General features: G+C 35.8%; 51 protein-coding genes, 4 pseudogenes, 2 riboswitches and 1 other annotated feature (1 of these 58 running past the window's edge). Of the genes and pseudogenes, 41 read left to right on the top strand and 14 right to left on the bottom strand.

The genetic code is table 11. The annotated features are described in order from the left end of the window. Positions 1-412: 412 nt before the first annotated feature. The gene (locus FG384_RS13285) at positions 413-2059 is read right to left on the bottom strand and encodes a copper amine oxidase (RefSeq protein WP_142643089.1); all 1647 of its coding nucleotides are present in this window, start codon (positions 2057-2059) and stop codon (positions 413-415) included. 486 nt (positions 2060-2545) lie between these two features. Here FG384_RS13285 and FG384_RS13280 point away from each other — a divergent pair, with 486 nt between their 5' ends. The 5 genes and pseudogenes from FG384_RS13280 (at position 2546) to FG384_RS13260 (ending at position 10706) form a co-directional block, all read left to right on the top strand. Next, a complete protein-coding gene (locus tag FG384_RS13280) occupies positions 2546-3052 on the top strand; it encodes a YehS family protein (protein WP_142643088.1) in 507 nt (168 codons plus the stop codon). A 192-nt stretch (positions 3053-3244) separates the two neighbouring features. Beyond that, positions 3245-4435, top strand: a complete 1191-nt coding sequence (locus FG384_RS13275; protein WP_142643087.1) for a DHH family phosphoesterase — start codon at positions 3245-3247, stop codon at positions 4433-4435. 900 nt (positions 4436-5335) lie between these two features. After that, the gene (locus FG384_RS13270; protein ID WP_142643086.1) at positions 5336-7702 is read left to right on the top strand and encodes a polyprenyl synthetase family protein; all 2367 of its coding nucleotides are present in this window, start codon (positions 5336-5338) and stop codon (positions 7700-7702) included. Positions 7703-8337: 635 nt separating this feature from the next. Then, complete coding sequence (gene abc-f / locus FG384_RS13265) at positions 8338-10263, top strand: ribosomal protection-like ABC-F family protein (protein WP_142643085.1); 1926 nt, start codon at positions 8338-8340, stop codon at positions 10261-10263. Between the two features lie 57 nt (positions 10264-10320). After that, a pseudogene (locus FG384_RS13260) lies at positions 10321-10706 on the top strand (iron chaperone). 68 nt (positions 10707-10774) lie between these two features. Here FG384_RS13260 and FG384_RS13255 read toward each other — a convergent pair. Further along, positions 10775-11068 carry a phospholipase gene (locus FG384_RS13255; protein WP_142643084.1) on the bottom strand — a complete coding sequence of 98 codons (294 nt, stop codon included), beginning with the start codon at positions 11066-11068 and terminating at the stop codon, positions 10775-10777. Between the two features lie 217 nt (positions 11069-11285). Here FG384_RS13255 and FG384_RS13250 point away from each other — a divergent pair, with 217 nt between their 5' ends. The 6 genes from FG384_RS13250 (at position 11286) to FG384_RS13225 (ending at position 15038) form a co-directional block, all read left to right on the top strand. Beyond that, positions 11286-12185 (top strand): GNAT family N-acetyltransferase, encoded by a 900-nt coding sequence (locus tag FG384_RS13250; protein WP_166462450.1) that lies wholly within the window; start codon positions 11286-11288, stop codon positions 12183-12185. 153 nt (positions 12186-12338) lie between these two features. Next, on the top strand, positions 12339-12863 hold the full coding sequence (locus FG384_RS13245; RefSeq protein ID WP_205961799.1) for an NUDIX hydrolase: 525 nt from the start codon (positions 12339-12341) through the stop codon (positions 12861-12863). A gap of 33 nt (positions 12864-12896) precedes the next feature. After that, entirely contained in the window at positions 12897-13445 is a 549-nt protein-coding gene (locus tag FG384_RS13240) for a GNAT family N-acetyltransferase (RefSeq protein ID WP_142643082.1), read from the top strand. Between the two features lie 91 nt (positions 13446-13536). Further along, positions 13537-13692, top strand: a complete 156-nt coding sequence (locus FG384_RS13235; protein WP_142643081.1) for a DUF1540 domain-containing protein — start codon at positions 13537-13539, stop codon at positions 13690-13692. A gap of 103 nt (positions 13693-13795) precedes the next feature. After that, positions 13796-14266 (top strand): YbaK/EbsC family protein, encoded by a 471-nt coding sequence (locus FG384_RS13230; RefSeq protein WP_142643080.1) that lies wholly within the window; start codon positions 13796-13798, stop codon positions 14264-14266. Positions 14267-14501: 235 nt separating this feature from the next. Then, positions 14502-15038: a GNAT family N-acetyltransferase gene (locus FG384_RS13225; protein ID WP_142643079.1), complete on the top strand. Its 537-nt coding sequence runs from the start codon at positions 14502-14504 to the stop codon at positions 15036-15038. A 503-nt stretch (positions 15039-15541) separates the two neighbouring features. Here FG384_RS13225 and FG384_RS13220 read toward each other — a convergent pair. Then, positions 15542-16057 (bottom strand): helix-turn-helix domain-containing protein, encoded by a 516-nt coding sequence (locus FG384_RS13220; RefSeq protein WP_142643078.1) that lies wholly within the window; start codon positions 16055-16057, stop codon positions 15542-15544. Positions 16058-16227: 170 nt separating this feature from the next. Between FG384_RS13220 and FG384_RS13215 the strand changes: the two genes are divergently transcribed. The 4 genes from FG384_RS13215 (at position 16228) to FG384_RS13200 (ending at position 21765) form a co-directional block, all read left to right on the top strand. After that, the gene (locus FG384_RS13215) at positions 16228-17568 is read left to right on the top strand and encodes an MFS transporter (RefSeq protein WP_142643077.1); all 1341 of its coding nucleotides are present in this window, start codon (positions 16228-16230) and stop codon (positions 17566-17568) included. Positions 17569-17705: 137 nt separating this feature from the next. Beyond that, complete coding sequence (locus tag FG384_RS13210; protein ID WP_142643076.1) at positions 17706-18689, top strand: ornithine cyclodeaminase family protein; 984 nt, start codon at positions 17706-17708, stop codon at positions 18687-18689. Between the two features lie 129 nt (positions 18690-18818). Continuing rightward, on the top strand, positions 18819-19796 hold the full coding sequence (locus FG384_RS13205; protein ID WP_142643075.1) for a ring-cleaving dioxygenase: 978 nt from the start codon (positions 18819-18821) through the stop codon (positions 19794-19796). A 232-nt stretch (positions 19797-20028) separates the two neighbouring features. Further along, positions 20029-21765, top strand: coding sequence for a methyl-accepting chemotaxis protein (locus tag FG384_RS13200; RefSeq protein WP_166462449.1), 1737 nt, complete (start codon positions 20029-20031; stop codon positions 21763-21765). 58 nt (positions 21766-21823) lie between these two features. On the opposite strand, the gene FG384_RS13195 is transcribed toward FG384_RS13200, so the two are convergent. After that, complete coding sequence (locus tag FG384_RS13195) at positions 21824-22306, bottom strand: QueT transporter family protein (RefSeq protein ID WP_142643074.1); 483 nt, start codon at positions 22304-22306, stop codon at positions 21824-21826. A 7-nt stretch (positions 22307-22313) separates the two neighbouring features. Further along, a riboswitch (PreQ1 riboswitch) is annotated at positions 22314-22358 on the bottom strand. A 39-nt stretch (positions 22359-22397) separates the two neighbouring features. On the opposite strand from FG384_RS13195, the gene FG384_RS20320 reads away from it, so the two are divergent. The 5 genes from FG384_RS20320 to FG384_RS13175 all read left to right on the top strand — a co-directional run bounded on the left by FG384_RS20320 (position 22398) and on the right by FG384_RS13175 (position 25421). Continuing rightward, a complete protein-coding gene (locus tag FG384_RS20320) occupies positions 22398-22520 on the top strand; it encodes a hypothetical protein (protein ID WP_276612766.1) in 123 nt (40 codons plus the stop codon). A gap of 176 nt (positions 22521-22696) precedes the next feature. Continuing rightward, positions 22697-23911, top strand: a complete 1215-nt coding sequence (locus FG384_RS13190) for an MBL fold metallo-hydrolase (protein ID WP_142643073.1) — start codon at positions 22697-22699, stop codon at positions 23909-23911. Then, positions 23898-24158, top strand: coding sequence for a DUF3006 domain-containing protein (locus FG384_RS13185; RefSeq protein WP_166462448.1), 261 nt, complete (start codon positions 23898-23900; stop codon positions 24156-24158). Before FG384_RS13190 ends, FG384_RS13185 begins: the two co-directional genes overlap by 14 nt. A 201-nt stretch (positions 24159-24359) precedes the next feature. Next, a complete protein-coding gene (locus FG384_RS13180) occupies positions 24360-24623 on the top strand; it encodes a CD3324 family protein (protein WP_142643071.1) in 264 nt (87 codons plus the stop codon). Between the two features lie 159 nt (positions 24624-24782). Continuing rightward, positions 24783-25421 carry a FusB/FusC family EF-G-binding protein gene (locus FG384_RS13175; RefSeq protein WP_142643070.1) on the top strand — a complete coding sequence of 213 codons (639 nt, stop codon included), beginning with the start codon at positions 24783-24785 and terminating at the stop codon, positions 25419-25421. An 80-nt stretch (positions 25422-25501) separates the two neighbouring features. Here FG384_RS13175 and FG384_RS13170 read toward each other — a convergent pair whose 3' ends face one another. Further along, complete coding sequence (locus FG384_RS13170) at positions 25502-25828, bottom strand: antibiotic biosynthesis monooxygenase family protein (protein WP_142643069.1); 327 nt, start codon at positions 25826-25828, stop codon at positions 25502-25504. 181 nt (positions 25829-26009) lie between these two features. On the opposite strand from FG384_RS13170, the gene FG384_RS13165 reads away from it, so the two are divergent. The 3 genes from FG384_RS13165 to FG384_RS13155 all read left to right on the top strand — a co-directional run bounded on the left by FG384_RS13165 (position 26010) and on the right by FG384_RS13155 (position 30706). Then, positions 26010-27035 carry an LLM class flavin-dependent oxidoreductase gene (locus tag FG384_RS13165; protein ID WP_142643068.1) on the top strand — a complete coding sequence of 342 codons (1026 nt, stop codon included), beginning with the start codon at positions 26010-26012 and terminating at the stop codon, positions 27033-27035. 1101 nt (positions 27036-28136) lie between these two features. Then, a complete protein-coding gene (locus tag FG384_RS13160; protein ID WP_142643067.1) occupies positions 28137-28754 on the top strand; it encodes an NUDIX hydrolase in 618 nt (205 codons plus the stop codon). 248 nt (positions 28755-29002) lie between these two features. Further along, complete coding sequence (locus FG384_RS13155; RefSeq protein WP_142643066.1) at positions 29003-30706, top strand: methyl-accepting chemotaxis protein; 1704 nt, start codon at positions 29003-29005, stop codon at positions 30704-30706. Positions 30707-30755: 49 nt separating this feature from the next. Here the strand turns inward: FG384_RS13155 and FG384_RS13150 are convergent, their stop codons facing one another. From FG384_RS13150 to ypfJ, 5 genes and pseudogenes are all read right to left on the bottom strand, one after another. Beyond that, positions 30756-30932: an aspartyl-phosphate phosphatase Spo0E family protein gene (locus FG384_RS13150; RefSeq protein ID WP_142643065.1), complete on the bottom strand. Its 177-nt coding sequence runs from the start codon at positions 30930-30932 to the stop codon at positions 30756-30758. A gap of 185 nt (positions 30933-31117) precedes the next feature. Beyond that, complete coding sequence (locus tag FG384_RS13145) at positions 31118-32014, bottom strand: DUF899 family protein (protein ID WP_142643064.1); 897 nt, start codon at positions 32012-32014, stop codon at positions 31118-31120. Between the two features lie 148 nt (positions 32015-32162). Next, positions 32163-32732, bottom strand: coding sequence for a 3D domain-containing protein (locus FG384_RS13140; protein WP_142643063.1), 570 nt, complete (start codon positions 32730-32732; stop codon positions 32163-32165). Between the two features lie 204 nt (positions 32733-32936). Next, positions 32937-33788 carry a diaminopimelate epimerase gene (dapF, locus tag FG384_RS13135; RefSeq protein WP_142643062.1) on the bottom strand — a complete coding sequence of 284 codons (852 nt, stop codon included), beginning with the start codon at positions 33786-33788 and terminating at the stop codon, positions 32937-32939. 103 nt (positions 33789-33891) lie between these two features. Beyond that, a pseudogene (gene ypfJ / locus FG384_RS13130) lies at positions 33892-34735 on the bottom strand (KPN_02809 family neutral zinc metallopeptidase). Between the two features lie 122 nt (positions 34736-34857). Here ypfJ and FG384_RS13125 point away from each other — a divergent pair. The 12 genes and pseudogenes from FG384_RS13125 (at position 34858) to FG384_RS13080 (ending at position 45311) form a co-directional block, all read left to right on the top strand. Beyond that, a complete protein-coding gene (locus FG384_RS13125; RefSeq protein ID WP_142643061.1) occupies positions 34858-35889 on the top strand; it encodes a S66 family peptidase in 1032 nt (343 codons plus the stop codon). A 3-nt stretch (positions 35890-35892) separates the two neighbouring features. Next, a complete protein-coding gene (locus FG384_RS13120; RefSeq protein WP_142643060.1) occupies positions 35893-36981 on the top strand; it encodes an NAD(P)/FAD-dependent oxidoreductase in 1089 nt (362 codons plus the stop codon). A gap of 23 nt (positions 36982-37004) precedes the next feature. Beyond that, a pseudogene (locus FG384_RS20445) lies at positions 37005-37379 on the top strand (PAS domain S-box protein); the annotation flags it as partial. Positions 37380-37421: 42 nt separating this feature from the next. Beyond that, complete coding sequence (locus FG384_RS20440) at positions 37422-37913, top strand: methyl-accepting chemotaxis protein (protein WP_240793431.1); 492 nt, start codon at positions 37422-37424, stop codon at positions 37911-37913. Positions 37914-38094: 181 nt separating this feature from the next. Beyond that, positions 38095-38382 carry a hypothetical protein gene (locus tag FG384_RS13110; RefSeq protein WP_240793429.1) on the top strand — a complete coding sequence of 96 codons (288 nt, stop codon included), beginning with the start codon at positions 38095-38097 and terminating at the stop codon, positions 38380-38382. 161 nt (positions 38383-38543) lie between these two features. Further along, positions 38544-38645: riboswitch (purine riboswitch) on the top strand. Between the two features lie 147 nt (positions 38646-38792). After that, complete coding sequence (locus FG384_RS13105; RefSeq protein WP_142643057.1) at positions 38793-39380, top strand: xanthine phosphoribosyltransferase; 588 nt, start codon at positions 38793-38795, stop codon at positions 39378-39380. Then, positions 39377-40651, top strand: a complete 1275-nt coding sequence (locus FG384_RS13100) for a nucleobase:cation symporter-2 family protein (protein ID WP_166462447.1) — start codon at positions 39377-39379, stop codon at positions 40649-40651. The genes FG384_RS13105 and FG384_RS13100 overlap by 4 nt, the downstream gene beginning before the upstream one ends. Positions 40652-40818: 167 nt before the next feature. Further along, positions 40819-42105, top strand: a complete 1287-nt coding sequence (locus FG384_RS13095) for a globin-coupled sensor protein (RefSeq protein ID WP_142643056.1) — start codon at positions 40819-40821, stop codon at positions 42103-42105. Positions 42106-42177: 72 nt separating this feature from the next. After that, the gene (locus FG384_RS13090) at positions 42178-42495 is read left to right on the top strand and encodes a YbjQ family protein (protein ID WP_142643055.1); all 318 of its coding nucleotides are present in this window, start codon (positions 42178-42180) and stop codon (positions 42493-42495) included. Between the two features lie 146 nt (positions 42496-42641). After that, positions 42642-43916 carry an MDR family MFS transporter gene (locus FG384_RS13085; RefSeq protein ID WP_142643054.1) on the top strand — a complete coding sequence of 425 codons (1275 nt, stop codon included), beginning with the start codon at positions 42642-42644 and terminating at the stop codon, positions 43914-43916. 417 nt (positions 43917-44333) lie between these two features. Further along, a pseudogene (locus FG384_RS20195) lies at positions 44334-44852 on the top strand (NUDIX hydrolase); the annotation flags it as partial. A gap of 42 nt (positions 44853-44894) precedes the next feature. Beyond that, positions 44895-45311 carry a GNAT family N-acetyltransferase gene (locus FG384_RS13080; RefSeq protein WP_240793430.1) on the top strand — a complete coding sequence of 139 codons (417 nt, stop codon included), beginning with the start codon at positions 44895-44897 and terminating at the stop codon, positions 45309-45311. A gap of 231 nt (positions 45312-45542) precedes the next feature. Here FG384_RS13080 and FG384_RS13075 read toward each other — a convergent pair whose 3' ends face one another. Continuing rightward, positions 45543-46907 carry an aspartate kinase gene (locus tag FG384_RS13075; RefSeq protein ID WP_142643053.1) on the bottom strand — a complete coding sequence of 455 codons (1365 nt, stop codon included), beginning with the start codon at positions 46905-46907 and terminating at the stop codon, positions 45543-45545. A 378-nt stretch (positions 46908-47285) separates the two neighbouring features. Continuing rightward, positions 47286-47513: a binding site (T-box leader), on the top strand. Between the two features lie 56 nt (positions 47514-47569). On the opposite strand from FG384_RS13075, the gene FG384_RS13070 reads away from it, so the two are divergent. Both FG384_RS13070 and serA read left to right on the top strand, forming a co-directional pair. Next, on the top strand, positions 47570-48724 hold the full coding sequence (locus FG384_RS13070) for a pyridoxal-phosphate-dependent aminotransferase family protein (RefSeq protein ID WP_142643052.1): 1155 nt from the start codon (positions 47570-47572) through the stop codon (positions 48722-48724). Between the two features lie 121 nt (positions 48725-48845). Further along, a complete protein-coding gene (serA, locus tag FG384_RS13065; RefSeq protein ID WP_142643051.1) occupies positions 48846-50432 on the top strand; it encodes a phosphoglycerate dehydrogenase in 1587 nt (528 codons plus the stop codon). Between the two features lie 221 nt (positions 50433-50653). Here serA and FG384_RS13060 read toward each other — a convergent pair whose 3' ends face one another. The 3 genes from FG384_RS13060 to FG384_RS13050 form a co-directional block, all read right to left on the bottom strand. Continuing rightward, a complete protein-coding gene (locus tag FG384_RS13060; RefSeq protein WP_142643050.1) occupies positions 50654-51430 on the bottom strand; it encodes an HAD family hydrolase in 777 nt (258 codons plus the stop codon). 1508 nt (positions 51431-52938) lie between these two features. Further along, complete coding sequence (locus FG384_RS13055; protein ID WP_142643049.1) at positions 52939-53730, bottom strand: DUF2935 domain-containing protein; 792 nt, start codon at positions 53728-53730, stop codon at positions 52939-52941. Between the two features lie 75 nt (positions 53731-53805). Further along, a complete protein-coding gene (locus tag FG384_RS13050; protein WP_142643048.1) occupies positions 53806-54423 on the bottom strand; it encodes a DUF3298 and DUF4163 domain-containing protein in 618 nt (205 codons plus the stop codon). A gap of 45 nt (positions 54424-54468) precedes the next feature. Between FG384_RS13050 and FG384_RS13045 the strand changes: the two genes are divergently transcribed. From FG384_RS13045 to FG384_RS13030, 4 genes are all read left to right on the top strand, one after another. Then, the gene (locus FG384_RS13045) at positions 54469-55200 is read left to right on the top strand and encodes an AAA family ATPase (protein WP_142643047.1); all 732 of its coding nucleotides are present in this window, start codon (positions 54469-54471) and stop codon (positions 55198-55200) included. 53 nt (positions 55201-55253) lie between these two features. Further along, positions 55254-55835, top strand: a complete 582-nt coding sequence (locus tag FG384_RS13040; protein WP_142643046.1) for a VanZ family protein — start codon at positions 55254-55256, stop codon at positions 55833-55835. A 55-nt stretch (positions 55836-55890) separates the two neighbouring features. Continuing rightward, complete coding sequence (locus FG384_RS13035) at positions 55891-56046, top strand: Fur-regulated basic protein FbpA (RefSeq protein ID WP_142643045.1); 156 nt, start codon at positions 55891-55893, stop codon at positions 56044-56046. Between the two features lie 127 nt (positions 56047-56173). Next, positions 56174-56926, top strand: partial view of a DEAD/DEAH box helicase gene (locus FG384_RS13030; protein WP_142643044.1) — the 5' portion only. It continues 399 nt past the right edge of the window; 753 of the gene's 1152 nt are visible here — the first part of the coding sequence; its start codon is at positions 56174-56176; the stop codon falls past the right edge of the window.

Genomic DNA, 56926 nt, shown 5'->3' with positions numbered 1-56926 from the left:
CTCTTTCTTCATAAATATCCGTTACCTTCTCCAAGAGCTAAGGTGAATATATACGACTTAAGAAAAGAGATTAGCTATATTTTGTGAATGATGACTAGGAGGAGCCGTGTGCGTAAATAGCGCAAGCGCGGTTCTGTGAGGGGGGTGGAACACAATCTACCGAAAGGTAGAGAGGTTCCCTTCTACTCGACTAGTGAGAAGGACTGGTCATTAGGGCTACCTAAATAGCAAAATGTTTAAATAAGAAGGCTCTATCAAAATCTGCAACTAAATCCTACACAATAGCTTATCGCATATTCGTTGTATAGGAGTAAAGGTGCAAGAGCATCCACTGGAAGAAGCAGTTATTGCTGAACTGCCCTACTTTTTCCAGTTTAAATTTAGATATATACTATCAGATTTTTATCGATCACTACCAGTTTCGAGGTATTAACTCTGGACCAAGAATGTGCGCAACGTCCTCTCCACTTGTTTCATCATGTCTGAAATGTGCTGCATACCAAACTACTATATCCTGTCCGTTAATATACTCCCTATTAAGGAATTTGTTTAAATTAGCTCTTGCTTTATTTAAATCTGTTGTGAAACCCTGTCCATCATCTAACTCAGAACTATGGTAGCGAAGAAGCCATACATCCCCAACTCCAAAACTATCTGCTGAACCATCGTTCTTACCTGGAATCAAAGTATATCCTTCACCCGTTGATTTGTTAGAAATTAGCCATTGTCTATTATGAAAAGAATCACGGGACCTTCTAATTTCGTAATTCAAAGTTCGAAAAATCGAAGTTCCGGTACTTGGCCGTTCGTTAATCTCTTGTATAACGTTGTTACCTTCAGTCCGAATATCAAAATCAAATCTCCAATATACGTGGTGAGTATGAGGGTTGCATGTACACGAATTGGCTATTGCACTAAATCCAAATCGTGGGCGAATCGTACCATTGTTGTGGAGACGCCATTCACTAATATATCGATACCAGCCAGCTTCCAATTCACTAACTAATACTATTTCTTCCCCTTCAACATAGATGGCTACACCGAGAAAGTTACCAGTATCAGAGCCAGTATCAAGTATGGTTCGTGCAGGGGTGGAACACATACGGAATCCAGGCGCAATATCTGTTCCAATAGCTTCAATCCTGCCTTCCTGCCACTGCCAATCACGGTAAGGGCCGCAAACATCATTATCGTAGCGAACATTAAGGATTGGTACATGAGCACGGGATAATACTTTTTTTCCACGATACAGCACATCTCGAAGCTCGATACCTGAACCAACTATACCTGAAGAAGCAGCCGGTCTCACTGCAAGGAAACTCCATACCTCAGTATTACCTTGCAACACTCTTACTTGGGTTTGGCCCAAAGTTCCTCTTCTTGCCGTAGGTTGATTGGCATCAGGCGGGGGCTGGCAGATTTGATCACTTGCTGTTGAAAATGGCGGTGCACCAGTTTCATATAAGATTACTTTACGTTTAATCATATTGACTCCTACAATCTGATGTAAAGGCGCTCCATTATTCTGTGTTGTCTCCTCTGAATCTTCCTTAACAGGGAGAAGTCCAACCGCAAGGGTTCTTTCAATACGGCCGTCTGGAAGCTCTGTATCGATAAGTGCAGGCATTGCTCTGTAAGGACGCACAAGTTTTTCGCGAATTAAGCAGCCGAGCTCAGGGTGATCTCGAACAATATTTACAGCCAACTCAAACTCCTCAGTACTTGGCAACGGCTGCGTATCTAACTGGGAGGCACTGATACATCCAGGATCATGAATGGGTCCAGTGGCTATTACTGTACGATTATTGGTGTAGTCATAGTATGTGGCTAAAAAATTACTTGGAGGTGTAGGTTTAGAACTTTTCGGGTGGTTTAAGGTTTTGTTTCCTGGAATATCCTCAAGATTAAGCAATTCAAACGATAACATCAGATGCCTGGTTCCACGTAAAAACGGTTGGATAGAAGGATGATTCTCACATATACTTCTTAATTGATTCATTGTTTCTTGGTCTGGTCCAAATGGAACTACTTCCACAATAAGTTCTGATCTTTCCCCCATTGAATCACTCTCCAATAATATTTATTGAGTAGATAACAACCACTCTCCCTAACATCTTATGTTAATGAATAGTCAGATGAAACGGATTGTTTACCTATTTGTTATAGATCCTATCAAATTTATGTTAATCGCTATGAAACGGAGGGATGATTCTCTTACTTCAAAGGACATGTACTAAAAAGAAGCAAAGAAACCTTTGCTTCCGACCTTCTTTCGAGAAATAAATTGTGACAGTCTGTGATGCACCGTGGTCCTTGGAGCCAGACTAATGGATGGGCTCAAGTTAAATAAGGGAAAAGAAAATATCGCTAACTTAACAATTAATACAAGAAAAACACTGAGATAATAATCAGTGTTTTTTGTATTATATGTTATAGTAAGAGGCACAACATAAATCTGTCCACACTGTCTACATAACACTTGAGGAGTGTGCGGCTTGCTTGAAAAGGGCAATGCAAAAAGGCGATATTATTAGGAGGGTTATTAATGGATAACAACGATATACTAATTAGACTAAGATATGCTCTAGATATAAAAAATAATGATATGATAGAGATATTTAAACTTGGTGGTATTGTAGTAACAAAAGACGAATTACCTAAAATACTAACAAAATCAAAAGATGAGTTCGATGATGAAGTGGATGTTGAAGAAAATCAAGATCAGATAAAGTGCAATCATAAAATGTTAAACTCTTTTTTAAATGGGCTTATCACTTTCAAGAGAGGAAAAAAGGATCCAAAACCTGGACAAGTTGAAAGTCCTGAACCGCCTGAAAATAGTGCTAATAATATGCTTCTGAAGAAATTGAGAGTAGCACTGCAATTAACAACGGAAGAAATGCTAGATATCCTTGATGACGGCGGTATCGCTGTATCAAAAGGGGAACTAGGTGCTATTTTGCGAAAAGAGGGACATCGAAATTATAAAGTATGTGGCGATAATTTCGCACGTAAATTCTTGAGAGGTTTAGCTCTAAGATATAGGAAATAAACGTACAACAAGCAGTGATATAGTGTAGTTAATTTAACTAGGTTTAAAGGAATCAGCGTGTAGCTGATTCCTTTTTATCATTCTGTACTATTTAGTACGCCTTATTTATGCAATATGAATAAAATGGCTCAATACGTTTTCTTCATTATAAATTACATGTTGAAAAACCATACTACGATTGAGGTGAAGAGGATGTATAAATTATTGTCTCATAATGATTTAGATGGGGTCGGATGTGGTATTTTAGCAAAACTTGCTTTCGGTAAGCAAGTGAAGGTGCGATATAATTCGGTATCGTCTCTTAATCGCGAAATTGAATTCTTTTTAGAAAATGATCAGCCAGATACGTTTTTATTTATAACTGATTTGTCTCCGAATAAAGAAAATGAAAAAAGGCTCGATGATTTTTATCATGCAAAAGGGAAAATCCAACTACTTGATCATCACAAAACGGCTTTACATTTTAATGATTATGGGTGGGGCTATGTCTTGGTTGAGGATAATGAAGGAAAATTAACCTCAGCTACATCCTTATTTTATAAATATCTTGTTAAGCATAGACTATTGGAGGCAACGGATGCTATTACTGAATTTGTAGAGTTAGTTCGGCAGTATGATACATGGGAGTGGGAGAAGAATAAGAACCATCGAGCCCATTCGCTAAATTCTCTTTTCTATTTAGTCTCCATTGATGATTTTGAAGAAAAAATGATGGAGCGACTTCTTACAAGTGAACATTTTGATTTTGATGAATTTGAAAAGAAAATGCTGAACATGGAAGAAGATAAAATAGATCGGTATATTCGTCGGAAAAAAAGGGAAATCGTACAATCAGAAACAGGGGATCATATTGCCGGTATCGTTTATGCAGAATCGTACCATTCAGAGCTAGGAAATGAACTAGGGAAAGAATATCCTCATCTCGACTATATCGTTATATTAAATATGGGTGGAAAACGAATATCATTGCGTACAATTCATGATCATATAGATGTTTCTGAAATTGCAGGATATTTCGGTGGTGGCGGACATCAGAAAGCGTCTGGTTGTTCTTTAACAGATGATGCTTACAAACAGTTTGTATTGGATACGTTCCATTTGGAGCCAATCCAAGAAGATGCGAAAAGGAATCGTTATAATTTGAAACAGTCATCATTCGGTTCGCTGTACAAAAATAGAAGTGAAGATGTTTTTCTTCTTTATCAAACGAATGATCAGAACTGGATGATTGAAAAAAATAAAACCGTAATGGAACAAGCCTTTACAAGTTTTGAAGAAGGAGAGCAATTTTTAAAACGAAATTATGAAGCATGGTTGGTAAGGGATGATCAGTTTGTCGAGTACTTAATGAATGAGGTAAAAAAAGCTAGTCAACAGGACTAGAGTTTTATGTATTACCACTTTTATTGTGCTTTTCCTGTAGCAATCGCTCCAGGCGGGCGCTTTCTGAGGCCTCGCACCAAGCCTCCTCGGCTTTGGAGGACACTGAAAAAGTGTTATTCTAATAAATTTTCTATCAAATAGTCATTAAGAGAATTTATCGCTTTGGCATTCGCTTTCCGCGGGCGAGCGACAAGCCTCCTCCTTCGCTCTGCTTCGTGCGGGGTCTCGTCTGTCTCGCTTTCCCGCAGGAGTCTCATGCGTCGCGCTAAATTCTCTTAAATAAATACAGCAAATAGTTCCTACAAAAATACTAATTCGAGTTTTTCAGTTGCCTGTGGGGTCTTGGACTGTCTCGCAGTACCGAAGGAGTCGCCGCTTCCGCTTATTTTTAACTTCAATAAACAGAAAAGTGGACAATTAAAGCCTTATCACTTGATGAGATGGGATAGTCAATCGATTATTTTTATCAGATATTCAGGAAAACATTGATTGATCACAGTATCTTCAGAATTCCACTTTCAACTTTTGAAAAATAGGCAGGGCCCGCCACGGAAAGCGAAGTGGCGGGCTCTGCTAATTCTCTTATACATCTCTATTCATTGTAAAACGAATTTGTCAACAGTCTGAAAGGAACTATGTCATTATCTGACATAGTTCCTTTTTGCTTAATAAAATGCTTTCGCGTGAAAATAGGAATTTAGGGATTTCAAGAAGAATAGATTGTTAATTAGATATAACTGTTATGTGGATAATGGCTATAAGTCGAGAAGTAGAAAACAAGTTAAAAAAAATGTCAGATGTTATAATAGGAAAATATTATATTTTAAATAGGATTCTAATTTTGCTTCAGATTGTTTTTTAATGGATAAAAGAGAACATAAAGTGAAGGTGTGTTATTGAATGAACGAGGAATTATTAATAAATGCTGATGAATGTTATCGGCAAGCTGAGCAGAAGGCTGCTCATTATTTTAAATCACTTTATGAACAGGTCGAGCAAAAGACTTTTGTCCCAACCTTAACAGAAGATTTGCAAACGTGGAAACATAACCATATTCATCATCGTTCTTTATTGTCCATTTTTTCCGGTGGAAAGGGAAAACCTGATTCTCGCGGGTATCACCATTATATTCAATGGCTAAATTACACAGGCAAACTAGATAATTACCTAGATCGAAGCATTTCCTATATTTTTATGCGAGATCTGGGCAAAGCCCTTGATTCACCTGATACTCTATACAGGATCGGTCGTGTAGTAGATAGTTTAAAAAGTCACCTAACAAAAGGAGACAAAGATGAGACGTTCAGCATGGCCGGGTTATACAGAATTGCACAGAAAGAAGGCGTGGAATCGAGTTTAATCTGGGTAATAAATAAGCTGAAGACTGTATCCTCCAAAATTCCGAAGGGGATGGATGCTGAACACGCCCAGAGAAAGCTCATTAAAATCATTGCTGGAGTAATTATGCAAGAGATTGAAGAGATGAACGACGAAACATCTCCTGAAGAACGTACTCGGAGGCTCGATGCAGCTATTAGGCTTGGCTATTCCTATGGTTTGACCTATCCATTTATTGACGATCTACTTGACGCTAAAATTTTATCAGATAACGAGGAAAAACAATATTCTGATTTGATACGTACTACACTTATCACGGGATCTGTGCCGGAACTGGGAGAATGGACTGGAGATAATGTGGATTTAATCAGATACATTCATTCGGAACTCCGAGATGCGTTTGAATATATTAGGGATCATCAGCGACGAGAGACAAGAAAGTATTTTTTCGAACAATCCTATGTGTTTTTTAATTCCCAAGAAGTGGACCGTGTAAAGGATCTATCTAATGCAAACTACACGAACGAAGAACTTTATATACCAATCATTTTAAAATCTTCTTCTTCCCGATTGATTGTCCGTTCAGTAATTGGTGCTTCAGAAGATAAGGAATTTGACAACCGAACATTTTTTTATGGCATATACAATCAGCTGGCTGATGATTTTGCAGATATGTTTGATGACATGAAAGATGGAGCGGTAACACCCTATACCTACTATATGAAATATCACGATAAACGTTTGGATCTAATAAACCCCTTCGAATTGTACTGGACGGTTATCTCCAATTTGATTCATAACGTGTATGGTTCTGACATGAAGACTCGTGAGGTAATTTTAGATCGTGCTATAAACGGACTGAAACGATTTAAAGAACGAGTGGGTACTGAAAAATACAACGAAGTTATGAGCCTGTTTGCTTCAGGAATTCCTAAATTCAATAGACTTATTCAAGATATGGTTCGAAAAGCTGATGATGTGGATTTCTTTGATAAATTACTTCGTGACCATATGATTACCACTTTGAAAAATGAACAGAAAGAAAAGGAAGAATTTTTAAATACGATCAAAACATTACGCCATCAGATCAACAATATCTTAAGTATTCCTAAGAAGGAGAATATGTCTTTGACGGAAGAACCAATAATTGATGCTGCAAATTACAGTCTAGAAGGTGATGGAAAGCGTTTGAGACCAATAGTGACTTGGTTCATGGGTGTAAACGCATATGGATTACAAAGTTCAGCAATCGAGCCACTGTTGAGATCATTGGAGTATATGCATACTGCATCTTTAATATTTGATGATCTGCCATCCCAGGATAATGCCTCCACTCGTAGGGGGCGTCCAACTCTCCACGAGGTGTATAGCATTGCCATATCAGAAATAACTGGTCTTTTTCTGACTCAGAAGGCCATTTGGGAACAAACATCACTTGATCAGTTCGATTCTAAGACTGTACTTAAATTAATTCAATATTCAGCCCGAATAACAGCGGATATGTGTAGAGGGCAAGCGATGGACTTGGATTCTAAAGGGAAACAATTGACTCTAAAACAGTTGAATATGATGTGCTTATATAAGACTGGAATAGGATTCGAAGCTTCTCTCATAATGCCTGCAATTCTCTCCAAGGCAAGTGAATTAGAAATGGAAGCTTTGAAAAAATTTGCCCGTCATGCAGGCATCGCGTTTCAGATTAAGGATGATTTACTTGATGTAGAAGGAGATACAACTTTACTCGGAAAACCGATTGGCAAGGATACCGAAAACAATAACTCAACTTTTGTATCAATATTAGGTTTGGAAAGTGCCAAAAAGGAGATGTGGGAAAATTATTGTACTGCAATGGAAGCGTTGCAAGAGGTGCCACGCAATACCACATTCTTGAAGCATTTTTTGGATTATGTTATAAATCGTGACCATTAAGATTTGGTAAAAAGTAGACAGAATTTCCAAAGCGACCAACGAAACCTTAAGGATGAGTGTAGGGTGCCAGATAGTAATATTGAAGTGCAGGCTCCGAAAGGAATAATGTGGGAACTTATTCTGATTGCAGTGATTTTTTTATTAAGATTATTTACAAAAAAACGAAAAAATGAGATAATAAAGAAAATTTCGAAGGGGGAAAGTAAGTTTATGGAACCAACTAATTGCTAATATTAATTTATTTTGAAATTAATATGGATTTTGTAATGAGTGTTTATTTTACCTACTAAAGTTAGGTTTATTTGTGATGCTCTTTATGGAATTAAGGCAATTTAGAAGGTAACTTACTTTACTGAAATCGAGATTATAATTTATTGAATATTTCATGAGTTTTTTGAAGTATTTCTCCAGTTTTTTAATACTGCTGGTGGCAGGCATATAAGCATAATCATGTACTTTTTTATGTACGCATTTTTGCTTAGACTGCATTAAATGAATTATATTCACAGACTATTTTAGACTGTAAGAAGAAAATCATCTTCTTATGGTCTTTTTTAATTGAATAGTATGGAAGTTCTTCTTTGTCTTGTCCATAAAATGCATAACTTAAATTATGGATGAAAGAAGGAAATTTTATGTTTGAATTAAAGTTAAATGGTATTAAAAAGTATATGGAAGCCACACTTGTTCTTAAAAATATAACCTTTGAAGTTTATGCAGGAGAGAAGGTTGGAATCGTAGGTGTAAACGGAAGTGGAAAGAGTACGATTCTTAAGTTAATTGCGGGAATAGAACCGATGAATTACTATCCTGGTTATCCACAAACATCAAGCAATGGATATGATGAAGGTTTAATAAATGTGTCGAGAGGTGCTACTAGTGCGTACCTTGAGCAAACACCATTGTATTCAGAAGGGTTAAAAGTGATCGATATTTTAAACTTGTCGTTTGAGGAAATTGACGGCATAGAGAAACAAATGCGTGAATTAGAAGAGCAGATGAAGACTTTAGAAGATAAGGCATTGGAAAAAGCATTAAAAAAGTACAGTGATTTAGTTCAATTATATGAACTAAAGGGCGGCTACGAGAAAGAAGAAAAGTTAAGCAAGGTTTGTACTGGTTTGAAATTTGATGAAAGCTTTTTAAAACAGGATTTTGATTTATTAAGCGGTGGTGAAAAAACAAGAGTAGGGCTTGGGAAGCTCTTGATTCATAATACAGACATCTTGTTACTGGATGAGCCGACTAATCATTTGGATATGGATTCAATTGAATGGCTAGAAGGTTATCTTAAGAGTTACAAAGGAATGGTCCTTATTGTATCCCATGATCGATATTTTCTAGACAATGTCGTAACCAAAATTGCAGAGGTTGAGGATATGGAGTCAATCACCTACAAAGGTAATTATTCTTCATATGTTAGCCAAAAAGAAGAAAATATGCGGATTCAATATGAACATTTTAGGGAGCAGCAAAAAAAGATCAACAGTATGGAAAATACCGTAACGAGTCTGAGAGATTGGGCAATGAGGGCTGATAATAACAAGTTCTTTAGAAGGGCTGCTAGTATTCAAAAAATACTCGATAAAATGGATCGAATCGACAAACCAACTTTTAAAAAAAAGAATATGAAACTAGATATAATAGCGGCTGGACGATCTGGAAATGAAACAATCCAGGCGATAGGACTTTCTAAAGCTTATGAAGATAAGGTTATTTTTAAGGACGCAAATCTAATGATTCATTTTGGTGAAAGAGTGGGAATAGTAGGTCCGAATGGAAGCGGGAAAACCACCTTCTTAAAGATGCTTTTAGGTGAAGAGCAGCCGGATGACGGTGTGGTGAAATTGGGCTCTAATGTGATGGCGGCCTATTTACCTCAGAAAATTACATTTAAAAATGAAGAGCTCACTGTGCTCGAGGCTTTTAGGGAGGATATTTCTATACTTGAGGGAAAAGCACGAGAATACCTTTCCAAATTCATGTTTTTTAAAAAGAGCGTCTTCAAAAAGGTAAAGCATTTGTCAGGGGGCGAGAGAATCAGGCTGAAGCTTGGCATGTTATTATATCAAGATGTCAATTTATTAATACTGGATGAACCGACCAATCATCTTGATATTGATTCCATTGAGACTCTCGAGGTAGCTCTGGAAGACTTTAAGGGTACGATTTTCTTTATTTCCCACGATAGATATTTTATAAATAAAATAGGTGAGAGAGTCATTGCTGTTGAGGATTATGCATTTAGAAGCTACCTTGGAAATTACGATTATTATAAAAGTGTAAAAGAGAAGTTAGTCGTACAGGATACCAAAGAGACTGTTGTAAAAGAAAAGGTAAAGAAACAAAAAAGTAATCCAGAGGGTATAAAGAAGGAAGCAGAAGAGGCAAAGACCCTAGCGAGGATTGAAAACCTTGAAAATGAATTAAGGGAGATAGATTTAGTCATGGCTGCCGACCATATGGATTATGATGAACTTAATAAGCTATATGGTAGGAAGCTAGACTTAATGAACGAGCTGGATTCAGTAATGGATTTGTGGTTAAGTTTTAATGAGTAGTTTAAAGTTTTCACTAGAATAATTGAGGTACTAATAAGATTTAAGGAGGAATAAATTATGGAAGAAAACAAAATTATTTTTGATTCTATTGATGAATATATTGATACATTTCCTCCGGAAGTTCAGGAAATTTTAGAGTCGCTAAGAAAAGTAATAAAAGAGTCTGCACCAAATGCAGAAGAAAAGATAAACTATCAAATGCCCACTTTTGCTCTCCATGGAAATCTTGTGCATTTCGCTGCCTACAAAAACATATAGGGTTTTATCCAGCTGCTAGTGGAATCGAAGCGTTTAAAGATGAATTATCGGGATATAAGGAAGCAAAAGGGTCCGTGCAGTTTCCTATTGAAAAGCCGATGCCTACTGATTTAATTAGTAAGATAGTAAAATTTAGAGTTGCTGAAAATATTAAAAAAGCAGAAGAAAAGAAAAAGAAAAAATAAATTTTGGAATCCAGGTTCTAGTTCTGAACCTGGATTCCAAAATTCATTACAAAGACTAAAAAAGTGCGCTATCTAATTTTAAAAGAGTTACATGTGAAATTTGTTTGTAGTCTCATATAGTTATAGATCAGTCTTGCGTGTCTTCCCTGTTGTGTATATGGATTTATTTGGGGGCGCAGACGGCGAAGAAATTCACGATCACATTCACATAGATTTCCACGCTTACTATAGCATTCATCATGTGCTTTACACGCTGCATCTACATCATTTATTGGAGCACCCGGACCGCTACAGCCAGGTCCACAATAGTTATATCCTGGGAACACACAAAAACGAAACTTTCCACCTCTTCTTCGTGACAAATTAAAAACCTCCTTTAGATTACTTTTCACAACTAATTAATATAAAATATTCAATAGTTTTTCTTTATGTATAAACTGCTACCTATAAGTTCCACAATTAATTTGATGAAGAGCTTAAGGGGTTAGGGGTTTGATTTTCTAAATAATAAAATGGTATTTTGAGAATGGATAGATAAGCGACAAACATATAAATACAATGAGGAAAAGGGGAGTACAAATGCGAGTAGAAAATTTGTTGCAAAATAGAGTTGCTGATTTTATAACGTATTGCAAGAAACATAAAATGGAGCTAGATGATTCTTTTTTATACGATGAAGATTTACAAGAATTTGAGCCGAATGAGGAAAATCCAACATATATAGTTACTACTCAACAAGGGGATATTGTTGGAGCTGTATCTCTTATGATAGATGATTATAGTAAAAGAGGAAGAAAGGCTCGCTTTAGAATATTTCATTCTGAAGTAGAGAGTCTGGAATGCTATTCGATGTTGATGGAAGCCATTTTAAAGCATACAGATGGGTTGGATAAGGTTTTCTTGTTTGTGCCATTTACAAATAAAAAATTAGAAGAATTCATTAATCAACTAAAGTTTAATGTAGAGAGATATTCCTTCGTGCTTGTCAGAGAGGATTTAGATGTGCCTGAATTTAGTTTACCGAATGATTATGTTATTCAGCCTTTTCAATCTGGAAGAGATGAAGAAATATGGTGTGAAGTTAGGAATGCAGGATTTGCAAAACTTCAAGGAAGTGAAACTCCTATTACTCCAGAGATGGTACAAAAAATGATGACAGCTGAGGAGAACATAGAAGGTGGCTCCATGATCCTTTATCATAAAAGTGAACCTGTAGGAGTAATTAGAGGGGCGGATGATGAGTATGAAAACTCACGAATTATGGAAATTGGCCCTATCGCCATAATACCTGCCTACCAAGGCAAAGGATTAGGAAGAATCCTACTCAGAGCTGCCTTACGATTTGCCAAGGAAAAGTCATATAAAAGAACGATACTTTGTGTAAATGCAGATAATGAGAGAGCGAAAGCACTATATATTCAGGAGGGCTTTAAACAGGTTGAAGCGGTAGCGTGTTATAAATACGATTTAAGAAAGTAAAAGTAATATTAAATAAGCATTGGGGAGTTTGAGCATCAATTTTAGATACTCATACTTCCATTTTTTATTTTCACTATAAAATTTTTTGAAAAAGGTAAAGAAAATTTACAAACAAGTATAATGGATGTATTAGTCTGAAAAGTGAGTTATAGTATGAAACTGAAATTTGCAATTATTACACTGATAAAGGAGACAAAAATGGATATCTCATTTAAAACACCAAAAGGGAGATTCAATTATAGAGTAGCTGGATTATTAATTTATGAGGGCAAAATACTCATTATGAAAGATGAAAATCAACCTTATTATTATCTTCCTGGAGGTCGAGTATTACTGAATGAAAGAAGCGAAGACTCCATGAGAAGGGAAATAAAAGAAGAGCTTTCTATCGAAGTAGACATTAAGCGGATGCTATGGGTAAATGAAAATTTTTTTACAGAAGAAAGCTTAAATGAAAGATTTCATGAAATTTGCTTTTTTTATTTATTAGAGTTGAAGGACAAAGAGATCTTAAAAAGAGGCGATGAATTCATCGTAAATGAAAATGGAAAAATACATAATTATTATTGGAAACTCTTTGAAGAATTAAAAGACATAAATGTTTATCCTTTATTTTTGAAAGAGAAGATTAACGAATTACCATTGAATATTGAACAGTTAGTAGAAATGAAAGATTAACTAATCTCAAACATGGAAAGAAGGTGCTTATCTATGATTTTCAATCCTTATCCAACGATTGAAACTACAAATCTAATTTTAAGAAAAATGGATGAAAATGATAGCAATGATTTATTTGAAATGAGAAAAGATCCACGAATGAATGAACATACGGATACAAAATTAGATGAGAATATATATGAAACGAAAGCCTATATTGAAAAGATGAATAAAGGTATCGAGGAAAATAAATGGATTATTTGGGCTATTGAGCACAAACTAACTAAAAAAGTTATTGGTTCTATTAGTATTTGGAATATGAATGAGGAATTGAAAAATGGTGAATTAGGATATGGAATTATTCCTAGTTTTCAAGGAAAAGGTTTCATGAAAGAATCATTACTTAGTGTGATTAAGTATGGTTTTGATGTAATGAAGTTAAAAGAAATATTAGCTTATACAGAGGAAAATAACAGTTCATCCATTCTACTTTTGGAAAAGTGTCATTTTGTTAAAACAGATAAAGTGGAAGAGAAAGGATATTTCAACGATAAAATATATCAAATGGCTGTATATAGACTTCAAAATGATACTACTAGTTAAATTAAGTTTTTACTGATTCCTATATAATCATAACAGCCAGTATTAATACCTTCAAAATTGTTAATGCTAACAAAAGAGGAGGTGTTTTACAATGGCACAAGATGTACTTTGTGAAGTTAATAACTGTACGTATTGGGGTTCTGGAAACAAATGTAACGCTACAGCGATCTATGTCGTAAGTAATAAAGGTAATAAAGCATCCAATAGTGAAGAAACGGATTGCAAAACATTTGAACCAGAAGTTTAATACACCTAGGGCGACCATTGTTATGGTTGCCCTTTTTAATTTTTCATTAAGTAATGGTAAGATTAAATAAGAAGTTGAAATATTGAAAAAAGAGGTGCAACAAATGGCAATTGAATTAGTGAGGGATTATTTTAAGGAGTTAGGAATTGCCTATAAAATACTAGAGTTTGAAACATCTAGCGCAACTGTTGAACTTGCAGCTCAGGCTTTAAATGTTGAGCCAGGGCGCATTGCCAAAACACTATCCTTTAAAATAGAGGATCATTGTATTTTGGTTGTAGCAGCAGGAGACGCGAAAATTGATAATCCGAAATTCAAAGCAACTTTTGGAGTGAAAGCAAAAATGCTAACTCCAGAAGAAGTGTTGGAACAGGTGGGACATGCTGTAGGTGGAGTTTGTCCATTTGGGATACCTGAAAATGTATCAGTATTCTTAGATGAATCATTGAAAAGATTTGAAACTGTTTTTCCGGCATGTGGTAGCAGTAACAGTGCGATTGAACTTACTATTGAGGAATTATATACATATGCTAATGGACAAGGATGGATTGATGTTAGTAAAGGATGGGAATAAAAAAGTCACTAAAAAATAAGTGACATATTGTCAATTCGCTACTAAGTAGATTCTATTCTAGAAAGCGCAGTAACGGCTGGGGTTCTCTTTTACCTGATCAACCAAAAGAATATGATTGGGATATTCGGTACACTTCCAAGATCCAGATGGTCACATTTGGGAAATAGTATACTTTCGTAATTGAATAATGGACATCAAGGGTAGATGTTACTAAATCTTTATAGGAGAGATATAGATGTTATTTAAAAATGGTAAGTTATCTGTTCGTCTATTAGAACTGAAGGATAATTCTATATTAGTTAAATGGCTTTCTGATCCTATTGTACTTGAATTTTATGAGGGAAGAGACAATGCATTTGACTTAGATATGGTTCATGAAAAATTCTACAACCGTGATAAGGGAGTAGTTCGATGTATAGTTGAGTTTGACAAACTTCCGATTGGATACATTCAATATTATTTATTAGATAGTGATGATAGTAAATTATATGGTTACACAGATTTATCAGATGTTATATATGGGATGGACCAATTTATTGGAGAAGTTGCATATTGGAACAAAGGTATTGGAACACTTTTAGTGAAATCTATGGTGGAGTTTTTAGTCGAACAAAATCAAGCAGACAGAGTAGTTATGGATCCTCAAACATGGAATGAAAGAGCAATTAGGTGTTACGAAAAGTGTGGATTTAAGAAGGTCAAGCTCTTACCCAAAAATGAACTTCATGAGGGAGAATATCGTGATTGCTGGTTGATAGAATATATCAAATAGTATCCTATTTTAGTATTCTGATGGGAGTAACGCGGTTCTGCATCCGCCCGCAGAAAGCGAGCGGTAAGATTCGGAAAACCTGATCTATCCTATTTACAATTAAAAAGATTGTAGACAACTCTATTTTTGATAAAAATAACGGATTGCCTATCCCATCTCATCAAGTGAAAAGGCTTTAATTGTCCACTATTCTGTTTATTGAAGTTAAAAATAAGCGGAAAGCGCCCGCCTGGAGCGATTGCTACCAGATATTCCGAGAAACATAGATTGATCACAGCATCTTCAGATTTCCACTTTCAACTTTTGAAAAATAGGCAGGGCCCACCACGGAGATTCCTGAGGGAATAGCTTGAGCTGAAGACCCCGCAGGAAAGACACTGGCCGAACTTTATTTGGCCAGTGTCTTTGCAGTGACGAGGAGGCTGAAGTCAAGCCCACGGAAAGCGGATTTGTCTACAGTCTGAAAGGAGCGAGTACTTAGGCTCGCTCCTTTTTTATGTATATTACTTCGATGACACTACTAAGAAACGTACAGGTTTATCGGTTAAGTTGTACCAATAGTGCATCTTATTGGCATCAAACATAATGGACTGTTGTTCTTTTAATGTTTCTTTTATTTCATCAACTACTACGGTTAATGTCCCTTCAATGACAAATAAAAATTCATGACCACTGTGGGAAAAAGCATTTCCTTCGTTTTGACCAGGTTGCAGAGTTACTAGAATTGGTAAGTATAGTGCATCTTTAAGTCCGTTGGATAGATCTTGATAATAGAACTGTTGCCTCATCGAATCTAAGTCATCCATCAGTGAATCGTCATCTGGAAAAAATACCGTAGGGTTTACCTTCAATGCATCTGCTATTTTCTTCAAAGATTCTAACGTTACGCTAGACTTTCCCCGTTCTACTTGAGATAAGAAACTGATAGAGACGTCCGTTTGTTCCGCTAAATTTTTTAAAGTAAGTTTTCGACCTTTTCTTAACTTCTTTAACATTTCACCTATTGAGTTAGAAGACATAAATAATTCTCCTTTAAATTCATCTCGTTTAGTCAATCATACATTACTTGTTTAGTGAAAGACTAATTTTAATATTTTTAAGAGTATTGACAGAATATTTTACACTCTCTACAATGAATAAAGGGAGAAATTAAAGTGTCACTTCAATTTTGTAAAAGGGGAGATGTAAAATGGATTCAAAACAAATGAGAAAAATATGGATTGCAAGTTTAGTAGGAAGTTCCATTGAATGGTTTGATTACTTCTTGTATGGAACAGTAGCAGCTTTAGTATTTAACCAACTATTCTTTGTAACTGAAGATCCATCGGTTGGAACTATACTTGCTTATGCATCATTTGCGTTAGCTTTCTTTATACGCCCATTCGGGGGAGTAGTTTTCAGTCATATAGGAGATAGAATTGGTCGTAAAAAGACACTTGTTATTACGTTAAGTTTAATGGGGATTGCAACATTTGGTATGGGATTACTTCCTACTTATCAAGCGATAGGTGTATGGGCTCCGATTCTTTTAATAACTCTACGTCTTGTTCAAGGCTTAGGTATTGGAGGAGAATGGGGAGGAGCTTTACTTCTAGCAGTTGAATATGCACCGAAAGAAAAACGTGGATTATATGGGGCTATTCCTCAAATGGGTGTAACAATAGGGATGGTTCTTGGGACTGTGGCTTTATCTATTATGACATTACTTCCTGAAGGTTCATTTATGACTTGGGGTTGGCGTATTCCATTCATTTTTAGTGCATTATTAGTTGTTTTTGGATTATGGATACGTAAAGGAATTGATGAAACACCATCATTCAAGAAGGTGAAAGAGTCAGGTGAAATACCAAAGCTACCAATCGTAGATACGTTGAAATTTCATTGGCGTGAAGTTCTTATCGCAATCGGTGCAAAAGTTGTTGAAACAGCACCGTTCTATATTTTTGGTACATTTGTTGTGTCATATGCAACGACAAATTTAGGATTCTCAAGAACTGCAGTATTAAATTCTGTTATGATAGCGACAATAGTTACAACAATATTAATTCCTATTATGGGAAGTCTTTCTGATAAAGTAGGGCGGAAAAAGCTATACGTAGGTGGAACAATAGGAATGATCGTCTTTGCATTTCCATACTTTTGGATGATTCAACAACAGTCAGTTGTTTTACTAGTAATTGCGACAGTTATAGGATTAGGGATTATTTGGTCTCCTATAACAGCAGTACTTGGAACTATGTTCTCTGAAATCTTCGATGCAAAAGTACGTTATACTGGAATTACACTTGGTTATCAAATTGGTGCAGCATTAGCTGGTGGGACTGCTCCGCTAGTTGCAGCAAGTTTGATGCTTAAGTTTAATGGTTCCTATGTTCCGGTTGCATGCTATATCATCTTCACAGCGGTTATTTCATTACTTGCAATTTGGGCAGTAAAAGATCGCAGTAAAGAGCATTTAGATGAAATTAGTATGAACGATTCTGAAGGCACAGCTGAAACTAGCAAAGCAAAAGAATTAAGCCATATCTAATAACTATATTAGTTAATAAAAAGTTTTAATGAAAATAGATCGCCTTTCGCTAAAACTAGTGAAAGGCGATTTTTTCTAGTAGACGCATGCTCCTAAGAGCAGCATTGTCGCAGCATGATATTAATGGAGGTTGGAGTATGTTAGTAGTAAACGAACAACAAATTATGCGTACATATAGTATGAAAGATGCAATTCGAGATGTTTCAGATGTTCTTCGCGCAAAAGAAGATGAAAAGATTGTGAATCCACATCGTACCGTAATAGAATTTCCACAACATGAAGCATCAGCGTTATATATGCCAAGTGCAGATTTAGTTGGAGAAGTATCTGCTGTAAAAGTGGTTACGATCTTTCCGAACAATCCTGCTAATGGAAAAGACACAACACAAGGTATAGTTTTATTGTCAAATGCACAAAATGGGGAGCATATAGCGATGCTCAACGCTTCTTATTTAACAAGACTTCGTACAGGTGCTTTAAGTGGGATAGCTACTAATTATTTAGCAAAAAAAGATGCAAAAATTGTCACTGTTATCGGAACAGGTGCAATGGCATTTGAACAAGTAATTGCTGTTTTAGCTGTACGAAATATCGAGCGCATATTGCTAGTGAATCGTACTGCTGAAAAAGCTCAAAAATTCGGAGAGAAACTTAAAAATTTTGGAGTTAACATTCCTTTTGAGGTGTTAGAAGATGTCGCATCAGCGGTACGTCAAGCAGATATAATCTGTTGTGCAACTCGATCCAACGAGCCTGTTTTTAATGGGGAGGATTTACAGCCAGGTACTCATATCAATGGGGTAGGCTCATATTTACCTCATATGCATGAAGTGGATGTTACGACTATTACTCGTGCCGCTAAAATAGTAGTGGATGACTTTAAGGGAGTAAAGGAAGAAGCAGGAGAACTCATGCATGCAGAAAAAGTGGGAAAATGGTCATTTGAGAACGTACACGGTGAATTAGGAAAGCTAGTAGTTGGAGCAATAAAAGGAAGAGAAAACGATGAAGAGATTACTTTCTTTAAATCCGTTGGAGCTGCTTTTTTTGATCTGGCTGTTGCGAAAGGTGTATATGTGAAAGCGAAAGAACAAAAAATAGGAACTGAAATTGATGTGTAATAGGACTGCCCCAATCGCTTTAAGCTTTTGGGGCGTTTTTTATCTAATTGACAATGTTTTTTATTCATGATAAAATTACTTTGAATTAGAGATACTTTAATTAAAGATAAAATTTAGGAGGAAAAAATAATGAACGGATTAAAAGGAATACACCACGTTACTGCAATTACAAGTAGTGCAGAAAAAAATTATGAGTCTTTCACATATGTACTAGGTATGCGTTTAGTAAAGAAAACAGTTAACCAAGATGACATTCAAACGTATCATTTATTTTTTGCAGATGATGTAGGTGGAGCTGGAACAGATATGACGTTCTTCGACTTCCCGGGTATCTCAAAAGGTGAACACGGTACAAATGAGATTTATAAAACAGCTTTCCGTGTTCCAAGTGATGCAGCATTAGATTATTGGGTAAAACGTTTTGATCGATTAGAAGTAAAACATACTGGAATACAAGAACAATTTGGTACAAAGGTCGTTTCGTTTGTAGACTTTGATGACCAGCAATATCAGTTGATTTCAGACGAAGACAATAAAGGTATTGCATCGGGAATACCTTGGCAAAAAGGGCCGATTCCTGTAGAGTATGCGATTACTGGTCTAGGACCAATCCATATACGAATTGCTGAATTTGATTATTTAAAAGAAGTAATGGAAAAAGTTCTATTGTTTAAAGAAATAGCACAAGAAGGATCATTCCATCTTTTTGAAGTTGGTGAGGGTGGAAATGGAGCACAAGTAATTGTAGAAAAAAACATCATTCTTCCTCCAGGTAGACAAGGGTTTGGTACCGTTCATCATGCAGCATTCCGTGTGGAAGATCGTTCAGTTTTAGAGGAATGGATTGCACGTATGGAAAGCTTCGGATTACAAACTTCTGGGTATGTTGACCGTCATTTCTTTGAGTCATTATATGCTAGAGTTGCGCGAGGACTATTATTTGAGTTTGCAACGGATGGTCCAGGATTTATGGGGGATGAACCATATGAAACGCTCGGAGAAAAACTATCATTACCTCCGTTTTTAGAACCAAAACGTGAAGAAATAGAGAGCTTAGTTCGCCCAATTGATACAGTTAGAAGCACAATAGATTTTGTGAAAGAATAATAAGTACTTTTTTGAAGACCTTTTCTCCTAGAGAAAAGGTCTCTTTTTTATATAAATGTATCTTATTGGTATATAAGTAAAAAGTTTTATATAGAAAATAAAATAAATAGTATTTAATAACTATTTAAATTCACGCTAAAGATAATAAAGTTTCAGCCGATAAGTTTTTTGTGTGGTAAAAAATACATATATAATACACGACCGGATTATTCGATTCAAGGGGGAATAGCAAGTGAAAATTCGTACTAAATTATTTATCATTTCATTATGCCTACTATTAATTCCAAGTTTAATAATAGGGGTAAGCAGTTATATGTCTGCTAAAAACAATTTAGATGAATTAGGAGAAAAGACACTTAAAAATAGTGTAGAGACGGCGCTGTTGTTAATAGACTCAAAGAATGAGTCTGTTGAAAATGGAGAGATAACTTTAGAAGAAGCGCAAGAACAAGTGAAGCAATATTTACTTGGTGAATTACAAAGTGATGGAAAACGTACATTAACGTCAAAAATCATAGATTTAGGTGAAAATGGTTATATTAGCATTTATAGTAAAGATGGAGAACGAATAGCTCACCCATCCTTAGAAGGGAAAAATGGATGGGAAGATATAGATGTTGATGGGAAATATGTCGTACAAGATATTATAAAAACTTCGGAAGCAGGCGGTGGTTTTACATATTATAAGTGGGATTTACCAAATCAGCCTGGCACTGAAGCAACAAAAATTACTTATAATAAGGTAGATCCGAACTGGGGATGGGTTGTAAGTGCAGGGGCTTACATGGAAGCCTTTAATAAAGGTTCTAATTCTATCCTAATAACAATCGCAATCACATTAGCAGTAAGTACATTGATAGGTATAGTTGTTATTATCTTGTTTTCTAGACATATAGGTATTCCAATTCAACTAATCGCACAAAATCTGAAAAAGATTGCAAATCAAGACTTATCTATTCAGAACATCAAGATTAAAAATAAAGACGATTTGGGCGATCTTGCAAATGGGCTAAATACAATGACTACCAATTTAAAAGAGGTTCTAAATTTGGTTTCAAGTTCGGCTGAGCAAGTAGCTGCAACTTCTGAGCAATTAACTGCGAGTAGTGAGCAAACGAGTAAAGCTTCGGAAGAAATTACGGATTCGATTCAACAAATTTCATCCGGTCAAGAAAGCCAATTGTATGGAGTGCAGGAAGCAAAAAATTCTGTTTCTCAAATTTCTGCAAGCATTACGGAAATTACTTCGAATATTAAAGAATTAAATGAGCTTTCCGTTGCAACGTCGCAAGTTTCTCTTGCGGGTAATGAAGTAATCGCACAAACAGTGGAACAAATGAACCAAATCAATAACCAAAGTACTGTAACTACAGAAGCGATGCTAATATTAGAACGCAAATCGAACGAGATTGGTGAAATCATTAATGTAATTACAGGAATAGCAGATCAAACAAACCTACTTGCTTTAAACGCAGCAATTGAAGCTGCACGCGCAGGTGAGCATGGAAAAGGATTTGCAGTAGTAGCAGATGAGGTACGAAAATTAGCTGAAGAATCTGGTAATGCCGCAAAAAACATTTCTACTTTAATTGGTGAAATTCAAATGAATACAAAAGATACTGTCCATACCGTGAATGAAGGAAAAGAAGTCATTGAGACTGGTATGAATTATGTTACTAATGCTGGGCAAACATTTGAGGCAATTGCAGCTGATGTAAACTTGATAAACAACAAACTATCATTTATTTCATCAGAAATCCAAGAGATTAGTAGTAATACAGAATTTCTTGTTAATGAAGTTGAAAAAACAAAAGACGTTACGGAACAATCAACTAGCTATACACAAAATGTCGTAGCAGCGGCCGAAGAACAATATGCTTCCATGATTGAAATGACGTCTGCTTCTCGTGCATTAGCAGAAATGTCCGAAAAACTTCAAGATATTGTTTCCGATTTTAAATTAAATTAAGTATCCTAACAAAAAAGTACCAACTTCGGATTATTGGAAGTTGGTACTTTTTCTACGATTAGATTAATGATTTAAAGTTTAATCGTTTATTTAAAGCACTCATAAGAGGAATGCCGACTGCTAATACAACGAATTCACCAATTGCTACCGTTAACCATGTATATAAGAAAGGAAGCTCTAAAGCAAGGTTTAATTCGAAAGCGATGATAAACATAGTAAACGTAAAGATTAGCGTATTGAATATCATACGTGGAATATGACCTTTAATATACTTAGATGCAAAAATGGTGATAGATAGAGAGATGATCGAATGCGCTACCCCAAAGGTTAAGTCGTATAATCCTAGAGGTGAAAACAGATTCGTTACAAATACGCCGAGTACAATTCCAAAAAAGAACTTTTTATTGAACACGACAAGATGGTTAAACATTTCAGAAATACGGAACTGTACCTGCGTAAATCCAAAAGGTGCCACTAGTAGAGATACTGCAACATATAAAGCTGCAATAATTCCGCTTGTTGCAAGTGTTTTTATTTTCATTATTCATTTCTCCTTAGTTTTTTTACGTGGGAGGTTCTCGAACCACGTTATATAATGCACAAATAGTAATAATAGGGCATGAAGGTCCCACATGTCAAGAAAACTAGTAAATTTAGCATATTGGAAATTATTAATAGATTCTATGTGGTTTTGGAGAAGTCATCCGGACATAAAGAGTGGCTATACGGTCATAAAAGCTTTTATCCGATTATAAGGAGTAGTTATCCGGTCATAAAAAGCGAATATCCGGTTATAAAGGTAGCCCTTGAAAGTGTAGCTTTCTTTTGCACTCATTTTATTATTTATACTCACCTAACAATTAAACTAGAAGAAGATAGCTAGCTAGCATCTTATGGAAAATAAAAAACAGTATTAAAAGGGATGGTATATATGAAACATATAGTATTAGTAATCAGTTTATTTCTGATTTTCATAACGTTAGGCTGCACGATAGAAACCCAAACAGAAAACCAAGAGTCAAAAGTGGAAACATCCTCAACTAAAGTAAACGTTGGGAAAGAAATGAGTGTCCATTTTATTGATGTTGGACAAGGAGATTCTATACTTATTCAATCTCCGGAAGGCAAAAACATGCTCATCGATGGTGGGAAGAAGGATGCTGGTAAGCAGGTCGTTTCCTATTTACAAAGTCAAGGAGTAGACGAATTAGATTACGTTATTGCTACTCACCCGGATGCCGATCATATTGGTGGACTCCATGAAGTGCTAAACTCTATTTCGATTAGAAACTTTGTGGATTCTGGAAAAGTACATACTACTCAAACATACGAGAATATGTTGCAGCTCATTCTGGACAAAAACATTCCATTTATCGTTCCAAGTAAGGGAGATACTATTCCTTTAGATCCAAACATAGAAATAACAGTTTTAAATGTAGGCGAAGATTCAAGTGATAATAATGAAGCGTCCATTGTGCTGAAAGTCCAGTATGATGACATTTCATTTTTGTTAACAGGAGATGCAGATATTGGTGTAGAACAAACTATGCTAAAGCATTTCGACTTGAAATCTACCATTTTAAAAGCAGGACATCATGGTTCTGATACTAGTAGCTCAGAAGATTTTATTCGCGAAGTTCAACCAAAAGTTACCGTGTTAAGTTATGGTCAAGATAATTCCTATGGTCATCCTAATGAAGATGTGGTGTCTCGTCTAAATAATATACATTCACAAGTTTATGCTACTGTAGAGGTAGGTAATATAATAGTTAAGACGAATGGTATAGATTACACTGTTTCTACTCATCATCAATCTACTGAGAAGAATCCCGATAAGAATAGGGAAACTTCCCTAATTATGATTGAGAGTAAAGACGTACAAGAAGAAATTGTCGGTATTACTAATACAGGCGATACATCAGTGAACTTGAACGGATGGAAACTTGTATCGGTCATAGGAAATCAAGTATTCAAGTTTCCGAATATTACGCTTGCTGCAGGTAAAACGATTTACATCACAAGTGGACAAAATGCAAAAGAAGGTCAAGATTTTATTAAATGGACTAATGGACAAATGTGGAGAAACGATGGAGATGCCGCTCAATTGATAAATGAGAAAGGAGAGGTCGTTAGTGAAATGGAGTAAATACACAATAGATCAATTCGATAAAGAAATAGCTGTTTTATTGAAATATCCTGAAGAGACCGAAAAACTCCTCCTACCCCGTTCTCAGTTTAATGACACCTTTCAAGAAGGAGATATCGTGCACATATGTAAGCAAAATGAAACATATGAAATAAGACAATTGAAAGAAGAAACACAACACCAAAAAGAAAAAATACAAAACTTAATCGAAGAACTAAAAAAAAATGGTGGTGCCAGGCACCTGTAATATAAAGACCATTTTTTAGGAGGTTAGAAGAATGGCATGTAACTGTAAATTGCCAGATATCGCAACGTCTCATGCAAAGCCTGTTATAGGAGAGGCGATACTTTGCGTGGGGAGCTCTTTATTTAACTATTAATCGCCGCTTTATAATTTTGGCTTTGCACCTTATTTTATTATTCAAAAATAATAAGGAGCGAGCTTAAAATGACTTATTTAAAAGCAACTAATGTTTTACCAAAAGAACTTGTTGTAGAAATACAAAAGTATATCCAAGGTGAAGCTATTTATATTCCAAAACCGGAAAAGCATTATAAAAAGTGGGGTACACTATCTGGAGAAAGAAAAAGAATTGATGAAAGAAATCAATCGATTAGAAAAGCTTTTGAAAATGGAATACCATTACAACAGCTAGCTGAAGAGCATTTTCTTTCAATTGAAACGATAAAAAAAATTGTATACTCCAAATAATTATTAATGAAAACTGATAATCTATCCAGATAGGTTATCGGTTTTTTTATGGCGAAAATGTTTACTAATCATCCTATACATTTATTTATAAATATTTTTCCTTTACAATTAATAGAAAATAATAGAACCATGTAGGAAATATCAATAGGAGAGATGAAAATGAATCCTTTCATTAGAAGTGATCAATATAACTTTATAAAAAAACAGACACTGGCTCTTGTAAATGGGCATTTAACAGTTAACGATAAAGCCGTGCTAAATGCACTAAAATCGTTAACGATAGAAAAGGTGTTAGGATTGTTCGAGGGATTGAATGAAGAACAAAAACAATTGCTAAATCCGGTAATCAATGTGAAGGAGAAGGCAGAAGCGGAAGAATTTTTACATCAAATAAAGTCCTTTGTTATTCCTTTTAAAGAGATTTCGGAGCAAACAGTAAAAAAAATGTTTCCTAAAGCGAAAAAATTAAAAATACCACCGTTAAATGAAATGGACTTTACGGAGATTTCCTATATTAGCTGGATCGATAAAGGCACGAATAAAAAATTTCTTATTGTCGACCATAATGGAAAGCTTGTTGGACTATCTGGTGGATTTAAAAGCTCACATAAGAAAGGGCTATGTACTCTTTGTAATCGTTTTGAAGAAATTGGGATGTTTACATCTGCAATAAAAGGGTCAACGCAAGACGCTTTTATAAAAAGAGGTAACTATATTTGCCAAGATAGTCAAAAATGTAATCACAATTTAGTTTCACTAGACAATCTTAATGAATTTGTCGAACTTATTAATGGCTAGACAAACGGTACTTGGAACAGAAACAAACGTGAATGTTTATTCACGTTTGTTTTATATGTTGTCTCGTTTCCTGGTGATAGTTACATATCAAAAAATTTATCTCTTTCTACTTTGCAAACTCTTAGTTTGAAGCTCTGATACCAGTCTGTCTTGCCCTTTTCTTGAGCCATTCTATGTACAGAATGCTCTTTCCAATGTTTTATGGAATCTAATGAATCCCAATAGGAAACTGTTATGCCTAGCTCCTCATCACGCGCAGATTCTATACCTAAAAATCCAGGCTGTTTTGAAGCTAATTCCACCATTTTATCTGCCATTTTTGCATAGCCGTTATCCCCATCTGTTCTTGTAGAAGAAAAAATAACCGCATAATATGGAACTTGAAAAGCTTTCGAGGATTCGCTCATTTTTTTCACTCCCTTACTTTTTGATATGTCTTTATTATCATAGTTAATTTTGAATAGGGTGTGAAGCGTCAAATCAGTTTTCTCGTATGGTCAATAGTATAATGATTTTTACAAACCTATTGATGATTTATTAGGAAACAACACATTAAATTTCCATGAAGAAGACGGGGGAGAGCATAAAATGAAAGCTTCGACACAACAAAGAACTTTAAGTAATATACCATTGTCTGTATTAGATTTATCTTCTATTGCAGAAGGTTCCACTGCAAGAGATGCTTTTTTAAATAGTATGGAGCTTGCACAGAATGCAGAACGGCTCGGATACAACCGATATTGGGTTGCCGAGCATCATAATATGCCAGGCGTTGCAAGTTCTGCGACATCTGTTTTAATTGGTTATTTGGCGAGTGGTACAAGTACATTGCGAATTGGAGCAGGCGGGGTGATGCTTCCAAATCATTCGCCTTTAGTTATTGCAGAACAGTTTGGAACATTAGAGTCTTTATACCCTGGTCGAATTGATCTTGGATTAGGTAGAGCACCTGGAACAGATATGATTACCGCTCGTGCTTTACGAAGAGATTTTAGTGGAGCGGACAATTTCCCCGAGTTGGTGAGTGAACTACAATCGTATTTTGAACAAGTGGAAGAGAACAATACAAGACCAGTAGTTGCAGTACCTGGACAAGGACTAGAAGTACCTATGTGGCTTCTTGGTTCTAGTAATTACAGTGCGAAATTAGCAGGTATCCTAGGGCTTCCGTATTCCTTTGCGAGCCATTTCTCTCCGGATTATTTAGAAGAAGCATTGCATTTGTATCGGAGTTACTTTAAACCATCCAAATACTTGGAAGAACATTATGTAATGGCTGGACTTAATGTTGTGGCTGCTGAAACGGACGAGCATGCGGAATTTCTCTCTTCATCTCTTTTACAGCAATTTTTAGGTTTAATTCGAGGTAATAAAGCAAAAATCCAACCGCCAGTAAGTATGGATAATCTTTGGACAGAACAGGAGAAAATGATGGTGAATAAACAACTAAGAGCTAGAATTGTTGGTTCTCCTGAAATTGTAAAATCCAAGTTAGAAGATTTTGTTGCCTCTACACAAGTAAATGAGATCATGATTAACTCGCCAGTTTTCGATCATCAAGAACGTATCAAATCATTTGAGCTCATTTCGAAAGTCGCGAATGACGTGAAATAAAAACAAATAAAAAAGAGGCTATTTATTATAGCCTTCAGTTTCACATAAAATAAAAAGTGAAAGCAGTGATTTTCGCTGCGGGCGAACGCTTTCCGCGGGCGTGGCTTGAGCCTCTTTGGTCGCTATGCTCCTTTCAGAGTCTCAAGACTTAGGCTATTCCCGCAGGAGTCGTCGCTTTCCGCTCCAATCAACTAGTTCTCTGAAAAATAACCGAGGTAATGTATAGGATGACGAAAAATCAAATCAATGAAATACTAACTATGGAGCAGTCTGTATGATTTCTTTCATTCTACCTTCAAATTTTACAATAGGTAAACGATCACAGTTTCATAGAAAATCGTTGAAAAAGGCGACACTCCTGCGTGAATAGCGTTAGCCGAAGACCCCGCAGCGCAGCGAGGAGGCTGAGGCAACGCCCGCGGAAAGGGAGGCCACTGAAAAACTCAAAATTATTATTTTTATAGGAACTATTTGCTGTATATCATTCAAAGAATTTAGCGCGACGCATGAGACTCCTGCGGGAAAGCGAGACAGACGAGACCCCGCACGAAGCGAAGCGTAGGAGGAGGCTCGTCGCTCGCCCGCGGAAAGCGAATGCCAAAGCGCTAAATTCTCTTAGGACTATTTGATAGATAATTTATATGAATGACACTTTTTCAGTGGCCTCCGGAAAGGGAGCCGTTTCAATGATTTTCTTATTTATTGGACTGTTGGACAACCCATCTGGCAAAGTCGAATTATGGGGACTTTTTCAGTGTCCTCGCAGCGAGGAGGCTAAGGCAACGCCCGCGGAAAGGGAGTCTTTTCAACGATTTTCTATCTATCCAGTTATTGTACAACTCCGTCTGGCAAAGCTAATTATAAGGGCTTTTTTACAGTGCCTCAGCATGTTAGGAGAAGGAAGGCTAAGCGCGCCTGTCTTGAGGTAACACCTTCATGACCAACATCGTTTGGGACAACAGCTCGGTATCGCCAGCGGAAAGCGAATGGTAAGCTTCGCAAAAAACAATATAAAATATTAAGTTTTGTCTACAGTCTGGTGAGGCTATCTAAAGTTGCCTCTATTTTTTCACTATAAATCTTTGGGAAGGAGAACTTGTAATGGAAAATGAACTGTTGAAAATTTTCGATGAACATTGTAATGAGAAAGGTGTCGCGACACGTGAGGAAGTACATAGACTAGGACATTGGCATGAAACTTTTCATTGTTGGATTATTAGTAGGGAAGAGGAGATAGACTATATCTATTTACAAATTCGAAGTGCAAACAAAAGAGATTATCCAAATCTACTAGATATAACAGCTGCTGGCCATTTATTAGCGAATGAAGAAGTTTACGACGGAATAAGAGAAGTTCAAGAAGAACTAGGTATAGAAGTCGCTTTTGGTGAGCTAATTTCACTCGGAATAATCCCTTATTCTGTTGAGACAGATACAATAATTGATAAAGAACTCGCGCATGTGTATGTGTATAGACGTCCAAATTCTTTAGATGATTACAAACTACAAACAGAAGAAGTATCAGGTGTAGTACGGACAAAGTTTAAACAATTTGCGGAACTTTGGTTAGGTAAAATAGACAAAATCCAAGTAGAAGGCTTTGAAATAGATTCAGAAGGAAAGAAAGTTTACATTAACAAATTGGTAACAAAAAATAATTTTGTACATCATGAAACCTCCTATTATGAAGCGGTAATTCGCGGAATAGAAAATTGCTAATACTTAATAGATACGCAGTAAGCCAGTGCTAATTAGCCTGGTTTTTTTTGTTTCTATTTGTAATAAATCTATAAAAAATCATTAAAAATATTTAGTAAATAAAATATTTATTGTTGATTAGTTCAAATGAATCATATATCATTTTTAATGGTTGCTAGTAAAATTTACTCACTAAAAAGGGTTTTACTAATATTTTTGGATTATTTTTTGATTATTTTTGCTAATCAAAAAACAATGGAGGGTGTAGAATGAAAAATATAAAAGTGGGGAGAAAATTATTATTACTGATTATTGTAAATATAATTTTTTTAATGGGAGTCAGTGTTACAGGGTTTACTTACATGAATTCCATGGCGAAAAACAGCGAGGATATGTATCAACAGAACTTACTTCCTATTAAAGATCTTGATATGATAAGCACAAATAATCGAACGTTAGACTCCTATGTACTTGAGCTGATGATCACAAACGATACTGCAAACAAAGTAGAGTTAAAGAAAAAGATAAATGAAGTACTAAAGCAAAACGATGAATTATTTACTGTCTATGAGCAGTCGAATCTGGATAGTTTTGAAAAAGAAAGGTACGAACCATTTATTAAAGCATTCGAAACATATAGAAAAGAGCTTATACATGTTTTTTTTCTTATTGATAAAGGCCAGCAAAAAGAAGCATATGATTACTATTCAACAAAAGTGAAGAAAGTTAGAGGAATAATTACAGCAAATTCGGCTGAGTTAAGTGATCATAATATTAGTATGGCAAAACAATTAAATGCTACTGATAAGAAATCGCATCAACAGGCGACAAAGATGATGATCTTATTGACAATATTAGCAATTACTATATCTATCACTTTGAGTATTTACATCTCTCGATTAATTACAAAGCCAATTACAGGTATGCAAAAGCTTATGCAAAAAGCAGAAAATGGTGACTTTACGATTCGGGGAGATTATAAATCGAAAGACGAAATTGGAGTATTGTCTATTTCGTTTAACTCAATGCTCGCTGGATTACAAAACTTAATAAAACAAGTATCTCAAACATCGCAACAAGTTGCAGCATCCTCTGAGGAGCTAACCGCAGGGGCTGAAATGACAAATAAAGCAACGGAACATATTGCAGGCATAGCCCAAGAGCTAGTCGTTGGTTCGGATAACCAAATGAAAAGCGTTAATGAAACATCAGCATCCATGAAAGAGATGTCTTCTGGAGTCATTCAAATTGCAACAACAGTTCAACATGTAGTAGAAATAGCGGATGAAACATCAGAAAAAGCTCGTGAAGGAAATGAAATAGTGGAAAATGCGATTGGCCAAATCAATTCAATTAGTACAACTGTTAAAGGGTTAAGTGAGGTGGTTGTAAACCTTGGCAATCGTTCTAATGAAATTGGATCGATTATTGAAGTAATTACAGACATTTCGGCTCAAACCAATTTACTTGCTTTAAATGCAGCAATTGAAGCAGCAAGAGCAGGAGAAGAAGGGCGAGGATTTGCTGTAGTAGCAGACGAGGTAAGAAAACTGGCTGAGCTATCATCGAATTCAGCCAATCAAATAGCAATACTTATTACAGCAATACAAGAAGAAACACAATTTGCTGTAAAATCGATGGACAAAGCAACCGAGGAAGTTCAACAAGGTATTTCGACAATAAATGTAGCTGGAACTTCATTTGAGCAAATTCAATATTCCGTTCATGAACTGACGAAAGACATTCACGAAGTATCTGCTGCTGTTCAACAAATTGCAGCTAGCTCCGAGCAAGTACTAAGCTCAGTAGGTATCGTTAATGAGGTGGCAGGAGCTACTGTAGCGGGTACGGAAGAAGTATCTTCGGCTACAGAAGAACAGCTAGCTTCTATGGAAGAAATTGCAGCTTCTTCCGATGCATTAGCGAAAATGGCGGAAGAACTGCAAACACTAATATCTAGATTTAAAGTGTAAAAAATACCTGATAGTTTATTTTATTATTAGGAGTATCGTTTCTTGCTCATTAGTTTAAAGCAACGGAATTGATATTTTGATATTTATTTAATAGCTGGTCGAGCTCTTGACTGCATGCTACAACACAAGGGTGGGTATAACCCAATTGTTTAGCTTTTTTATACATTTCTTGCTTTTTTATAGCTATTAGTAATAACAATTGTTTTATATAATATTTTTTGGCCATTTTTCATTCCTCCGGTAAATAAATGATACTCGTATATCATAAAAGATAGGAATTGAAAACAATGTCGAAATGTGCAATGAAAACTAAATGTCACTAATTTGCCATAATTAATTTGAAGATATCAAAAAAATAGTGTTGTTAAATTGTAGAAACCGGCTAGGGGTACCAAAGCCGGTTTCTTGTGATTACACTTGGAATAAATGAAATTTTAAGCCGTATGGATCTTCTAACATCAAACTTTTGTCCGAGTACTCTTGTGTAATGATACAGTTGTTCTGTAGAAGAAGCTCTTTAGCAGATTCGAAATCCTCCACTGCAAACTCGAAAAAAGTATTATTATGATCGCTTTTTTCCACATAAAAGTTAGTGCCACTAATGGAAAGCTTCATTTCATTTCCAACTGTTTTTTCCATCTGCATACCAAGTACATTAATGTAAAATTTTATTGCTTTCTCAAAATCTTTTACACCAATTGCAACATTATTTGTTAACTGAAAAGGGGAGTTATTATTAAGCTTTTTCTTTGCTACAACATCAGCTGAACCTGACGGTAGTAGGTCAAACAAAGGCCACGTGTTACAGAAATCATCGCCAGGTCCAAAAGGAGCTTGAGCATAAAGATAAATATTATCATTCTCGTCTTTATAGAATGTTGATACGCCAGGCTTGAGAGATTTGCCATTTTGGAATCCCATGTCTTCTGTAAACGAGCTGCCTGTTGTAGAGAACATTGGAAATTTCCAATTACGCTCTGCTGCAATGTTTTCTTGTGTAGAAGGGGGATCTGGTGATGCTAGCACAAACCCAACTTTACTAACTAAATGATGATATACACCGTTAAAACCGTCTGCCCACATCGTGCAATACGAACAGCTTTTTCCCATATTGTGAATGACGATAAGTTCATCTTTGTCCCCAAATAATTCAATCAATGATATTTTACGGGTATCGGACGTCTCGAAAGAATAATTTTTAACTAACTTATCCGGAACAGATTTTCGTAATTCAGTCAGCTGCTCTTTTTTTTCTTGAATCTCTCTCTCCAGTGCATCAATTTGACTTAATAAAGTAGAATTAGGCATACGGTCTTTCGCTCCTTTATATTTTTATGTCCAATTATATAATTCCATATACATTGGTGGATTTCCTTTCCGAAAAAGAGAAATAGTGTAAATTTAAATTCCATAAAAAAAGATTCAAAAGATGTCCTTTTGAATCCTGATCTAATCTCTATTCTAAAATTTTTATTGTTACGTTTTTGCGACCCCATTTATAAGCGTCGTTTGTGGAGGAGAAGAAGACATCGATTTTGTTTCCTTTAATACCTCCGCCAGTATCACCTGCAATTGCATAACCGTAGCCTTCCACATATACTTTCGTTCCTAGTTTAATAACATTTGGATCGACCGCTATGACTTTAACATCTGGATTTCGCTTTAAGTTAATACCAGTGCTTGTAATACCAGTGCAACCATTGCAATTTGCTGTAAATGCGCTTGCAGATACAACGAATTCTTTAACTACTTTGTCTTCAGAATTCGATCGAGATGGATTTTTAGTTTTTGTATTTTTTGCCTTACCAGTAGATGCGATTGTTAGCTTTTGTTTAGGTTTAATATTATCTGATTTTAAATTATTCCATGATTTTAAGTTAGAGATAGACACATTATGCTTTTTAGCAATTTTATAAAGTGTGTCTCCTTTTTGTACAGTGTACATAGAAGATGCGGCAATACTTACATTTGCTCCGCTAACCAATAATGCAATTGTGATGATGAGTGTCCCAAGAATTTTTCTCAAATACTCTACCCCTTGCTATTTAGTCTATTCACATATTAGCAGTATTTTATTACAGGAATATTACGATAATTTACCAATAGCATTACAAAATAGAATTTAAACTATAAACTAAATCATATGTATGCAGCTAAAATAGATTCTAGACTAAAAAAACCTTTCAAATGTTTGAAAGGTTTGTAAAGTGACATTATATTTGTGAATCTTTCATTTATTGTTCCACTGAATCTCACCTTCGAATACTTGAACAGCTGGTCCCGTCATCAGCACACTTTCATCAGTGTAGCGGATAATGAGCTCTCCCCCTAGAAGCTTCACTATAACGTCCGTATCTTTGTCGCAATGTCCGTTCAAAACGGCAGCTACAACTGCTGCACACGCACCAGTTCCACATGCTAGTGTTTCTCCGCTTCCACGTTCCCACACACGCATTCGAATACAGTTTCGACTCTCTATTTGGATAAATTCTGTATTCACACTCTCTGGAAACATGGGATGATGTTCAAATTTAGGTCCAATATGTTGTAAATTAATTGAATCGATGTCGTCACAAAATAAGACACAATGCGGATTCCCCATGGAAACTGTTGTAATAGCAAATATCTCATCATCTACTTGAAACGGAAAATTAATAAGTGCATTTTGTTCCTCTATTAAAGTAGGAATAATTGCAGGATCCAACATAGGTTCTCCAATATCTACTGTAGCTGATAACATTTTGCCGTTTTCTGTATGTAATTTAATAATCTTTACTCCACTTAATGTATCGATTTCAAGAGTCTCTTTACAAGCAATGTTATGGTCATAAAGATACTTTGCAACACAACGAATTGCGTTTCCGCACATTTTACCTTCACTACCATCGATATTGAACATACGCATCTTCGCATCTGCCACATCAGAATGGCAGATTAAAACAATCCCATCCCCACCAATACCAAAGTGTCGATTAGAAATAGTTCGGCTCAAATCTTCAGGGTTTTCAATTGTATGATCAAAACAATTAATATATATATAATCATTACCACAACCATGCATTTTCGTAAAAGGTATATTCATCATGTCTACTCCTTCTTCCATTTAAAGGGACAATTTGTTTCATTATAATTAGTTGAATCCATCTAGGTCAATGGAAAAAAGCAGACTCTAGTAAGAATCTGCTCTAAGGTGACGTCGTATTAAACGTGTCTCCACCTTTAATGGTTCCATTTTCATAACCTTTATAAAACCAGCTTTTTCGTTGTTCTGAAGTACCATGTGTAAAACTTTCTGGTACAACATATCCCTGTGCTTGTTTTTGTAATGTGTCGTCTCCAACAGCACTTGCAGCAGTGAGTGCCTCTTCTAAATCTCCTTCTTCCAGTAAATCCATTCCCTGTGCATGATTTGCCCACACTCCTGCAAAGTAATCAGCTTGTAGCTCAAAGCGGAGAAGGTATTTATTAAATTCCTCTTCACTTAACTTTTCTCGAAGAGGCATTGTTTTCTCTGTAGTACCTAGAAGAGTTTGTACATGGTGCCCCACTTCATGTGCGATTACATAAGCCATTGCAAAATCGCCAGGTGCATGGAATTTATCTTGTAGCTCTTGATAAAAACTCAAATCAATATACAGCTTTTGATCACCAGGACAATAAAATGGTCCAACTGATGAACCAGCTGCACCACATGCCGACTGAACACTATTCGAATACAGAACAAGGATTGGGTTTTTATATTGTAAACCATTATCTTGGAAAATCTCACTCCAAACCGCCTCTGTATCAGCCAATACGACAGAAACAAACTGTGCAAGTTCTTTTTCTTGTGAGGATTCTTCGTATGGCACCGAATTGGATTGATCTGTAGGGAAATTTCCAATAAGATCATCAGGATTTCCACCACAAAGCTATAATAATGACAATGATCAATCCGACACCACCACCAATTCCAGCGATCGCTTTTCCGCCACCCTTTCCTCGTCGGTCCTCTACATTTGAACTACCGGTTCGCCCTTTCCATTTCATATGCATCCCACCCTATGATTAATACGAATTATTATGTATATTGTCTTTATACCCAATTTTTTAAAGATTAGACATCCTTTATGAGATTTTTGAATTATAATTGTTTAAAAGGAGGTCTTTTTATGCTAAAAAAACCAAAAATGCTTCAAGCGGGAGATAAAGTAGCTACGATTAGTTTGTCATGGGGTGGAGCAGGAGAACCCGATTTGAAGTGGCGATATGACCAAGGAGTAGAACGACTAAAAAATGTGTTTCAATTAGAAGTTGTACCTATGCCAAATAGTTTAAAAGGTGCAGATTATTTATACGAAAACCCAAAAGCTCGTGCAGAAGATTTAATGAATGCATTTAAAGATCCTACCATTAAAGGAATAATCTCGAATATTGGTGGAAGTGAGAGTATACGACTATTACCATTTATTGATTTTGACGTGATTCGAGATAACCCAAAAGTATTTATTGGCTATTCGGACGCTACCGTGACGCACTTATTTCTCCATAAAGCAGGTATTGCCTCGTTTTACGGCCCAGCTATACTTACAGATTTTGCTGAAAATGTGGAAATGCATGAATACACAGTGGAGGCTTTGAAAAAAACATTATTCTCGAATGAGGTGATTGGTGAAGTAAAAACTGCACCGGAGTGGACTAGTGAACGTCTACTATGGAATATTGAGAATAAAAATATACAACGAAAAATGAAACCAAATAAAGGTTACGAGGTGCTTCAAGGAAGTGGAGTCGTGCAAGGTAGATTAATCGGAGGATGTATAGAAGTGTTAGAATTTGCTAAAGGAACATCGCTTTGGCCTGAACAATCTTCTTGGAAAGACAGTATCTTGTTTTTTGAAACATCGGAAGATATGCCTGAACCAGCTCTTATTGAATACTGGTTACGAAATTATGGCTCACAAGGAATTTTGCAAAATGCAAAAGGAATTATCTTTGGAAAACCACAACATGAGAAATATTATGAGGAATATAAAGAGTCCATTCTGAGAATTATGAAGGAACTTGATTTACTCGAGTTACCGATTCTTTATAATTTGAACTTTGGCCATACAGAACCTAAATTTGTACTTCCTTATGGGGCAGTTGCAGAAATTAATTGTGAAAATGCTACATTCTCGATTTTAGATAGCGGAGTTGAGTAATAGATGTCATCTTATGTTGTTATAGGTGGTGGAATACTAGGGGCTTCCACTGCTTACCATCTTGCAAAAAATGGTGTGAATGTAAAGCTAATAGATAGGAAAGATCTTGGACAAGCTTCGGATGCCGCAGCAGGTATTATTTGTCCATGGATATCTCAAAGAAGAAATAAAAAGTGGTACGAGCTCGTGAAAAATGGGGCGAGATACTACAAGCAGCTTGTGACGGAATTAGAAGATTTAGGAGAAACTTCCACTGGTTATAAGCAAGTTGGAGCGATTGCACTTCAAAACGATGAAAAGAAATTGAACAAAATGTTAGAGAGAGCGATAGAAAAAAGAGTAGATGCTCCAGAAATTGGTGTTCTGAAAATACTTTCACCAGATGAAACTAGAGAACTTTTCCCCCTAATTACAGAAGATTATAATTCGCTTTATGTAGAAGGAGCGGCTCGTGTAGATGGCCGTGCAATGCGAGATGCCTTAATAAGAGGAGCTAAGAAGCATGGAGCAGAAATAATCTATGGAAATGCTGAAATGAAGGATGAAAGTATTTTAGTAGAAGGAAAAAAAATAGAGGCGGATAAAGTTATTTTAACTGCCGGAGCTTGGGGCAATGAATTGCCATTAACACTCGGGGTCGATATGAAAGTGAGTTTTCAAAAGGCACAAATTATGCACTTTCGTATTGAAAATGAAGGAACAGGTGAATTGCCTGTTGTATTGCCTCCTACAAATCAGTATTTACTTACGTTTGATCATGGGAAAGTAGTAGCTGGTTCCACGTATGAAGAAAACACAGGATATGATATTCGTGTAACGGAAGCAGGAAAAAAAGAGTTAATGGAGAATGCTATTCATATTGCTAAATCATTAGCAACTGCAGAAATAGAAGAAGTGCGAGTAGGATTCAGACCATATACACCAGATTTTCTTCCTGTTATAGGGAAAATGCCTGGTTTTAAATCAATCTACTTTGCAAATGGCTTAGGGGCTTCCGGCTTAACTGCCGGACCATTTGTAGGTGCTGAATTAGCTAGACTAGCAATGGGACATGAAACTGTGCTTGATTTATCTGTGTATGAACCAATTTGATTGAAGGGGATGGGGGAAATAGTATGAATTATTCACAAGTAGAAGAAGTAAATGATATGACGGTTGTGAATGCACTAGAAAAAAACTTGGCGATTATTCGTTTTGATTTAGATCGAAGTATAGCATATGTAAATGATAATTTTGCTAATGAACTAGGCTATTCAAAAGAAGAAATGATTGGTATGAATCATCGTGAATTATGCTTTTCAAAGTTTGTAAACAGCCCTGAATATGAAAAGTTTTGGAAAGAGTTATTTGCAGGTAAAGCATTTACTAATAAAGTGGAACGTAAAGATGCAAATGGGAATAGTGTCATGTTTGAAGCAACGTATATGCCGATATTTAGTGAAGGACGAAAAGTATTAGGAGTTAGTAAGGTTGCTTCCAATGTAACAAATCGTCACCAAACTATTTTGGCTGTTACGGAAGAGCTAAACGAAATGTCAGAAGGATTAAGTATTCGTGCAGAAGCTGGTACTAAAAGAAGCCAGGAGCTTTTAGAAACAATTGATGAAATTGCAGCAGTATCAACAGAAAATACTACAACATTAGAAAATTTACAAGTGCAAGCAGACTCCATTCGAGGAATCGTTCAAACTATAAGAGAAATTGCTGCGCAAACAAACTTGCTTGCATTGAATGCGGCAATAGAAGCAGCTCGAGCTGGAGAACATGGACGTGGATTTAATGTCGTAGCACAAGAGGTTCGCAAGTTAGCAGCCAGAGTAGAAGCTTCCATTGTCGAAGTACGAGAAAATATTGAAGGTATTACAAAAGAAGTGGACAAAGTAACGAAAAGTAATGGGAAGTCTCAACAAAGCATCGAAAAAAGCCAAAATGAAATACGAATAGCATTAGAAGAATTTAAAGATATTTCTATAGCTTCTGAGAAGTTAGAAGCTCAAACAGCTGAAGTTGTAAAACTCATTTAATAGGCAAAAATATTCTTATTGGGCTTTCTCTACTTGAGACAGCCCTTTTTAATGTCTGAAAAATGTTTTTAAAGCTTTTTATAGCAAAACAACGAGAAGAATATCTAAATAATAAACGTTCATATCGAATAGTTCATATCCAATTATGCTACACTATAAAGTGGTATTGGAGGGGAATATATTGAGAGAACATTCCATTATTTATATTGAAATTGAGCGTCAAATAGACTTTTATTATCAAATGCAACAAATTGAAAAGCATTTTGAACTCCTACTAAATATGGATGGAATTATGTCAGCTCGTCATCAATTTGAGCTCGGACACGTCCATGATATATCCCATAAGCCTTTTTCGTTTGGTGGAGGAATTTTATATCTACATACAAATCAAGGAGTCTTTTCTTATAAAATACAGGATAATCCTTCCCTATTTATCGATGCATTCAAGACATTAAAAGAGAAAAATTAAAAATTTCCAATAACATTATTAAAGAATTCGTGTTTTTTCAAACAAACGTGAATGTTTAAACATTCACGTTTGTTTTGGTGCCTGGCACCAAACTGAATCTTATGAATCATTAAATATATTGATAGGTGATTGTAATTGAAAGCTTTCGTGCTATAATGAGAAATATTCTAATAGCATCAACTCGTATAATAGCAGGGATATGGCCTGCAAGTTTCTACCAGCTTACCGTAAATAAGCTGACTATGAGTGGCAATGAAATGATAAAATTATGACACCTTTGTCATGATTTATTTTATTTCTATTCGAAATCATCAGCTCGAATGACGTTGCTCCACTCATTTTATGAATGGAAGCAATGTCATCGGGCTTTTTTGTTTATCAAAATTTAGAGTGAAGGGACTTAATTTGTAATGAAATTATTGAAAGAAAAGATTGAACGCGAAGGCAGAGTATTATCAGAAAACGTATTAAAAGTAGATTCATTTTTGAACCATCAGATTGATCCAGTATTAATGCAAGCAATTGGAGAAGAGTTTGCAGCACGGTTCAAAGATGCAGGTATTACAAAAATTTTAACGATTGAATCTTCCGGTATAGCCCCTTCTATGTTTGCTGGCTTAACACTTGGTGTACCAGTTGTTTTTGCTAGAAAACGTAAATCATTAACTCTTTCAGACAATTTGTTTTCTTCTAAAGTACATTCATTTACTAAGGATGTAACAAATGATATCTCTGTTTCTAAAGACTTTCTTTCAAATGAGGATGTTGTATTAATCATTGACGATTTTCTTGCAAATGGACAAGCAGCACTTGGATTACTAGATATAGTGGGGCAAGCAAATGCACAAACTGCTGGAGTAGGGATTGTCATTGAAAAAGGTTTCCAAACAGGTGGTAGTATTATTCGTGAACGTGGAGTTCGAGTAGAGTCTCTAGCGAATATTAAATCTTTAGTAAACGGGAAAGTTGAATTTTTTGAAGAGGAACCAACTGTATGAACAATACAATAAGAAATAGTACGCTAGCGATTCAGCATGTTCTTGCGATGTATGCTGGGGCGGTTATCGTTCCTCTTATAGTCGGTGGTGCAATTGGACTTACTTCTGAACAACTAACCTATTTAGTAGCGATCGATATATTAATGTGTGGAGTTGCAACGATATTACAAGTCATGAGCAATCGCTTTTTTGGTATTGGCTTACCTGTAGTTCTCGGATGTACATTTACTGCTGTAGGTCCGATGATAGCGATTGGTGGAGAGTATGGAGTTTCCGCGATTTACGGTGCAATTATTGTTTCTGGTATTTTTGTTATTTTAGTTAGTGGTATTTTCGGAAGTCTTGTGAGATTTTTCCCTCCAGTAGTTACTGGTTCCGTTGTAACGATTATTGGGATTACACTCATTCCGGTTGCTATAAACAATATGGGTGGAGGCCAAGGAGCAAGTGATTTTGGATCCGTTTCTAATATTTCATTAGCATTTGGTACTTTACTATTCATCGTGTTACTCTATCGTTTTTCGACAGGTTTTCTTCGAGCTATTTCTATTTTACTTGGAATTATTGCAGGTACGATCATAGCGGGTATCATGGGAAAAGTAGAGTTGGCTGCTGTAAAAGAAGCAAGTTTCTTTCATGTGGTACAGCCTTTTTACTTTGGAACGCCTACTTTTGAAATATCTCCTATTATTACGATGATTTTAGTGGCGATGGTTTCATTAGTTGAATCAACTGGAGTTTATTTTGCGCTTGGTGATATTACTGGTAAAAAAATAGAAAAAGAAGATTTATCTAAAGGTTACCGAGCGGAAGGAATTGCCGTACTTCTTGGTGGTATATTCAATTCATTTCCTTATACAACTTTTTCACAAAATGTTGGCTTAATGCAAATGTCAGGTGTTAAATCTAAAAATATTATCTATATCACTGGTGGTATACTGATTGCACTTGGATTTATACCTAAAATTGCTGCACTTACAACCATTATTCCGACTTCTGTTTTAGGTGGAGCGATGATTGCAATGTTCGGCATGGTCGTAGCGCAGGGGATAAAAATGCTTAGCCCCGTTATGTCAGAGTCCCAAGATAATTTAATGATTATTGCATGTTCAATTGGAATGGGACTAGGGGTTACAATAGTACCAGACTTGTTTATATCTCTTCCATCAAGCCTTCGAATTTTAACGAGCAATGGGATTGTTGCAGGTAGTGTAACTGCAATAGTATTAAATATTGTATTTAATATGATTCCTAACAAAAATAGAAATTAATATAGAAGCTAACAAACACGTGGGATTATTTCCTACGTGTTTTTTTGTTCGGAAATAGGAAAAATTGTCATCTGTGAGGAAAATCACTGTAATAGGACTTTAGAATTTGTTAGTATGGATAACATAGGCTTATTGTTGTTTGTGTATAAGTCAAAAGGAGGATAGGGATGTTTATTAAGAAACGTGAGAATGCAATAATGAATTTAGGGGAGAGCTTTGAGGTTAAATTAGAAATAACAGAAGCGGAAATCGAAGAACAACTGCGATTAATACATTTTACAAAAGATGATCTACTATCATTAAAACAAATGGAGCAACTAATGGTTGGGCATATTCCCAATGCAGTGCACTCTTTTTATGATTCCATCATGGAAAATTCAAAAATAGTAGCAATCATAAATAAAACTAGTTCACGTGAGCGTCTAGAGCAAACATTAATACGTCATATTGCTGAATGGTTTAGTGGAATAATAGATGACGAATATATAAATAAAAGAAAGAAAGTAGCAAAAATACATGTGCACATCGGGCTAGAAACGAAATGGTATTTAGCAGCATGTCAAAATTTACAATTTAGCTTAATAAAGAATATATTACTAAAAGGGCTTCCTAAGGAAAAGGAAATTACGTATATAGAAGCCATAAGTAAAATAATGAATTACGAACAACAATTAGTCGTAGAAGAATATGACCGATATGCAGCAGAACAAGCAAATGAAAAAGAAGAGAGTATTAAACGAAATATTAAAGAAACATTAGGGAGTATTGTAACCATATTAGAAATACAGTCTTCGGAAACTACATCTTCAGTGGAAGAGCTCATAGTAGCCACTAAAGAGGTGAACGAAGATGTTTCAAATGGTATAGAGGTATCTAATCGAACTATTGCAACTGCAGAAAATGGTAAACAAACGATACAGACATTAATGATTAATACAAAAGAAATATACGATAAAACTACTTCTATGTCTGGAATAATAGAAAATTTAAATCAATCATCAGAAGAAATACTAAATGTAGTGAAAATTGTAAAAGATATTGCGACAAAAACAAATTTACTTGCTATAAATTCTGCGATTGAGGCTGCGAGAGCAGGGGAATACGGAAAAGGTTTTGCGGTAGTAGCAAATGAAGTCCGAAAACTTGCCGAACAAACAAGAAATTCCGTTGAGCAAATTGATCAATTAGTAGGAGTATCTACTGGAGCGCAGAAAGAGGTAGTGAAAGCTATACAAATTGTTCAGCAATTAGCGAACTTAGGTTTAACAGAAAGCGAACAGACTGCTCTTGCCTTCACAAATATTTCTGCAATGATACAAGAAGTTGCGGCAGAATCAAAAGCGGTTGGCTCCGAGATTAAGGGCTTAACTATCGCGGTAGAATCAATTGGTGATGCCTCTATACATATTTTAGAGTCTGCTAAATTATTGGATGATACCATCAAGAAGATTTAACTTACATGTAAAAAAATGCACATACTATTTGAATGAGGTATGATGAAATTAAACGACAGAGGGGGATTATGTATGTTAGTTACAACAACGAGTACGATTGAAGGAAAAACAATTGAAATGTATCATGGCATTGTAAGTGGAGAAGCAATAATGGGTGCTAATGTTGTACGTGATCTTTTTGCAACAGTGACAGACATCGTTGGAGGGCGTAGTGCCGCTTATGAAGGAAAGCTAGCAGAGGGAAGAAAAATTGCTTTAGAAGAGATGAAAGTGTTAGCTAACCAAATGGGAGCAAATGCTGTTATTGGTGTTGACTTAGATTTTGAAACAGTTCGAGAAGGTATGATGATGTGTGTTGCCACAGGAACAGCTGTAACATATCGCGATTAATTAATCTAATCACATATTGAAAGCGGTTCCATAGTTTAAACTTTCTATCACTCCTTTTTAAAATATAGAAGGAGTGATTATTTCTGTTTCGAAATCCGAATTATTATGGTAGGATGGAATAATCTACTAGATGTGAGGAACAGAATATGAGAATAAAAGATTGGGATAGGCCTTTAAAAGTCCGATTATTCGGAGAGTTTTTTAGCAATTTAAGTTTTTGGATGGTGTTTCCGTTTCTTGCAATTTATTTTGCAGAAGAATTTGGAACTAGTATGGCAGGGATTTTACTTGTAATCTCACAAATTTTTGGAGTTGCAGCAAATTTGATAGGTGGATATTGTGCAGATCGTTTTGGTAGAAGAACGATGTTATTCTTTTCTGCTACTGCTCAAGGTTTTTCGTTTATTTTATTTGCTTTTGCCAATTCTCCATGGTTGAATTCGCCTACTATAAGTTTCCTGGCATTTGCAATTGCTGGAGTAGCTGGCTCTTTTTATCATCCAGCAAGTCAAGCAATCGTCGCTGACGTAGTACCAGAGCATCAGAGAAGCACTGTTTTTTCTGTGTTTTATACTTCAGTCAATATATCCGTAGTAATAGGTCCGATAGTTGGAGCAGTTCTATTTTTCAATTATCGTTTTCCATTACTCTTAGTTTCAGGGATTATCTTTTGTGTAGTCGGGTTAGCTCTTCGATTTTTAACAGAAGAAACATTGTCCAATGAAATAAAGGAGCAACTTGCAAATAACGGGAATAATTGGAGGCAGGTAGTAGTTAACCAGGTCAAGGCTTACGGGTTAATTGTAAAAGATAAAGTTTTTTTCCTTTTTATTATCGGAGGAATCTTACTTGCTCAAACGTACATGCAATTAGATATGCTTATACCCGTTTATATGAAAGAAGCAATTGACGTACAAGTGTTAGGGAATTTGTTTAATCGAGAATGGACAATTACAGGAGAAGGATCATTTGGTATCCTCTTATCAGAGAATGGATTATTAGTAGTTTTATTCACAGTATTTGTTACAAAATGGATGACAAACTATCCCGAAAAATGGGTTTTCTTTATGTCTTCGATTTTGTATGCGATAGCAATGCTTATTTTCCCACTTACTGCGAATTTCTGGGTTTTCATAATTGCAATGGCAGTATTTACTTTAGGTGAACTTATGACAGTAGGACTGCAAGAAAGCTTTGTCTCTAAACTGGCACCAGAGGATATGAGAGGGCAATATTTCGCAGCAGCAAGTTTACGATATACGATAGGACGTACAATTGCTCCACTTGTATTCCCACTTGTAACTTGGATTGGGTTTACTTGGACCTTCGTTATTTTAGCGATTTTAGCAGTACTTAGTGGATTTATCTATTTAATAACGTTTAAAGAATACAGTAAAAGACAGAAAGATATAAGTATTTAAATTGGACAAGGGGTGCTCTCTATTGAGAACACCCCTTGATTTTTTATAGGTAAAACATAACTTTTGAATTTTAAATTTCATCCCGAATAAAATCGGGGAATAATTTCCATGAAAGAATTCTTCTCTTTCAATGCCGCGGTAAATTGTTCCACTGGTTGCCTTCTAACCTAAGCAACGTAAACCCTACCTTCTTTTACGTCCTTGCGACCCTGTAGCCGCTCCAGTGTGAATAAGTATTATCAAAAACATAAAGCAGAATGCCAAATTTCTAAATTATGTCATACCAAAATGTTAACGAGCATTATTATCTCACAAAAAAAAGTTTTTGTCAAATGAAATTATAATGTATTTAATAGTATCTCCCATAATTTGCATGTTATACTATCTGAATCAAAATAATAATAAGTAGGTGGGAGAATGGAAGTTTGGGATATTTATAATGCTAATAGAGAGAAAACAGGAAGGGTACATAATAGAGGACAGGATATGCCAGAAGGTGATTTCCATACAGTTGTTCATGTTTGGATTATGAATGAAGAAGGACAACTATTAGTACAGCAACGACAGCCATGGAAAAAAGGGTGGGCCAATATGTGGGATTGTGCTGCAGCTGGTTCTGCACTTTTAGGCGAAACAAGTGAAATGGCTGCAATCCGTGAGACGAAAGAAGAAATAGGCATTGATTTACATTTGGAGAATGCAGAGATTTTATGCACAATCAAATTTTCTAGAGGATTTGATGATGTGTGGCTTGTGAAACAAAATATAGATATTAGTGATTTGCAGCTTCAATATGATGAAGTTGCAGATGCGAAATGGGCTACGATGGATGAAATAAATGCGATGGTGAAAAGCGGAGAATTTATACCATATCATATACTAGAAACATTGTTTGAAACTATACAGTCAAAAATTTCTTTGAAAAAAGCAACTTCAAAAGATGCAGAAGAATTGTTTGAATTACAGAAAAAAGTATTTATGCCGCTGTATAAGAAATATGAGGACCTTGAAACGAGCCCGGTATTGCAATCGTTTGAAAGGTTTAATGAACGTTTACAAACAGGAGATTTCTATAAAATATTTCATGAAAATACTTTAGTAGGAAGTGTTCATGTATACAAAAAAACTCCTGGGGTAATGCGTCTTCATATGATAAATATATTAGAAGAGTTTCAAGGGAGAGGTATAGCGCAACAAGTGATGATCAGAATTGAAAGCATGTATCCTGAAATAAACAGTTGGGAGTTGGACACAATATTAGAGGAAGAGAGAAACTGTTACTTATATGAGAAAATGGGATATGTCCAAACAAAAGATACTGTGAGAATCAATGATAAAATGACCATTGTGCAGTACACAAAACAAGAGGGATTGAATCATTTACAAAGCCTTTGAAAGAAGGATTGTCCAATATTTGATCAGGATTGTCCAACTTTGGGATATGATTGTCCAACCTTCGTGCATTCTTGTCCAAGTATGGTGAGTGATTGTCCAACCTTCGTGCATTCTTGTCCAAGTCTGGAATGAGATTGTCCAACCTTCGAATCAGAAGACTGTAGACAACTCGTTTTTTTGAGTTCGTCTACAGACAATGAAATGCCAAGCAATTTTCTTGGCATTTTATTATTATCTTGCGGATACTGGTGCGAAAAATTCGCTATATAGTGCTTGTAAGATTTTATTTTCATTGCTTTTATGCACTCCAAATGCAAGGCTTACTTCAGATGAACCTTGGTTAATCATTTCAATATTTGCCCCAGTTCTTGAAATTGCTGTTGCTGCTCGAGCTGCAAGTCCTGTGCTATTGTTCATTCCTTCACCGACAATTACAATCATTGAAAACTCATGACGGAAATGTACATCTTCTGCATGTAACTCGTTTACAACACGCTTCATTATGCGTACTTCTTTTTCAGGTGTGAGTTGATGACTTCGCATAATAACAGATATGTCATCCAGACCTGAAGGTGTATGCTCATATGAAATATACTCTTCTTCTAAAATTTGAAGTAGCTTACGGCCAAAACCGATTTCTCGGTTCATTAAATATTTACTCACATACAAAATAGAAAATCCACTATCGGCTGTAATTCCAGTTACAGGACGATGATTAGCTTTGCGCTCTGCTACAATCCTTGTTCCAGGTGCAGATGGATTATTTGTATTTTTGATGCAAACGGGGATACCACGTTTATATACTGGCATTAGCGCTTCATCATGAAAAACGGAGAAGCCTGCATAGGAAAGTTCACGCATTTCACGATATGTTATTTCTTCAATTTCCATTGGACTGTTCACAACTCTAGGATTAGCACAAAATACCGAATCCACATCCGTAAAGTTTTCATACAAATCTGCTTGCACTGATGCCGCTAAAATAGAACCTGTAATGTCTGAACCTCCACGATCAAAAGTTCGTAATCTACCCTCTTTTGTATAACCAAAGAAACCTGGGAAAACAATAATTTCAGAGACGTTTTGTAATTTACTCAAGTTTTCATATGCTACAGGTAAAGCTTGTGCACGGTCTGGTAAATCGTTTACGATTAATCCTGCAATTTTCGGATTAACATAGACTGCAGGCATCCCTATACTTGTAAAGTAAGCAGAAATTAGTTTAGCGTTATTATCTTCTCCGCTTGCCTTAATATTATCGACAAATAACTCTAGGTTGGACTGACTTTCACATAATCGGGAGTTCAAGTCTTGTTTAATCACCTCACAAATTGTTAGGTCTAATCCAAGCCCCACAGCAATTTCTTTATACCGGTTAACGACATTATGAAGCTTTTCTTCGACATCTTCTTTATGTATTGCTGCATTTGCTAGTTCGATTAATAAATCAGTTACTTTTTTGTCTGCGTCAAATCGTTTGCCTGGTGCTGACACAACTATGAACTTTCTAGATGAGTCTGCTTGAACGATTGCAGCTACTTTTTTTATTTGTTCTGCACTTGCAACAGAAGTCCCGCCGAATTTACTCACTTTCATTTCATCATATCCTTACTCTATTGAATTGTTGTGTTCTTTCTAGAAAAACAAATGATTTTATACAGTGTACAAATTATATTAGTTAACGTCAATATATTTGGAGAATTAATATAAATTATTTTATGCGATATGGATGATTTTTATTATAATTCAATTAAAGTTCGTGAATTGGTTGATATTTATGGCGTGATTAACTATTTAGATGATTTTTTTAAACCTAAACACGAATAATATTTTTTTATTTTTTTTTGTTGTCTAAAAATAGCGTTGTATCAAGCTTTCTTTTACTTAGATAAAAAATGATAGCGTTTTCAAATTTTTTAACTATATTGACAATTAAAATGACTGTGAGTATGATGAGTTTAATTCAATACGACATAAACAATTTTGATAGAGATAGGCTTTATATTTTGAAATCTAAAGAGAGCTGATGGATGGTGCAAATCAGTGATTTCTATATGAGGTAGCACTCTTGAATTGATGAGCTGAACAGATAGTAGGTTCATTCGTATGATGCGCGTTAAGCATATAACTAAGAAGCTGCATTCATATTGCAGTAAATTTGGGTGGTACCGCGTGAGTTTTTACAAGCTCTTCGCCCCTTACATTTTTGTAGGGAGTGAAGGGCTTTTTTGTTTTTCAAAAAAAGGAGGAGAATGATTATGTTACAAGATCAAACTATTTTAAGAATTCCAGGACCTAGTCCAATTCCACCGAGTGTACAAAGAGCAATGAATCAAACGATGATAGGGCATAGAGGGAAAGAAACGTCTCAAATGTTGAAAAACATTGCACCAGGATTAAAACGTGTTTTTGGAACTGAACAAGAAGTTGCGATTATTGCTGGAAGTGGTACAGCAGGACTTGAAACGGCGGTAGTAAATGTAGTGAAGCCTAGCGATGAAGTTCTTGTTGTTGTGACAGGTGCATTTGGAGATAGGTTTACAAAAATTTGCCAAGCTTACAATATTAAAACGCATGTACTAAATGTCGAATGGGGCAAAGCATTGAACCCAGACGAAGTGAAAGCATATTTAGTCGAACATCCGAAAGTGAAAGTTGTGTTTTCTACATATTGTGAAACTTCTACAGGAGTATTAAACCCAATTGATATTCTCGCTAAAGCAGTTCGTGAAGTATCAGAAGCTTTAGTAGTTGTTGATGGTGTTTCTTGCGTAGGTGGAGTAGAAACAAAAATGGACGATTGGGGAATTGATGTCATGGTGACCGGTTCTCAAAAAGCATTTATGTTACCTGCAGGATTAACATTTGTAGCAGCGAGTGAACGAGCATGGACTGTGATTGAAGAAAATGAACAACCGAGATTTTACTTACATTTAAAGAAATATAGAGATAATTTATTGAAAGATACTACACCATTTACTCCTGCACTATCACTACTGTTTGGATTAGAAAAAGTATTGAACTTAATAGAAGCAGAAGGTTTAGAAAACGTATATGCACGCCATGAATTGCTTAAGAAAATGACTCGTGCTGCATTTAAAGCAATTAATATTCCTTTATTAACAACGGATGAAGATGCATCGCCAACAGTAACTGCTGTTCAACCAGAAGATTTCGATGCAGAGGAATTCCGCAAAATATTAAAGCAAGAATTTGCGATTTCAATTGCAGGTGGACAACAGCATTTAACAGGGAAAATATTCCGAATTGGTCATATGGGGTATTGCTCACCAGCAGATGTTCTGCAAATCATTAGTGCAGTCGAAATAGCATTAAAGAAAATCGGAAAAGACATTGAACTTGGAAAAGCAACTGCAGCAGCGCAACAAGTATACTTAGCTTCATTCAGCTGAATAAAGTTAAAGCATTCGGCGGATGTCACAGATTTTGTAGGGAGTTCATCGAACAAGTTCGATTCAAAATCTAGACGCAAAATACGCCAAGGTGAATTTAATTACAAGGAGAGAATCAATAATGACATTTAATATATTAATTAGCGACCCATTAAGCGAAGATGGTATCTACCCATTAAGACAGGCGGAAGAGTTTAACATTGTTGTAGAGACAAATTTAACTCCAGAACAATTAGGTGAACGAATTGGTAAATTTGATGCGCTACTTGTTCGTAGTCAAACACAAGTAACTCGTGAAATTATTGAAAAAGGTACAAACTTAAAAATTATCGGTCGTGCTGGAGTTGGGGTAGATAATATCGATCTACCGGCTGCAACGGAACGTGGGATTATTGTTGTAAATGCTCCCGATGGCAATACGAATTCAGCAGCTGAACATACAATAGCGATGCTCATGTCTCTTGCGCGTAACATTCCACAAGCTTTCTATGCGTTGAAAAATCAAAAATGGGATCGCAAATCGTTTATTGGGGTAGAAGTTAAAAACAAAACATTAGGTGTTGTTGGACTTGGAAGAATTGGAGCAGAGGTTGCAGCTCGCGCAAAAGGGCAACGAATGAATGTCATAGCTTATGATCCGTTTTTAACACCTGAAAAAGCAGAAAAATTAGGTGTTCAATTCGGAACGATTGAAGATGTTATCAAAGCAGCTGATTTCATTACCGTCCATACACCATTATTGAAAGAAACACGACATATCATTAATAAAGAAGCTTTCGAAAAAATGAAAGATGGCGTTCAAATTATTAACTGTGCACGTGGTGGTATTATTGATGAAGACGCATTATATGATGCAATTGTAGCTGGCAAGGTGGCAGGAGCAGCACTAGATGTGTTTGAGGAAGAGCCATTTTTAGATCATAAGTTACTTACACTTCCACAAGTGATTGCTACTCCTCATTTAGGTGCAAGTACGGTAGAAGCACAAGAAATCGTTGCAATTGACGTTTCTCATGATGTTGTTAGCTTTTTACAAGGTGGAGTAGTGAAAAACCCAGTAAACCTTCCATCTGTACCAAAAGATATTATGGCGAAAATTGAACCATACTTTAATTTAGTAGAAAAGCTCGGAGCATTTTTAAATGACTTAGCTGATGGTGTGGCAGAAGAGCTAAACATTTATTACTCTGGAGAACTTGCTAATATGACAGTAGGTCCATTAACAAGAAACGCAGTGAAGGGTCTACTAAGAAGTAAATTAGGAGAGTCAGTAAACGATGTAAATGCTAAATTCCTTGCTGATCGAATTGGAATTGTTGTTAATGAACATAAAACATCGAAGTCTAAAGGCTTTACTAGTTTGATAACTGTGGAAGTGAAAACAGCAACAGAAACTCGTAAAGTATCCGGTACACTTTTAAATGGGCTAGGAGCTCGTATTGTGCGAGTGGATGATTTTGTCGTAGACGTTGTGCCAGAAGGCCATCTATTATTTATTCGCCATAAAGATCAGCCAGGTGCTATCGGTCGAGTAGGAATGCTTCTTGCTACAGAGGGGATTAATATTGCCGGGATGCAGGTTGGACGATCTGAAGTAGGCGGAGATGCGATTATGATGCTTGCAATTGATAAGCATGTAGAAGAAACAGGTGTTGAACAACTGAAGGGCTTAGCAGATATTTATGCTGCAACACCGATTGATTTATAAGTCACTATAAGGTAGTCTAACGCTTTTTAATTGGAAAATTTGAATGTTTAGTTGGAAAAAAAGAAGTGTTAGTTAGAATAATTGCAGCATAGTTGGAAAACAACCGTACTAAGTTGGAAAAAACACTCAAAAGTAACAAAAGGGCTTGTCTCATAAAAGTCGATTTCCCGACTATGAGACAAGCTCTTTTTAAATAAAAGGTATTTCAGTCCCTTTTATGTTTATGCCAGAATCGTTAGAAGTTCTCGCAAGTTTTCGATTGTATATGTAGGCTTTACTTCATCACTTGCTTGTTTATTTTCTCGATTAATCCAAACAGACTTCATGCCAACTTTCGAGGATCCAAGTATGTCAGTCATTAAATTATCGCCGACCATAAGAACTTCATTTGCTTGCAATCCTACTAGATTTAATGCATGTTCAAAAATAGATGGGTCAGGTTTTCCTTTTCCAAATGCTCCGGAAATTAGGATGTGATCAAAATAAGGAGCAATTTCAGGTGTAATTTCTAGCTTTGTATTTTGTAAGCTAGGAGAACCATTAGTCATTAAGAGGAGTGTATACTTTCCTTTTAACTGATCTAGTACTTCATATGTTTCATCGTATATAAATGGGTTTTCTTTTCGTGCATTTGGGAAAAAATGAGCTAGCTCACTTCCGAGAGCTTCATTGTCTATCCCCAATTTCCTTAAACCTCTTGTCCAAGATTCTTTTTGATATTCAGGAATAATAGCCTTCATCTTTTGGAAATCATCACTCGGATCGTCGAAAGTTCCCCATAATCCTTCAAATGGATTTATTCCTATCATTTGTGTAAAAGAACGTGTTTCATATGTATCATATAATGCACTTGCTTCTGTACGTACAGCTTGTTCTAATTTTTTTGGATCAATATCGACTTTCGTTGATGCATATTCACAAGTCTTTTGAAAAGCTGTTTCTACACTTTTTTTATCCCATAGTAATGTGTCATCTAAATCGAAAAATATAGCTTTCATTTTAAAATCCCCCTTCACTAACATAATAATAACTTTACCGTAGTAAAGGGAGACTGTCACTAGAGCTAATCCATTTTTTTAAAAGATAAGAAAGTATATAAAATTGATGTACTATGGACCAAGTGTTTATAGTACATTACTAGGATTAGTAAAGACTCGTAAGGGCGCTGAAAGAGTGTCATTCCAATAAATTATCTATCAAATAGCCGCTACGAGAATTTAGCGCTTTGGCATTCGCTTTTCGCGGGCGAGCGACGAGCCTCCTCCTTCGCTTCGCTCAAGGGCACTGAAAAGTCCCTATAATTCTTCTTTGCCAGAAGGGTTGTCCAAATTAATAAGAAAATCGTTGAAACGGCTCCCTTTCCGCGGGCGTTGCCTCAGCCTCCTCGCTTCGCTGCGGGGTCTTCGACTAACGCTATTCCCGCAGGAGTGTCGCCTTTTTCAACGATTTTCTAGAAATGAAAAAGTATTACCTTAAAAAATAGACAGTTTTTCAGTACCTTCGCTACGCTCCTGCATCCAGATCAGGTTGTCCAATATTCCAATAAATAAGAAAATCGTTGAAACGGCTCCCTTTCCGCGGGCGTTGCCTCAGCCTCCTCGCTTCGCTGCGGGGTCTTCGACTAACGCTATTCCCACAGGAGTGTCGCCTTTTTCAACGATTTTCTAGAAATAAAAAAGTATTACCTTAAAAAATAGACATTTTTTCAGTACCTTCGCTACGCTCCTGCATCCAGATCAGGTTGTCCAATATTCCAATAAATAAGAAAATCGTTGAAACGGCTCCCTTTCCGGAGGCCACTGAAAAACCAAAATTCAGAAAATAAAGTCACCACTTGAGAAGTATATTTGTATCAAAATTGACATGACGTCCCCATAAACACCCTAAAAAGTGAAGGAATTATGGGATTTCGTTTTTATTTTTTGAAAAAAAGTGACTTTTTCAGTGGTCTCCCTTTCCGCGGGCGTTGCCTCAGCCTCCTCGCTTCGCTGCGGGGTCTTCGGCTAACGCTATTCCCGCAGGAGTGTCGCCTTTTTCAACGATTTTCTAGAAAAAAAAGTAGAGTATGGATTCTTAAGGATCCACATATAAAAAAGGATACAGTAAATAGTACCTATAAAAGTACTAATTTCAAGTTTTTCACCGGCCTCGTTTTTGTTCATATGTTTTATGGCATTACTAGTTGAAAAAAAATAAGCAGCATCTCTAAATTGAGAAGCGAAGAGCGCACGAAATTGTATCTTCGGGCGCCGCTCTCCAGGTAGATAGTATGTATTTCTTTCATTAACCTAAAGCAAAAGCCACGTGACTCCAACCGTTTCAAGCGGGCAACGGACAAACGACAGCCATAGGATTACCGAAAAAGAGGGACGGGAAGTAGCTTGACACTTCCCTTCCCTCTTAAAACTTATCCGGTAATAAGATGGCTGAAATGATGTCCAAAGCACGCTAGAAACGATGAAGAGAAGATGCACATAAAGGAGCGCCTGCGCATTTCTTAGACATATTATTTATTTGAAAGAAGGGTATTTTCATACATATCAATAATATGAAGAAATCTTTCAGCTTCTCGGAAAACATGGTCGGCTAGAAGAGGATGAATATTACTTTTTATACGACAAGCTTCTATTAAATCTCTTGCCGCTTTTTTAAAGTCTCTAAGTGATACAACAGAAACACGGTTTTGATCAAGGAATTGATCTAAAATAGGAGTAGTTTCGGATTGTGGGCGCATGGAATCTAAATCGAGTGCCTGAAAAACAAGCTGATCAAAATCATGACTGAAATCACGTGCTTGGTCTACTAATTTTCTTTCCGAAGGATCTAAGAGGTGGCCGATAAATTTAGAATGGTCTGCCATAATTTTTAGAAAGAAAACATTTTCTTTAATAATGTCGTCAGCCCTAGGCTCGAGCTTTCCTGCATTTAATTCTTTTAATCGATTGACAAAATAGGCCGCTTCTCTACTTGTATGATCTACTAATAATGCATAGTTATTTGATCTAATTTCGCATCGTAAAATGAGCCCTAGTACTTTTCTTTTATAAGCCCATATGGCAGTAGCGGCTTGATACACTTGAATATTAAATCTTTTTATTTCCTCTGGATCAGACTGTGGGGAATAAGTACTTAGCTTTTCCTCAATTTTTTCAAATAAAGAAACAAATTCTAGTGCTTCTTGAATTAATTTCTTATCATCAAAACTAAAGCCAAGACTTAAAAATAAAGCATGTTCTTTCATAATTCTTGACCAAAAACGAATTTCATCCAATGATCTCGTCACAAATAAACTAAACATAATCACTCCTTTGATACATACTATTCCTATAGCCATACCTTAATGAGTGAACAAAAGAATAATTTGTCGAACAAGCTAGAACGGAAGCAACTTATCTAGAGGACCATCTGGTCGAACTATATTTTCGATATCTTTAATCGCGATTGGAAAGTATGGAAAACCATATACATACGGTGTAATTTCATATACTTGAAAGTAAATAACGAGGCTGTGATCAGCTATATAAAAGTCTTGGTCAGGACGAATTCCGCTAAATTCTTCTAAAATAGGAACTTTCCATTCTACAATTTTTTTTCCGATCATTTCAGAAAGAATCTTTACATATTGACTATCTTGTTTAAATAATTCTTTTAATGAGTATTGCTTGCCAGTAGTTACGTCAAATGTTAATGATTGGACGAGCGTTAATCCGTGAGCTCCACCGGTAAAGGAATAGACTAATAAGGATAAGCTCAATATTCCGCGCTCATTTGTTTTAATCTCATATTGACCTATCATTTCTTCTAAATTCTCATTGTAAAAACCTTGTTCAATGAGAAGTTTATTAAGGGTAGAAATAATTTCATCATTTATTTTTTTTTCGATATGTGGATGAGGTAATTTCGTTACAATAGGGTAATATACGTTTATTTTTGGTGATGATTTGCGAATATGCTTTGTTTCGATATGAACAGGCAGATCCAAGTTCCACATCCTTTCTAGTTTAATTGTACAATTTATGTGTAGGAGTGAATGCATATGTTTTTAAAGAAAATCACTATATTACGAGATGAACCGAATTTAGAAGAACAGTATCCTTTCACGATACCGACAATAAAACATTTATCCGAACTTGAACTAACAAATAACGTAACATTCTTAGTAGGTGAAAATGGCACAGGGAAGTCTACTTTACTAGAAGGAATTGCGGATAATTGTGAGTTTAATACAGCGGGAGGAAGCAAAAATAATCTCTATGAAGTAGATGCTTCCGAAAGTGCTTTAGGGAAATATATTCGATTATCATGGATGCCGAAAATAACAAATGGTTTTTTCCTTCGAGCAGAATCTTTTTATCAGTTTGCATCGCATATTGATGATCTAGAAAGAGAATTCGGTGGTGTCATTCATAATTATGGTGGGAAATCACTCCATGAACAATCACATGGGGAATCATTTTTGTCATTATTTTTAAATCGTTTCAATGGAAGAGCTATATACTTACTAGATGAGCCCGAAGCTGCGCTTTCACCTCAAAGACAATTAGCTTTTTTACGTATCATGCATGATCTCGTAACTGCAGAAGGTTGTCAGTTCATCATCGCAACGCATTCTCCCATTATTTTAGGTTATCCTAATGCGACAATATTTAGTTTTGATGAGGGGAAGATAGAAGAAATAGAATATGAAATGACTGGTCATTATCAGCTGACTAAATATTTTTTGGATCATAGAGAAAAATTTTTAAAAGAGTTGCTAGAAGATGAATGACAGGAACTTTGGGTAAACTAAAAGCGTTATATATTGTAATGGGAGTGAAAAAAATGAGCGCAATAGTCCATTATTTAGACGACATGCTTTTTTTCATTTGTATTGCACTTCCGATAGTCTTTATTTGGCGATTAGTTAAATGGAAAAAAAGAGGATTCGAGTTAAAGGAAAGCTTACATGAGGTAGGTATACTCATGCTAATTTCATCGCTCGTTGGGTTGTTTTCTCAAACGATTATCCCAAAGTATGGCTCAATCCAACCTGCAATTACAAATGTGAATTTCGAGTTATTTCGTGTTATTAAAGAAACATACAATGCCATTATTTACTTAGGATTTTGGCAGCCTTTTTACATTAATTTTCTTGGTAATATCATTCTTTTCATTCCAATTGGATTTCTTTTACCGCTTCTTTATAAAAGGATGGAACATTTCCCTTATGCTGTGATTGTTGGGTTATGTATTTCACTTTTTATAGAAGTAATGCAACTTCCTCAAAATAGAAGCAGTGACATTGATGATCTATGGCTGAATTCTCTTGGTGCACTGATTGGTTACATAATTTATATATTTATCAGAAAGCGGTTTACAAAGTTCACGGAGGCATTTAAAAAGCTAAAGGAAAGAAGTTTATAATTTCAATTGTCTGGGTATATAAATGAAGGATTTACAATGCAAGGAGAGTATCAAAATGATTACACGTAAAGATTCAAAAATGGAAGAAAAGCGAGAAATTATGATAGAAGACCTTGTTAATAAAGGCATTTTCAAAATTGATGGACGACAGCTATACCAACTTAACTTTTATGAATTAATGAAAGAATATACAACAGAAGAAGAACAATAAAAAGTGCCAGCTGATTATGGCACTTTTTTTATGAAAAATTAGTGTATTCTCTCTATTTTGAATTGCTAATTGTCGATAATAAAAGTATGGTACACTTTACTCAAACATAGATGAGGTGGAGAACAATTTGACTTTTTTACAAGACTTAAATGAAACATTGCAAGAAAAATGGGCTAAAGCAAATTTTGCATTTGAAATGCCAATTCAAACTCAATTAATACCACAAATGCTTAATGGTTCAGATATAGTAGCAGAGTCTCCAACTGGAACAGGAAAAACATTAGCTTATGTTCTTCCATTATTACAAATGGTTGATCCTGCTAAGAAACAAACGCAAGCATTAGTTATCGTACCTTCTCAAGAACTAGGTATGCAAATTGTAGAAGTATTTCGTGAATGGGTATCTGGTACAAATATTTCCGTTGCACAATTAATCGGCGGAGCAAATATGCAAAGACAAATAGAAAACCTCAAAAAGAAACCAACGATAGTAGTTGGAACTCCAGGAAGGTTACAAGAGCTTGTAAAAGCAAAAAAATTAAAAATGCATGAAATTAAAACAATCGTATTAGATGAAGGCGACCAATTGTTAAGCAGAGAACATCGTACGACAGTAAAAGGACTTATTGATGCAACGGTCGAAAGACAACTTGTTGTAGCTTCTGCTACGATTACGGAAGAAATCGAGCTAGTAGCAGAAAGAATGATGATAAATCCTGTTCGTATTCAAGTGTCATCAGAGGATATTCCATCGAAAGGTGAGGTTATCCATAGTTTTGTTAAAACAGAGCCAAGAGATAAAACTGAACTTTTAAGAAGGTTGTCTCATGTAGAAGGAATGAGAGGTCTAGCATTTGTTAATAGTCTAGATCAACTCTTA

The sequence above is a fragment of the Psychrobacillus vulpis genome (genome assembly GCF_006861825.1).
Lineage (GTDB): Bacteria > Bacillota > Bacilli > Bacillales_A > Planococcaceae > Psychrobacillus > Psychrobacillus vulpis.
This window is presented reverse-complemented; position numbering and strand designations above follow the sequence as displayed.

What these genes read in the sequence shown, in the direction of transcription:
- FG384_RS13090 (WP_142643055.1), top strand. Translation starts at nt 42,178, where the DNA reads ATGTTAGTTACAACAACGAGTACGATTGAAGGAAAAACAATTGAAATG.
- FG384_RS13075 (WP_142643053.1), bottom strand. Translation starts at nt 46,907, where the DNA reads ATGAAAGTGAGTAAATTCGGCGGGACTTCTGTTGCAAGTGCAGAACAA.
- FG384_RS13080 (WP_240793430.1), top strand. Translation starts at nt 44,895, where the DNA reads ATGCCGCTGTATAAGAAATATGAGGACCTTGAAACGAGCCCGGTATTG.
- FG384_RS13245 (WP_205961799.1), top strand. Translation starts at nt 12,339, where the DNA reads ATGAAACTGAAATTTGCAATTATTACACTGATAAAGGAGACAAAAATG.
- FG384_RS13105 (WP_142643057.1), top strand. Translation starts at nt 38,793, where the DNA reads ATGAAATTATTGAAAGAAAAGATTGAACGCGAAGGCAGAGTATTATCA.
- FG384_RS13055 (WP_142643049.1), bottom strand. Translation starts at nt 53,730, where the DNA reads ATGTTTAGTTTATTTGTGACGAGATCATTGGATGAAATTCGTTTTTGG.
- FG384_RS13060 (WP_142643050.1), bottom strand. Translation starts at nt 51,430, where the DNA reads ATGAAAGCTATATTTTTCGATTTAGATGACACATTACTATGGGATAAA.
- FG384_RS13165 (WP_142643068.1), top strand. Translation starts at nt 26,010, where the DNA reads ATGAAAGCTTCGACACAACAAAGAACTTTAAGTAATATACCATTGTCT.
- FG384_RS13160 (WP_142643067.1), top strand. Translation starts at nt 28,137, where the DNA reads ATGGAAAATGAACTGTTGAAAATTTTCGATGAACATTGTAATGAGAAA.
- FG384_RS13100 (WP_166462447.1), top strand. Translation starts at nt 39,377, where the DNA reads ATGAACAATACAATAAGAAATAGTACGCTAGCGATTCAGCATGTTCTT.
- FG384_RS13275 (WP_142643087.1), top strand. Translation starts at nt 3,245, where the DNA reads ATGTATAAATTATTGTCTCATAATGATTTAGATGGGGTCGGATGTGGT.
- FG384_RS13250 (WP_166462450.1), top strand. Translation starts at nt 11,286, where the DNA reads ATGCGAGTAGAAAATTTGTTGCAAAATAGAGTTGCTGATTTTATAACG.
- FG384_RS13235 (WP_142643081.1), top strand. Translation starts at nt 13,537, where the DNA reads ATGGCACAAGATGTACTTTGTGAAGTTAATAACTGTACGTATTGGGGT.
- FG384_RS13280 (WP_142643088.1), top strand. Translation starts at nt 2,546, where the DNA reads ATGGATAACAACGATATACTAATTAGACTAAGATATGCTCTAGATATA.
- FG384_RS13095 (WP_142643056.1), top strand. Translation starts at nt 40,819, where the DNA reads ATGTTTATTAAGAAACGTGAGAATGCAATAATGAATTTAGGGGAGAGC.
- FG384_RS20320 (WP_276612766.1), top strand. Translation starts at nt 22,398, where the DNA reads ATGTCAAGAAAACTAGTAAATTTAGCATATTGGAAATTATTAATAGAT.
- FG384_RS13155 (WP_142643066.1), top strand. Translation starts at nt 29,003, where the DNA reads ATGAAAAATATAAAAGTGGGGAGAAAATTATTATTACTGATTATTGTA.
- FG384_RS13215 (WP_142643077.1), top strand. Translation starts at nt 16,228, where the DNA reads ATGGATTCAAAACAAATGAGAAAAATATGGATTGCAAGTTTAGTAGGA.
- FG384_RS13150 (WP_142643065.1), bottom strand. Translation starts at nt 30,932, where the DNA reads ATGGCCAAAAAATATTATATAAAACAATTGTTATTACTAATAGCTATA.
- FG384_RS13175 (WP_142643070.1), top strand. Translation starts at nt 24,783, where the DNA reads ATGAATCCTTTCATTAGAAGTGATCAATATAACTTTATAAAAAAACAG.
- FG384_RS13040 (WP_142643046.1), top strand. Translation starts at nt 55,254, where the DNA reads ATGAGCGCAATAGTCCATTATTTAGACGACATGCTTTTTTTCATTTGT.
- FG384_RS13180 (WP_142643071.1), top strand. Translation starts at nt 24,360, where the DNA reads ATGACTTATTTAAAAGCAACTAATGTTTTACCAAAAGAACTTGTTGTA.
- FG384_RS13035 (WP_142643045.1), top strand. Translation starts at nt 55,891, where the DNA reads ATGATTACACGTAAAGATTCAAAAATGGAAGAAAAGCGAGAAATTATG.
- FG384_RS13240 (WP_142643082.1), top strand. Translation starts at nt 12,897, where the DNA reads ATGATTTTCAATCCTTATCCAACGATTGAAACTACAAATCTAATTTTA.
- serA (WP_142643051.1), top strand. Translation starts at nt 48,846, where the DNA reads ATGACATTTAATATATTAATTAGCGACCCATTAAGCGAAGATGGTATC.
- FG384_RS13050 (WP_142643048.1), bottom strand. Translation starts at nt 54,423, where the DNA reads ATGTGGAACTTGGATCTGCCTGTTCATATCGAAACAAAGCATATTCGC.
- FG384_RS13070 (WP_142643052.1), top strand. Translation starts at nt 47,570, where the DNA reads ATGTTACAAGATCAAACTATTTTAAGAATTCCAGGACCTAGTCCAATT.
- FG384_RS13170 (WP_142643069.1), bottom strand. Translation starts at nt 25,828, where the DNA reads ATGAGCGAATCCTCGAAAGCTTTTCAAGTTCCATATTATGCGGTTATT.
- FG384_RS13270 (WP_142643086.1), top strand. Translation starts at nt 5,336, where the DNA reads ATGAACGAGGAATTATTAATAAATGCTGATGAATGTTATCGGCAAGCT.
- FG384_RS13190 (WP_142643073.1), top strand. Translation starts at nt 22,697, where the DNA reads ATGAAACATATAGTATTAGTAATCAGTTTATTTCTGATTTTCATAACG.
- FG384_RS13210 (WP_142643076.1), top strand. Translation starts at nt 17,706, where the DNA reads ATGTTAGTAGTAAACGAACAACAAATTATGCGTACATATAGTATGAAA.
- abc-f (WP_142643085.1), top strand. Translation starts at nt 8,338, where the DNA reads ATGTTTGAATTAAAGTTAAATGGTATTAAAAAGTATATGGAAGCCACA.
- FG384_RS13125 (WP_142643061.1), top strand. Translation starts at nt 34,858, where the DNA reads ATGCTAAAAAAACCAAAAATGCTTCAAGCGGGAGATAAAGTAGCTACG.
- FG384_RS13045 (WP_142643047.1), top strand. Translation starts at nt 54,469, where the DNA reads ATGTTTTTAAAGAAAATCACTATATTACGAGATGAACCGAATTTAGAA.
- FG384_RS13225 (WP_142643079.1), top strand. Translation starts at nt 14,502, where the DNA reads ATGTTATTTAAAAATGGTAAGTTATCTGTTCGTCTATTAGAACTGAAG.
- FG384_RS13120 (WP_142643060.1), top strand. Translation starts at nt 35,893, where the DNA reads ATGTCATCTTATGTTGTTATAGGTGGTGGAATACTAGGGGCTTCCACT.
- FG384_RS13085 (WP_142643054.1), top strand. Translation starts at nt 42,642, where the DNA reads ATGAGAATAAAAGATTGGGATAGGCCTTTAAAAGTCCGATTATTCGGA.
- FG384_RS13205 (WP_142643075.1), top strand. Translation starts at nt 18,819, where the DNA reads ATGAACGGATTAAAAGGAATACACCACGTTACTGCAATTACAAGTAGT.
- FG384_RS13285 (WP_142643089.1), bottom strand. Translation starts at nt 2,059, where the DNA reads ATGGGGGAAAGATCAGAACTTATTGTGGAAGTAGTTCCATTTGGACCA.
- FG384_RS20440 (WP_240793431.1), top strand. Translation starts at nt 37,422, where the DNA reads ATGTCAGAAGGATTAAGTATTCGTGCAGAAGCTGGTACTAAAAGAAGC.
- FG384_RS13230 (WP_142643080.1), top strand. Translation starts at nt 13,796, where the DNA reads ATGGCAATTGAATTAGTGAGGGATTATTTTAAGGAGTTAGGAATTGCC.
- FG384_RS13195 (WP_142643074.1), bottom strand. Translation starts at nt 22,306, where the DNA reads ATGAAAATAAAAACACTTGCAACAAGCGGAATTATTGCAGCTTTATAT.
- FG384_RS13145 (WP_142643064.1), bottom strand. Translation starts at nt 32,014, where the DNA reads ATGCCTAATTCTACTTTATTAAGTCAAATTGATGCACTGGAGAGAGAG.
- dapF (WP_142643062.1), bottom strand. Translation starts at nt 33,788, where the DNA reads ATGAATATACCTTTTACGAAAATGCATGGTTGTGGTAATGATTATATA.
- FG384_RS13220 (WP_142643078.1), bottom strand. Translation starts at nt 16,057, where the DNA reads ATGTCTTCTAACTCAATAGGTGAAATGTTAAAGAAGTTAAGAAAAGGT.